Genomic DNA, 56123 nt, shown 5'->3' with positions numbered 1-56123 from the left:
GATGCCCATGGTGGGATCCTCCGTCTCGTCGTCGCATAAAGGTTTTGTTAGCTCATCGTGTGCACCGTTCACGCTCCGGCAAACGTCTCTTTCGCCGCCCAGTTCGCAACGCCTGCTCAGACCGGTGCCAGGTCGGCATGCACCAGGTGGTGGTCGGAGTGCGGAGTGGGCTTCACGCGGTGCGTGAGTGGGGCGATGCCTCGCAGGAAGATGTAGTCGAACTTGAGGTGCCAGTCGGTGGTCGTTCGGCAGGTGCCCACGGGCGCGGGGTGGCATTCCGGGTCCGTGTCCATGGCCAGTGCCCACATGCGGGAGAGTTCGGCGGCGTCCGGCACGGCGTTGAAGTCCCCGAGAACGATGGCGCGGTCGTAGCGGGCGATCTCCGCGGCGAGTACGCCGGTCTGGCCTGCCCGGACCGCTTCCTGGCGCCGCTCGGCGAGGTGTGTGTTGAAGACCCGCACGGGCTGGCCGTCCACCGTGGTGGTGACGGCCATGTACCCGCGGTCCTCGGATCCTCCGTCGGGGTACTCCACGACGACGTGGTCCGTCATCGGCGCCGCCGAGAGGACCGCCTGGCCGTAGGCCCCCGGACTCCATGGCGCACCCCCGCAGCGGCCCCAGTTCCTGAGGACCGACCCGTACTCGACGTGGTAGTCCAGCCCGTAGACGATCTCCAGATAATCCCGGATGCTCTTGACGTCACGCACACACGCTTCCTGCAGGCCGATGACCTGGGGCGCGTACGTGGCGATCTCCGCCGCCCGGTCGATGTTGCTGGTTTCGCACGGGTTGCAGAGGTTCCACGTCATGACCCGGTTCGGTACGACCTCCTTGACGGCGTCGCCGGGCAGTGGCCTGGCGAAGTGGGCACCGCTTGGTCCACCGGGCCCCACGAGCACGATGCAGGCCAGGACGGCGGCGGCCGCGAGCAACCGCGTGCCCCTTCCGAGCACGAGCGCCTCCTCGGTTTGGATGCCCAGGGCATCTGACGTCTTCAGGCACGAGGTTATGGGACGGGGCCGTCAGGGACACCGGTTCCATGGCCGCACCGTGACTACGGGCCCCGGCCGACCGTCCCGGGTGACGGAGGAGCATCACGGGCGTGCCACGGACCTGACGAGATCAACCGGAAAAGGCGGGCGTGTTCAAGAGCCGGAGGGGCAGTCGGTTGAACGCAACCACAAGACGTCCACTCACTGCTTCGTACGTCCGGGAGACCACGATGATGATCGCCGCTGTGATCGGCCTGTGCCTTGTTCTTGCCGTGCTGGCCTTCCTGCTTCCCCGCCTGTCCAGGCATCCGCAGAACGGCGCCCAGCGCACCCTGGGCCTGGGGTCCCGAGCCGGGTCCAAGGCGCCGGGCGTGCTGGGACGGCTGTTCAGCAAGCCCTTCAGCTCCGGTTCCCGTGCCGTCGGCCGCAGTGGTTCCGCCGGCCGCCGGGCGCGCGGCCGCCTGCCCTTCTAGGCAGCCCCCGCCCAGAGGGACCGCCACCGGGAGGATCACCATGTCCGATGAGCGCAACGCCGAAGCGGCCGACGTGCCGCAGGCCGGAGACGAGATCACCGAAGCAGGGCGGGGCGCCGACGTCACCGGCGACGACGACCTGCTCGCGGGCCTGCGTATCGACGAGCGACGCCCGGAGAAGCCGCTGCTTCTGGACGCCGACGGCAGCCCCATCGACACCTGGCGGGAGAACTATCCGTACGACCGGAAGATAAGCCGGCGGGAGTACGAGAGAACCAAACGGCTCCTGCAGATCGAGCTGCTCAAGCTGCAGCGCTGGGTGAAGGACACCGGCCAGCGGATCGTCGTGGTCTGCGAAGGGCGCGACGCGGCCGGCAAGGGCGGCACCATCCAGCGCTTCACCGAGCGGCTCAACCCCCGCGGTGCCCGCGTCGTGGCGCTGGAGAAGCCCACGGAGCGCGAGGCGGGCCAATGGTACTTCCAGCGGTACGTGGCGCACCTGCCCGCCCGCGGAGAGATCGTCTTCTTCGACCGCTCCTGGTACAACCGGGCAGGTGTGGAGCGGGTGATGGGCTTCTGCAGCGAGGAGGAGTACCGCACCTTCCTCGAGCAGACACCTCTCTTCGAGCGGCTGCTCACCGACGACGGCATCCTGCTGATGAAGTTCTGGTTCTCCGTGTCGCAGGCCGAGCAGCGGACCCGGTTCGCCATCCGCCAGGTCGACCCCGTACGCCGCTGGAAACTGTCCCCCACGGACCTCGCCTCCCTCGACCGGTGGGACGACTACACCAAGGCCAAGGTCGACATGTTCCGCGCGACCGACACCGCCCACGCGCCGTGGACGGTGGTGAAGAGCAACGACAAGCGGCGCGGCCGGCTGGAAGCCATGCGCAGTCTCCTCGACCGCTGCGACTACCCGGCCAAGGACGACTCGGTCGTCGGAAAGCCGGACCCCCTGATCGTGGGCGCGGCCGACACCCTCCTGGAGGCGGGCGAGGAACCCGCGGACCTCTCGCCGACCCCGCTCGCCGGCCCCGGCGACGGCCCGGGGAAGCACCCCGCAACGGAGTGAGGAGGCGCCCACGGTGATGGCGCATCTCCGTGGCGCCCGGCGCCGTCGTCACGGTGTCACTCGCGGGCCTGCACCTTGGCGCCGGGGCCGTCGACGGTGACGGTGGCGGTGACGCCGTCGAGCTGATCGATGAGTTCCTCGAGCCGCCGGACCCGGATGGCGACCCGGCTCGGCCCTTCGCCGCCGGGCCCGTCCGTCGCGGTCACCGCCACCCACCGCGAGCGAGGCCACGCCCACGCTGGGCAGTCCGGATCCAGACCTCACGCGCTCGAACGACGAAACGCGTCGAAACCCGCGCGTGAACGTGTCCAGCGCACGGTGTCCGTCAAGCCGTCTTGACCCGAAGCTCGGTTGAGGTCTTAGCGTCACGGCATGGTGATCGCCGCCTGACGCCAGGGAGAAGACCTGATGATCCTCGTGACCGGAGCCACCGGAAACATAGGAAGCGCCCTGCTGCAAGAACTCCGGGCGTTCGGCGTCGGCCCGTTGAGAGGGCTCACCCGTGACCCCGCACGGGCCGGGTTCCCGGAAGGCGTCGAAGCCATCGGGGGCGACCTGACCCGGACAGCCTCGCTGAAGCCCGCGCTGGACGGGGTGCGCTCGCTGTTTCTTGTGTCACGCATGGGTTCGGACGCCGAGATCATCGAGGCGGCCCGGACGGCGGGCGTGGAACACGTCGTGCTGGTGTCGTCCATCACCGTCCAGACACATCCGCACCTTGGCCCGGCCCGCGAGAACCTGAGTGTCGAGCGGCTGCTCAAGGGCAGCGGCATGACGTGGACGATCCTCCGGCCGACGCAGTTCGCCTCGAACGCCCTGTGGTGGGCGAAAGCCATCCGCGAGCGTCAAGCGGTCCGCGTGCCCTACGCGGACGTCGGCCTCCCCACGATCCATCCCGCGGACATCGCGTCGGTGGCTCGGGCGGCACTGACCGAGTCCGGCCACCGGGCACGGACATACGCGCTGACCGGTCCGGAGCGGATCACGGCCCGGCAGCAGGCCGGGACCATCGCGGCGGTACTGGGCCGAGAAGTGCCGTTCACCGAGATCGGCCGACGGGAAGCCCGTCGTCAGATGGCCGCATTCCTGGGAGACGAAGCCGCGGACGCGGTACTCGACCTGACGGGCGGCGACGTCAACGACGAGCTGCTCAAGGTGCGCGACACCGTCTCCCGGATCATCGGTGCTCCCGCCAGGACATTCCGGCGATGGGCCGCGGAGAACACCGCCGCCTTCCGCCGTGCCGGCGGCTGAAGTCCAGTCCCCGGTGGCCTGGCCGGCCAAGCACGCGCCGGCTGGTCCTGGTCAGGCACGTCAGGTGCGGTTCGGAGCGGGCGCCGGACCGGTCTGCCCAGCCGGGGTGCGGCGCGGCAGCAGCAGCGGCGTGGCCAGCAGGAACAGGCCGGCCAGTCCGATGGCCGTGCGGGGGCCGAGCAGGGTGCCCAGCACGCCCCACAGGGCCGTCAGAAGAGCGGTTGAGGCTTTGGCCGTCACCTGCCAGGCGGTGAGTGTGCGGGCGACCCGGACGGTCGCGGTGCGTTCGAGTCGGTAGGTGGCGTAGACGGGGTTGAATATCCCGCAGCAGAGGATCAGGCCGAGCTCAACACCGATCACCAGCGTCAGCCCGGCGGTGCCGGGTCCCGTGAAGGCGAGGCCGACGGGCCACAGCGCGCGCAGCGTCCCGGAGGCGACCAGGACGCGGTACTGCCCGAACCGGGTGGCGAGCGGGCGGGCCAGCCGTGAGCCGAGCAACCCGCCGATCGAGGGCGCGGCGAAGGCGAGGCCGTACTGCCACGGCGTGAACCCGAGCCGGCCGAGCATCAGGACGGCCAGCAGTGGCTGGGTGGCCATGACCAGGCCGTTGAACAAGGCGGTGTTGAAGAACAGAGGACGCAAGGAGGCGTCGGCGAGGATGTACCGCCAGCCGTCGAGGAGGTCCCCCGCCCGCAGGCGTGCGGCCTGCCGCTGCTCGGGCGGTGGTTCGTGCCCGCCCGCCGCGCGGATGCCGAGGGCCGAGAGCAGGTAGCTGACCGCGTCGGCCGCCACCGTCACCACCGGGCCGAGGAGCCCGATCACGGCGCCGCCCAGCGGCGGTCCGACGATCGTGGCCGTCCAGGCCGTGGACTCGAATCGGGCGTTGGCCGTCAGCAGGTCCTGTGCCGGCAGCAGCGTCTTCAGGTACGCGCCGGAGGCGGCGCGGAAGGTGATGTCGGCCGCCGCGACGACGACCGAGACCAGCAGGAGCTGAACGTAGGTGAGCGCGTCGAGCGCGAACGCGGTGGGGATCGTCAGCAGTGCCGCGAACCGCACCAGGTCCATCGTGATCAGCACCGGCCGCTTGCGGCGGAACTCCACCCACGGGCCGAGCGGCACCGCCACGGCCGCGCCCACCGCGGCCCCCAGTGAGGAGAGCGCGGCGACCTCGGCCGGTCCGGCGTGCAGCACCCGGACGGCGATCAACGGGAAGGCGCCGAAGGCGAGCCACGTGCCGAGTGCGCTCGTCCCATACGCCGCCCAGAGCCACCCGAATCGCCGCCCCAGCCGACGTCCCCGCCGCTGTCCGATCAAACGAACCAGCGAGTCCCCCCGCAGATGTCCCAGCCGGTGCCCGCTCTTCATGCCCGACGCCCCTCGCCACTCACCCGCACAACCGATCCGCGATCGGAAGCATCAAAGCGAGCACGACGTCCCCGGATCAAACAACCGCCGCGCCACGATCCACAACCAATGGTTGTCCTCGTAGGGTGTCGGCATGGACCTCGACTCCGTCCGGACCTTCGTCGCCGCCGCCGAATCGGGGACGTTCCAGGAGGCCGCCGCCGAGCTGGCGGTCACCCAGCAGGCCGTCTCCAAGCGCATCGCCGCGCTGGAGCGCAACCTCGGGGTGCGGCTGTTCACCCGCACCCCGCGCGGCGCCCAGCTCACCATCGACGGGCAGGCGTTCCTGCCCCACGCGCGTGAGCTGCTGCGCGTCGCCGAACGCGCGGTCGCGTCCGTGCGCACCGGCTGCCGCCCGCTGCGCGTGGACGTGATCGCCTCGCGCGGCGCGGCGTCGGGCCTGATGCGCGGCTTCCACCGCGCGCACCCGGGGATCGAGCTCGACGTGATGTGGCTGTTCGACATCGGAACGGCCGTCGACGCCCTCCGCTCCGGTGAGATCGACGCGTCCTTCCGCGCCGTCGCCGCGCCCGGCCGGCCCCTTCCCGAGGACATCGAGTCCGTACGGGTGCTCGATGAGGTGCTCCAACTGCTCGTAGGCGCCGGCCATGCGCTGGCCTCCGCCCGGTCGGTGACCGTCACCCAGCTCGCCGGACACCGGATCTGGATGCCCGGCATCGTCCCCGGTACCGAGTGGGCCGCCTACTACGACGCCCTGGTCACCGAGTTCGGCCTCACCATCGAGGCGACCGGCCCCAACTTCGGATCCGACGCGCTCCTCGACACCATCGCCGACACCCCGGCCCTGGCCACCTTCATGGGCGAGCAGACCCGGCTCGTCTGGCCCGCCGGTCACGGTCTGCGCCGCGTCCCGGTGACCGACCCGATCCCCGTCTACCCGCACTCGCTCCTCTGGCACCGCGACAACCCCCACCCGGCACTGGCCGCCCTCCGTGCCCACCTCGCCACCACCACGGCCGGTCACGACGCCGCCGGGACCTGGACGCCGGGCTGGGTGATGGCGCGCTGAATCCGCCCGGCTCGACTCGTCGCTGCACGCGCCGGAGACGTTCGCATAGGACCTCAACCGCGGTAGAGGTCACGGACGTTGGTCTCGTTCACTGGCCATCGTCCCTGTGAGTCGTGGCCTTTCGTGTCGCGGTGCGGCCTTCATCGCGTGATGGCGAGGGTGAGGGAGGCAACGGCCAGGGCCAGGTAGCCGCCAGGAGCAGCGATGTTGTTGTACACGCGGGCGCGGATGTGGACGGCGATGGCGCCGATGTAGAACAGGATGAGTCCTGTCGCGGCGGCCACGCCGATCAGCGGGGCAACCGTGAGTCCGAGGAGGAGACCGGCGGCTCCGGCCGCCTTGAGCGCGGCGAGCCACGGGAGCCAGGTCTGAGGGACACCCACGTGAGCCGAGTTGGCCAGGACGAACGCGGCCTTCGAGAAGTCCGCTATGGCGATTCCGGCGTTGGCCAGGATGGTGATGACGGTGATGATCGCGTAGGCGGTGAACATGTGCCTCGTCCTTCAGGCGAGAGCGAATGGTGAGTGCGGCGCGCCCGGCGCGTCCGCCTCGACAAGCCTCCCGGGACCCCTTGAGCGGCGTCCAATACCTGCGTCCATAACCTGTGGGCATGGATGTGGACACTCGGCTGCTGCGCTACTTCATGGCTGTGGTGGAGGAGGGGACCCTCACGCGCGCCGCGGAACGGCTGTTCGTGTCCCAGCCGGCGCTCACCAAGCAGATCAAGCAACTGGAGACCCGGCTGGGAGTGCGGCTCTTCACACGGTCCCGCACCGGCATGACCGTCACGGAACCGGGCCGGATGCTGGCAGAGCGGGCCCCCGCCTTGCTGGCCGACTGGGACCGGGTGCTGCGGGAGACCAAGAGCGCCGCCAGCCGGGCAGCCCGCCTGCTGCGGGTCGGCTTCATGGGCAGTGCCGCCAACGAGGCGACCCCGCGCATCATCGCGGAGTTCACCCGGCGCCGCCCGGGCTGGCGAGTGGAGATGCGGCAGGCCACCTGGTCGAATCCGAGCGCCGGGCTCGCCGACGGAGACGTCGATGTGGCCCTGCTGCGGCTGCCCTTCCCGGGACAGGACGCCTTGCGGACGGCCGTACTGTTCACGGAGCCCCGCTGGGTCGCCCTCCCCGAGGGGCACCCACTCACCGCCCGTGATGTGATCCCCTTCCGGGATCTGTGGGACGAGCCGTTCGTGGCTGCCCCGCCCGAGACGGGCTGGTGGCGAGACCGCTGGCTGGCCACCGACGAACGCGACGGCCACCCGGTGCGCGTCGGCGCCGTCGTCGACCAGCCGGACGACTGGCTCAGCGCCATCGCCAACGGCTACGGCGTCGCCCTCGCCCCCGCATCCGCCGCCCGCTTCTACGCCCGGCCGGGCATCACCTACCGCCCGGTCAGCGACGTCAGCCCGAGTCAGGTCGGTGTCGCCTGGGCCCGGTCCGACGACACCAATCCCGTGGTTCAGGACTTCGTCCGCCGCTGCCTCGAAATCCGTGACGCCATCGGAAACTGACGAGGGGCCTGGCCACGGGGGCTTGGCCCTGACCGTGCGTCAGGGGTGGAACCTCGCCGTATGACGAACAACAGCACTTCCCAGCTCGGCTCGCACCGCCGGCCGGAGGGTTCCAGGAGGTCGACGGCCACCGTCTTTTCGTGCATCGGTCCGGCAGCGGCGGACCGGCCGTTGCGTTCAGGGGACTGACGCGTGGATCCGCGTCGGCGTCGCCGAGCGGAGCGGACTGGTCGAACTCGCCACCGAGCTGAAGGCCGGGCCGGGCATTCCTGATACTCCTGTCGCGCCGGGTACCGATCCCGCCCAGCAGGCGCTGATACCCGCCGGCCCGACAGGGCGGGGGAGAGGCGGTGACAGCGGGCGCGGGCCGTCCTCAGACGTGCGCGGCGGGGCCCGGTGCGGTGCCGCTCCCGGGAGGGGCTGCCTCCAGCCGGCCGCGGAGGGTGGCGGCGAAGTCCTCGGCCCGCTCCAGTTGGACGCGCAGCTCCTCGACCTTGCGGGTGGCGGCCCGCTCGTAACCGCGCACCCGGCTCAGCAGAGCTTCCCGCTCGGCGGCTCCGGGCTGCTCGTCGGCGTCGAGGCGGTCGGTGGCCTCCAGCAGGTCGCGCATCTCCTCCAGAGTGAAGCCGAGCGGTTTCATACGGCGGATCACCATGAGGCGGGCCACGTCGGCCTCGGTGTAGAGGCGGAAACCGCCCTGGGAGCGGGCGGACGGGGCGACGAGGCCGGTGTCCTCGTAGTGCCGGATGGTTCGCAGGGACAGCTCGGTCCGCGCGGCGACCTCGCCGATCTGCATGTGCTTGCCGTCCACGTCCCTGATCTGGCCCTTCTCGTCTCCGGCGGTGCCGGGGCCCTGCCCGGCCGCCGATCCCTACTCTAACGTTAGGGTAGAGTTTCAGGGTGGTGAGGCCCGGCCTGCCGGGCGTCGTCCTCACCTCTGCGCGGCGCGGGCATGCAGGTCCGGCCGTGCTGCCGTGTCGGGGCCGATGCAGCCCCCGGCGAGGAATCCGAGTCTTGCAGGAGAGATGCGTGCGCGAGTCCGTGGTGCCCGGCGCCGCCGCCTGTCCGCCGTGACGCTTCGCCCCTGACCAGAGCCGGGGCGGGCGCCCCCCGCGCTGCTTCGCAGCCGCCGGCTCACATCGACTTCCGGCCCCGCTCAGCGGGCCCTTCGCGAGAGGCCGGCCCGCCTTCCGCGTCCTCCTTCGCACGCCCGACCCGCCCTCGGGCTGTGCCCGAGTACGACAGGTAGTTGCTTTCTTGTCTTCTTCCGTGATCCCGCCAGGCGCGCGGCTGCGCGCCCTGCGCCCGGACTGGCTGCGTGATCCGAAGGTCTGGCGCACCGAGGTGCTGGCCGGCCTGGTGGTCGGGCTCGCCCTCATCCCGGAGGCCATCTCCTTCTCCATCATCGCCGGGGTCGATCCGGCGATCGGCCTGTTCGCCTCCTTCACCATGGCCGTCACCATCGCCGTCGTCGGCGGACGCCGCGCGATGATCTCCGCCGCCACCGGCGCGGTCGCCCTCGTGATCGCACCGCTCAACCGCGAGCACGGCCTGGGCTACCTCGTCGCCGCGGTCATCCTCGCGGGAGTGTTCCAGGTGGTCCTGGGCGCGCTCGGTGTGGCGAAGCTGATGCGGTTCATCCCGCGCTCGGTGATGGTCGGCTTCGTCAACGCCCTCGCCATCCTGGTCTTCATGGCCCAGGTCCCCGAGATGACCGACGTGCCCTGGCCGGTGTACCCGCTGATCGTGGCCGGCCTGGCCCTGATGGTGTTCTTCCCGAAGATCACCACGGTGATCCCGGCGCCGTTGGCGTCCATCGTGATCCTCACCGTCATCACCGTCGCGGCCGGGATCGCGGTGCCCACCGTGGGGGACAAGGGTGACCTGCCGTCCTCGCTGCCGGTTCCGGGCCTGCCGGACGTGCCGCTGACCCTGGACACTCTGACCACCATCGCCCCGTACGCGTTCGCGATGGCCTTGGTCGGCCTGATGGAGTCGCTGATGACGGCGAAGCTGGTCGACGACATCACCGACACCCACTCCAGCAAGACCCGCGAGTCCATCGGGCAGGGCATCGCCAACATCGTCACCGGATTCTTCGGCGGCATGGGCGGCTGCGCGATGATCGGCCAGACAATGATCAATGTGAAGGTGTCCGGGGCCCGCACCCGCGTGTCGACCTTCCTTGCCGGTGCCTTCCTGATGGTGCTGTGCATCGTCTTCGGACCGGTGGTCTCCGACATTCCCATGGCCGCCCTGGTCGCCGTGATGGTCATGGTGTCGTTCGCGACGTTCGACTGGCACTCGATCGCCCCGGGAACCCTCAAGCGGATGCCCGCCGGGGAGATCACCGTCATGGTGATCACCGTCGTCGGCGTGGTCACCACCCACAACCTCGCCATCGGCGTCGTCGTCGGCTCGATCACCGCCATGGTGGTCTTCGCCAGGCGGGTCGCCCACTTGGCCGAGGTCACCGCGGTGACCGCTGCCGACGGGACGAGCGTGGTCTACCGGGTGACCGGTGAGCTGTTCTTCGCCTCGTCCAACGATCTCGTCGGCCGGTTCGACTACGCGGGAGACCCCGAGCAGGTCGTCATCGACCTGTCCGCCGCCCACGTCTGGGACGCCTCCTCCGTCGCCGCCCTGGACGCCATCGAGACCAAGTACGCCCAGCGCGGCAAGAGCGTGGAGATCACCGGCCTGAACGAACCGAGCGCCCACCTCCACGGCAAGCTCAGCGGCGAACTGGCCGCAGGACACTGACGGGCCCTGCCGCGGACCACCGCTGACCGCGGGGTCGGCGACCGGCTAGCCGTCCGAGCCGGTAGCCGACGGCGGCACCTCGACGACGAAGAACAGGAAGGTCGTCCTGGTCGAAAGGTCGCGCAAGCCGTCGGGAACAGTTCGCGGCCGGGTCGGGCCGCGGCTCGCTGACGACGGAAAGGCGGAATCCGGCGGTGGTGAAGGCATCGGTCATCGCGTGCAACGGCTTGCGCCAGAACCTCATCGGGACGGACTGCCCGCCGACGTCCAGTTGAAGGTACAGCTGGTGGTGGCGAAGCAGCCGGGCCGAGGATCCTGGATCGTGTAGGCCACGAAAGGGTGGTCCACCGACGCGATCAGCCGGCCGCCGGGCCTGAGCACTCGCCGCAGCTCGGCCAGCGTCGGCCCCCAGTCCTCCAGGTAGTGCAGGACCAGCGACGCGACCACGTCGTCGAACGCACCGTCGTCGAACGGGAGAGGGTCGCTCAGGCTTCCCAGGTGCAGAGCTATGTCGTCACCGAGCCGCCGCCTGGCCGGCGCCAGCATCCCGGCGCTGGCGTCGATGCCGGTGACGACGGCACCACGGTCGCGCAGCGCGGCGGACAGAGGGCCCGCGCCGCAGCCGGCGTCAAGGATCCGACGGCCGGTCACGTCGCCGGCGAGGGCCAGCATCGCGGGCCGCTCGTAGTACGCGTTGACGGGACTGTTCTCGTTCTCCGCCGCGTAGGCCTCGGCGAAACCGTCGTAGTCGTTCATCCGGTCCTGATCCACAGACCGGGCGAAGCCCTTGGGCCCGTCGGTTGCGTCACCGAGGCGGCGGTTGGAGGTCTGCTACTCCGACTTCCCCTTCGGGGCCTTGTCCTGGTGAGGATTTCCGGACTTACGGGACTTCTTGGGGCGTTTGCTGGACGTTTGTCCTTCCGATGTCGCGGGCTTTCGCGTATCGGACGTCTCCGTGTGCTGACCGTGCGGTGCGCCGGTCGCGGGGGAGTGTGATGGCGGGGTGGCGCCGTCGCCGACTGTTTCGGTGACTGGTTCCCGGCTCGGGACCGCGGAGGTGAGACCGGGGCGCCGGCCAGGAGCGGGGTCCTGGATCTGTCGGGTGGTGGCGTCGCCGGTGGACGTGTCGCGGGTGGAGGGCGTCTCGGTGGGGCGCCCTTCCTCGGTCCCGGCACGCGTCGAGTCTGGTGGCTCGGCTGTCACGGAGGGCTTGTCGGCAGCCCGTGTCGTGTGGTCACCGCTGCCTTGGTGCGGGGACCCGTCGCTGACGGCGAGAGTCGCGGCCATGGCAGCGGCCAGGGCGGCGGCTCCACCGGCGGCCAGGCGACGTCGGCGTGCGGGTGCGGTCTTCGGCGTGGCCGTTGTGCCTGCGGCGTACGGCGGACGCTGGTGCGTGCGGTCCGCGCGCGCCGATGCCTGCCTGGGCACCAGACTGGTGACGTCAGCCGGGCTGGGGACGGAGACGGGGCCGGTCGTGTCGGCCATGGCGGTCAGTGTCCGGGCGCAGTCGGCTGCCGGTGGGCGGGCCTCCGCTTCCAGCGCGGTCATGTCCCTCAGCAGGCCCGCAAGCTCGTCCGGCAGGGAGCCGGGCAGTTCGGGGCGCCGGTGGAGCCGCGCGATCGCTGCTTCCAAGGGGGCACCGTCATATTCGAGCCTGCTGGTGATGCATTCGAGGAGCACCAGGCCGAGGGCGTAGACATCGGCGGCTGGGCCCACGGGCTGGCCGAGCACCTGCTCGGGAGACAAGTAGGCGGCCGTGCCGATGAGTGTGCCGGTCGCGGTGTGGGTGGTGGCGTCCAGCAGCCGGGAGATGCCGAAATCGGTCAGGTGAGGGCGGCCGGAGGCGTCCAGGATGATGTTCGAGGGTTTCACGTCACGGTGGATGATCCCTGCCTCGTGCGCGTGCGCCAACGCCTGGGCGAGATCGGCACCGAGGGCGGCGGTCTCGCCCGGAGCCAGGGGGCCTGTGCCGATGCGGGTTTTCAGCGTGGGGCCTTCGATCAGCTCCATCACCAGATAGGAACGGCCGTTGTGCCGCCCGGCATCGTAGACGGTGACCAGGCCCGGATGCTGCAGCCGGGCAAGGATCACCGCCTCGTTGTGGAAGCGTTCTTCCGTGTCGAGATCCGTGCCGACGCGGAAGACCTTGACTGCCACCGGTCGTTTGAGACGAAGGTCGAAGCCGCGGTGGACATCGCCGGCGCCACCCGAGCCGATGACCTCGTCAAGGCGATACCGCCCGCCCAGCACTTCCGCGGAGAACCGGGACAGGGCCGGAACCGACTGGCGGAGCCTCATGTCATCTCCCACTGCTTCAAGAGGTACTGCCCACAGGTGTACGCACGCCCTGCAAACTGGCGCTGCACTCGCGTACCCCTGAGCGGCGGCAGTACCCCTGCGACAGCGACCCCTGCTCCCATCACACTCGGCATCGCCCGCCTGCCTGCGGCCGATCATCAGCCACCAGACCTCGAACTCCGACTCGGTGCCTGCCCAGGGATTCGTGGGCCGCAGGCTCGGCAGCCCGCTGGATATCCGTCACCCCGTGTCGCGCAGCTGAAGGAGGTACGCCGCGGTGAGCGCGACGGCACGGTCCGCGTCATGCGAGAGCTCCACGAGGGCACATGACGCCTTGGTCCCCGGGATGCCCGCCAGCGCCTGGGTCAGCCGTCCGCGTGCCGGTGCTTCGGTGGCGCCGTGGGCCAGACGCTCGACGAGCGCGGTCGCGATCTGATCCGCCATCGCGGTGTCGCTCGCCAGCACGCTCAGGGCATCGGCTGCGTCGGTGTCGTTGCGTCCGTCCGAGATCATGTCGATGAGGGTCGGGACCGCATCGGTCACACCTCGTGTGCCGAGCGCCAAAGCCGCGTATCCGCGGACCACGACGTCGGGGTGCCCGAGGGCATCGCGGAGCCGCGCGCCCGCGTCGTCGCCGGGTATCTCGGCGAGGGCCTGCACGGCGCGTTCCCGCACCGCGGCCTCCGGTGAGCCGAGGCCCTGCGCCAGCAGTGCCGGACCGCCGTCGCCCGATCGTGCCAGCGCCCATCGAAGGGTCCCGGCGACGTTCGGATCCGTCTCCCTCAGAACCGCCTCGACCAGGGCTTCCACGGGCACCGGAGCCTCATCGCCCGAGGAAAGGGCGGCGCGCTGGCGTGCGTCGGCGCTCTTCGACCCCAGAGCCTGCAGGAGCGCGACCACCCGGAGGACGGCCTCCCAGCCGACGGGGTCCGCGGCGTGGATGCGGCGCAGCCGTGTGAGCAGCTCGGTCTCCGCCGCGATGCGTTCGCGTGTCTGACGGATGAGGTCGTCGACGAGCGCCGAGGGCGTGAATCCGGGATCGTGCAGCGCGCGTCCGATCTCAGTCAGCGACAGTCCCAGTGACCGCAGGCTCTCGATGTGGAAGATCCGCTGGATGTCCTGCTGGGAGTACTCCCGGTAGCCGGAGCCGGTACGGCCCGAAGGACGCACCAGGCCGAGCGACTCGTAATGCCTGAGCATGCGGGCACTGACCCCGGACCGTCGCGCCACCTCACCGATCAACACGTCCCATCATCCCCCTGGCCGGACCCGCCGAGGGCCACGACGCGCTTGGCCTCCTCGATCGCGGACTCGAATCCGGTGTCGGGGTCGCGCAGCAGCCGTTGTGTGGCGAGCGCGTGCGCGCGTATGCGCGGGTCGGGGGCCGTGGCCGCGGCAAGCAGAGCCGGCGCACTCACTTCGCCCAGCGCGACCAGCGCCCGGCTGAGACTCAGCTGCGTCTCGCGGCCTCCGCGCCCGAGCTGTGTCACCAACACCGCGGCCAACGCGGACTCCTCGCCCTCCGGCACGAGCACGATCGCGGCCCGCCAGGCGCTGCGCGCCACCTCGTCGTCGGCGTCGGACAGGAGCGTCCGGGTGATCGCCGGCCACGCCTGCCGGTCCCCGATCTTGGACAGCGTGTGCAGCGCCTGGCTCCGTGCCTGTGCGCGCCCCGAGCCGACTTCGCGGAGCAGCCTGGGGAGCGTCATGGAGACCGGGTGGCGGGTGAGCGCCCAGGTCAGCATGTCGCGGACGAAGAACTCGGGCTCGATCGCGCTGCGCTCGATGAGCTTGTCGACGAAACGCGGGTCGGGCGTCGTGCCGACCGCCAGTGCGGCCCGCAGGCGCACGGACGAACGACCGTCCTCCAGCCCCTGGAGCGCTCGTTCCGCATCTGTGCCCTGTCTCGTGGGCGTCATCGAACCACCTCCTCGGCAGCAGTGAAGACCTTGTCACCGTGTCAAGGTCAAGCAGGGGAACTGACGCGCAGCCTCGCTCCCCCCACCGCCACAGCCCCAGGCGCGCCTCGGCGCGAACCTGGCACCCGCACAACCAAACGAGTGGGCTGCCCGGGCCGGCGACGGCTTCGGCGGGACCACCGCCTCCACGGACCTCGACGGCGACGGCTACGCCGTTTTCTCGTGAGCCGCCCTCACGGAATCGGCTTTCGCGCCGACGCTCCGCAGACTGCCGTTCGGGCAGCGGAGTGACCCACGAGGAGCTGAGGCATGGTCGGTCGTCCGAGCGCGCGTTGACGCCGTAGGCCGTCGTAGGCCTGTCATCGCGTGCCGTCCTTGATCCGTGGCACAGTGAGCCCCCCCTGCCTGAACCGTCGGTGCGCCTGTCGTGCGCCGGGAGGCGGGCCTCGTACTCGGTAACCCGAGGGGTGGGGCAGACCGCCTCCCAGCTGGGTGAGCACGCGAGCGTGGTGGTCCTGCCACTGATCGCCGATGGCCGTCCGGCAGGCCGTCACCCCGGACGGGATGCAAGGCCGCGTGGCGGCGACGATCACGTTCGCCGGCATGGGCCTGACCCCGCTCGGCTCTCTGCTCGGCGGCTTCCCCGTGGAATGGTGGGGGCTGCGCACCGGTCTTCTGGTGACGGCCGTCGGCATGCTGCTGTCCCCCGCGCTGATGGCGCTGTCCCCGCTCGCCCGACTGGCTCCGCGCCCGTTCCCTTCGGTGCGCGGTTCACCGCCGGCCCTGGCAGGCATCGCGCCTGTCAGCACACGCCTCCTGTGGCAGCACGATGAACGCCGTGCCCTTGGTCAGGTCGATGCTGGATCGGGGCGGCGTCGCACCGTCGCTCTCGTCGTCCCGCCGCAGCAGCTCCACTCTCCGCTGCTCCAGCTCTGCCGTCTTGTTTCCGTTCACGACCGCCGTGAATTCATCGAAGGCGATGCTCGACAACGACCGTCCCGTGCGCCTGCGCACCCAAGGGATCAAGCCCAGTCCCGTGAACCATCGCCATGCGCTCTCCATCAGGGCGAACAGGACCAGACAGGACGCGAACGCCGGGAACGACATGAGCAGAGCCGTCACGGACCGTCCCCCCTCGTCCTCCACACAGCTGACCGCACGGGAAACGGCGGGCAGCTCGGCGTCGTTCTCATCGGACCTGCGAACCGGGAGAACTCCGGACCCCAGCCATCGGTTCGCGCACGGGTCGTTCGCACAGACAGCCCGCGATCCGCCCGGCAGCTCTGTATGTCACCGGGCTGGCTCCCCATCTTGCGGGCGATGCGCTCCGCCCGGAGCGGCCCACGCCGCTCGGTCACCTCGACCGCCGTCGTGGAACTCAACTCGCTGATCGTCATGGGCTCACTGTTCTGGATCCGCAGCGCGCAGGGATCAGCCCAGCGCGTGATCCGCTTCCCCCACGCGGGGGAGGCGCCCGCGCATGAAGATCCACCTCAAGCACGACGGGCTGGAACTTGGAAGGCTGCCGTCGGCGTCGACCAGGTCGGCGAGGACGCGGCAGTGCGCTCAGCGCGGGCTCCACCAGGACGACGCGGGCCCGGCGCGGCGCGTGGCTCATCCTGTGCCGGAGGCCGCACTCGGTGCAGTGACCAGATCACCGTGCGGACCCCCGGGCCTTGCGGCGGAAGGCGGCCCGGTAGGCGCTCGGGCGCCGGCCGGTGTGGCGGGCGAAGAGGGCGGCGAAGGTGCCGGGGTCCTGGTAGCCGACGGCCGCGGCGACGGCGGCGACGGTGCGGTCGGTGGTCTCCAGCAGATGGCGGGCGCGGCGGACCCGGGAGGCCTGCAGATGGGCCAGCGGGCTGCGTCCGGTCTCCGCGGCGAAGCGGCGCAGCAGCGTGCGGGTGCTGACCCGGAAGGCGTCCGCGAGCGCGGCGAGGTCGTACGGCTCGGCGAGGTTCTGGTCGAGCCGACGCATGACCCGCTGGGAGAACTCCCGGCCGGGCTGCGGGAGAAGCCGCGGGTCGACGTACGGGGTCTGGGAGGTCCGCGCGTCGTCGACGAGCGCCACCCGTGCGGTGGCGCGGGCCACCCCGGCTCCGTTGTGCCGGCGGATCAGGTCCAGCGCGAAGTCGTACATCGCGCTGAAGGCCGCCGTGGTCGTCACCCCGGTATCGGTGACGACCAGGCGCTCGGGCCGCACGTCGGCGTCCGGGCAGCGCCTGGCCAGTTCACCGGCGTGCAGCCAGGAGGTGGTGGCCCGGCGCCGGTCGAGGAGCCCGGCCTCGGCGAGCAGGAACGCGCCCACGCACAGAGAGACGACGGCGGTGCCGGCGGCGGCCTGTGCGCGGATCGCCGTGATCTCTGGGGCGAGCCGGGCGAGTCGTGCGTCGAGGTCCGTGTCCGGGCGCAGTTCGAAGCCGGGTACCACGAGGACGTCGACCTCGCGCAGCGGGCGCACGTCCAGGCCGGCGCCACCCGAGGCGGTGACCCGGCGGCGGGGCGAGAGGACCCAGACCCGGTAGCCGGGCGCTTCCGGTCCGGCGACATGCCCGGCCATCGTCAACAGGTCGGGGACGCCGAACACCTCCGACGCGAAGCAGTCCGGGTACGCCAGGACCCCGACCCGCAGCGCACCCGGCCCGGCGGCCCCCGGTCCCGCGCCTTCCCCCGCCTGCCGCGTCGCCTCGGCCATTGCTCCCGCGCCCCCTGCTGTCCCGGCTCCCGGTCGCCGACCGCGTACCGCTCGCCCTCCTCGCGTGTGGCGAGATTACCCCTGTTCTCGGCGATCCCGCCTCTCACCCGGCGGCCCGTCCCGGCACCAGGCTGGCCCCATGAACGACGACGATCCGATCACCGACTTCACCCGCCGGACCGTGGCCGTGGAGGGGGTGGAGAAGACGGTGTACGTCGCCGGGTCCGGGCCCGCGGTCGTGGTGCTGCCCGAGATGCCGGGCGTCAGTCCCGACGTCCTGCGGCTCGCGCGCTGGGTGCGGGACGCGGGCTTCACCGTCCATGTGCCCTCCCTGTTCGGGACGGACGGCGCCTTCCCCACGGTCGAGGGCGGCCGGGAGGTCGTCCGCCGCGCCTGCGTCAGCGCCGAGTTCCGCGCCTTCGCCGGGGGCGGCACCAGCCCCGTGACGATCTGGCTGCGCGGCCTGGCTCGCCAGGCCCACACCGAGTGCGGTGGGCCGGGGGTGGGTGCCATCGGCCTGTGCTTCACCGGCAACTTCGCCCTCACCATGGCTCTGGAGCCGGCCGTGATCGCCCCGGTGGTCAACCACCCGTCGCTGCCCCTCGACGACCCCGGCGGACTCGAACTCGACGCGGCGGACGCGATCGCGGTGCGCGACCGGCTCGACCGCGACGGACTCACCGTCCTCGCCTACCGCTTCGAGGGCGACCGCTGGTGCACGGGGCAGCGCTTCGCCGCCTACCGCGCGCTGCTCGGCGACGCCTTCGACGGGCGCGTCCTCCCGGACAGCGCCGCCAACCCGGCCCCGCCGCCCTTCTTCGCCGCCCTGGTCGGCACCCCGCACAGCGTCGTCACCGCCCATCTCGTCGACGAGGCCGGCCATCCCACGGTCCGGGCCCGCGACGAGATCCTCGCCTTCCTCACCGACCGCCTGCACCCGCACGGGAACCGACCGCTGCCCGCCACCTGACCGGGCCCTGGTCCGCCGGACACCGCCACCTCGCCGGTATCTTCCTCGCCGTCACCCCTTCGTGACGGGGCTGCCCGTTGAGGCAGGTTCAGAGGGCGTCGAGGTCCACGGCGGACGCGATGGCGTGGAATCCGGCTTCGTTGGGGTGCAGGCCGTCCTGGAAGACGTAGCCGGGGCGCGGCAGCGCGGGGTCGGCGGGATCGGCGAGCGCACGGTCGACGTCCAGGACGCCGTCGTACGCGCCGCTGGTGCGTATCCAGTGGTTGACGGCGGTCCGGACCCTCTCGCCTCGCTCGCTGTAGAAGGGGAAGAGAGCCCCCTTCAGGGGCAGGATGGTCGCGCCGATGGCCTTGACACCGCGGGCGTGGGCCGCGCGGATCAGCTCCTTGTGCGCCTCGATGATCTGTCGTGCGGTCACCTGGGGTGCGGGGTCCATGCAGGGATCGCCCATCTGGGGAGCACCGATGTCGTTCCCGCCCAGATGGATGATCACGGTGCGTACGCCGGGACGGTCGAGCACGTCGCGCCGGAAGCGGTCGGTGGCCTTGTCCCCGTAACAGGGGGAGTCGTCGAGGATCCGGTTCCCGGCAATCCCGGCATTGACGACGTCGAGCGGGCGGCGAGCTGCGACGAGGCGTTCGGCGAGCTTGTCCGTGAAGCGGTGGTCGGCGCCGGACGTGGCCCCCGTCCCGTCGATGAGCGAGTCACCGAAAGCGACCACGGTGCCGCGCGGGGGAGCGGTGCCGGAGACCTCCACACCGCTCAGGAAGTACCAGGCGTCGGTGGTTTCCTTGAAGGCCTCGCCGCCGGAGTCGGCCAGGTGGCGCCCGGAGGCGCGGTACGAAGTGGCTGTGGTGAACCGGTGGAACGTGGCCGGGCCGGTGCGGTCGGCGAAGTACAGGGTGACGGTCAGTTTCTCCAGTGGGGACGTGCTCAGGGCTTCGACATCGCTCACGATGTCCCGCCCGGGAGCGATCGTGGTTCCCTGGCTACCGTCGAAGGTCAGGGTGCGTGCCGTGCCGGGCCAGACCCGTGCCTCGCCGGCGGACCGGCCGACGGTCGCGGCGGTGATCCGCAGCGGGGTGGTGCCGTACGAGTTGGACAGCCGGATCCTCAGCGATGAGCCGCCGGTCGTGATGCGGACGACCTGGCGTACGGACTCGTCGGCGAATCCCTGACGTGACCAGTTGTGCCCCCAGTCCTCGCTGCCCTCGACGGGCCGCTGCATGGCTGTGCCCCACGCCCCGGTCCACACCGGCCTGTCGGCGGCGTGCGGCTGCTGCCGGGCGTCCTCGTGGGTCACGGCTGCCGCCGAGACAGCGAGCACGGTGAGCGCCGCCGCGGCGGCGGCGAGCGCGCCCGGTCGTGCCGTGTTCTTCCACGGTCGTGGTGTTGCTGAACGCATCAGGCGTCTCCTCGGAAAAGGGTGATGAGGAGATTTCAGCGTTCTTCGCGCCGGAGATCATCGGGGCTGTCCCCCGGATCCGTTCTCGGGTTTGCCCTACCCAGGGCCGGAGGAAACGTTGCCTCGGGGAACCGTGGATGACCGGCTCGTTCCGGCCGTGAGCACGGCATCGCCGAGCAGTTCGTGCTTGCGCGGTGATCTCGCGGCCGGCAGGGAGAGCAGGACGTGTCGTGGGCCTGCGGAGCCTCATCTTCCATATCTGTCCGCGCAGTTGGCGGCTTGCCGTACCACCCCCGGGGTAGCCGAGAGTCCCAAGGACACACCCGCACATCCTCGGAGGAATCGTCCATGACGCAAGGGAAATCCCCGCAGAAGTCGGGACTCGGCACGCTCGAACCCGGCACCAGACAGCGCGCCCAGTTGCCCACCCGTATCGCCGACATCGCCTGGACCGCACTGTGGGTCCTGGTCGCTCTGTGGGCGGTCTGGGCCTCCGTCGGCGCCGTGCGCGGAACGACCGCCTGGGGCTACTGCGCCGTGGCATGGGTGCTGCTGGCCATCGCATTGACGATGCGGGTCCTCGTCGTCCGCCGCCGGACCCGGATATAGCGGGGAGGCCGCCCGTGGAACGCGTCAACGCCTATCTCGGCAAGCACCTGTGGCTCCAGGTCGCGCTGTCCGTCCTCATCGCCAGCGCCGTGGTTCTGCTGTTGTTCCCGGAGCGCTCGGCCGCCTCGGCCGTGACCCGCGTGGCAGTCGCCTCCCTCGGCGGTGTCATCGTCCTGACCGTCGTACGGAGGAAGGAGAAGCGTGCCGCCGGAGGGTCGGCGGACGACCTCGTGTCGCTGGACCGGAAGCTGCGCCGGGGTGAGGTACCCACCGACCCGCATGAGCGACAGGCCATGCGCGACTTGGCCGGGCAGCGCCTGCACCGCACCCGCCACCGCGTCGCGGCCCAGGTCTTCCTCGCCGTCATGTGGTCCGTCCTCGTGGCGCTCACGGCACTCACCGCGAGCCTGCGGCAGACGCTCGGCATGGCCGTGGTCGCCGGGGCCTTCCTGATCTGGCTCGTCCTGTACGGGAACCGCCAGCACCGGCGGCTGCGCGCCATGCACGAGGCGCTCACCACCGACGCGGCTCGGGAACACCGGCAGTGAGTGTCTTGAGTGGGGCCCATGCCTCACGACGGGCCCCCGGCGCGTCAGGGCGGTGGCTTCGCGGAAGCGGTCTCCACCGGCGAACGCATCCATGGTGGCCCATCGCTCCGATGCGGCAGCGGTGCGTCGGCGTGCCTCAGGCCATCGGCCGCAACGCGTCCAGTTCGCTGCCGATCGCGTCCCGCAGCACATCGTGCTGCGGGCCCAGCGCGAACTGCTCGTCGCCCCACCGGCTACGCGGATACAGCCACACGGGCTCGCCCGCCAGCTCAGCCGGCTCCCACTCGTACCGCGGCCAGACGTGGGCATGCAGGAACGGATCCGTGTTGCCGAGGATCTCCAGATTGACCCGGCGGAAAGCAGGGTCCAGGCGCCCGCAGGCCCGCTCGACCGCTTCTCCGAGTTGGTCCATGTCGGACAGAAACGCAAGCCGCTTGGTCCTCGGCAGGTCAGACAGCCGTTGAACACCCGGATCGTCCGCGAGGAGAACCGAGTAGCCAGGCAGGAACTGGACGTCGCCGATCACCGCGAAGCCGGATTCGAGTCGCCGCAGCACGGTCGGATTCTCGCCCCGCAGGGCGGTTCCGATGCGGTCCGTCCGCCGATTACCGGTCACGGCGTGAGCCTACCCGCAGGTGAACAAGCCGCTCTGAGCCACGGAGCCGCGACGTGTTCGACTTCGGCCGGACGGCGACGGCCACGTCCGGTCAAAACGCCGGCAGGCACCCGCACCTACCCCTGAACGTCTCCGAGCGTCGAGGCCGCGACCGGGTTGCCGTGGGCGAAGTCGCCGGGCGGGATGCCGGGGTGGTGCCCGGCCGGCGGCTCGGCGGGTGCCGCGTCCGTGGCGAGTTTCAGGCGGGAGACGATGCGGTAGCGGTCACCGCGATAGATCGAGTGGACGTACTCCACGGGCCGCCCGGTGGAGTCGCTGGTCAGGCGTTCGAAGAGGAGGGCCGGGAAGAGTTCGGGCACGTCCAGTACCTCCGCCTCGGCACGCGTCACCACCGTGGGTTCGATCGCCTGCGTCGCGTCGCTCACGTGCACGCCGTGTTGCGTGCGCAGGTGCTGGTAGAGGTCGCCGTGTTCCAGTTCGCGAGCGGTGAGGCCGGGAACCAGGGCGGCGGGGATGTGCAGGTGCTCGATGGCCATCGGGGAACCGTCGACCAGGCGCAGCCGGGCCACGTAGAAGATCTCGGCAGCGGGGGAGAGGCGCAGTTTGCGGCCGACCCGGGCGCCTGCCGGCATGGTGGTGAACTCCAGGAGCCGGCTGGTCCAGGTGCCCGATGCCTGCGGCACACTGAGCGAGTACCTGTCCTGCACGAGTTCCTGGGTGATCTTCTCGGGAGCGACGAAGACGCCCCGACCGTGCTCGCGGACGAGGATGCCGGCGGTGACCAGTTCGTCGACGGCCGCACGCAACGTGGGCCGTGAGACGCCGAGTTGGACGCACAGCGTCCGCTCGGAGGGAATGGCGTCCCCCGGATCGCGTTCCTCGACCATGTTCAGCACCGCGTCGCGGACCCGCTCACGTTTGAGGACGCCACCGGGGCGGATTCCGTCCGGCTCGACCGCCCGGGGTGTCGGGACCGCCTCAGGCGTCTCGGGTCCTCCCGGTATCGCGGCGCCGGTCGCTCCGGCCACTCCCGGATCCCTGTCGCCCATCCGCGCCGTCCCCTCTTCCACGCCGGTACCGCGTGGATGCGTCTGACCAGCTTCAGCCATCCGGCCGAACGAGACAACTGGTAAGGACCAGTCTGCGTCTGTCGATCCACTGTGGATCACGGTCGCCCACGCGATCGACCCGCCGAGCGTGGTCAACGCACCTTGAGTTGCAAGGGGTTGACGGCCTCATTGGTCCATGCCAGTTTCTTCCCTCACCACCATGTCACTTGTCCAGTTGGGCAAGTGGTCAGGTTCCCAGGGGTGTTGTTCCGTCTGCCCCGCGTACCTCTGCCGCCCAGCCCGTCCCACGCGCCCCCTCCCGGAAGGCCGCCCACCCGTGCCCGCACCCCGCCGAGACCAGGCCCCGCTGCCCCGGCCCACCCGGCTCTCGCTGCGCTCCGGGCACTTCACGTGGCGCGAATCCGCCCACGCCGCCCAAGCCCCGCGCCGCGGACACGACGTCGTCCTCACCCACCACCGCACCACTTGCCTCGGCTACGCCCAGGACGACAACCCCGGCGGTACGCCCGTCCAGCCGGGCCCCGTCGTCGACCTGCGCACCGTCCACCGCGGCGACCCCGAACCGACGACCTCGACGCCCGGCGGCGGACGGATCCTCGGCATCCAGGCGCAGATCCGGACCGAGTTCACCCCCACCGCCGCCGATCTCGACCGCCTCGCCCACCCCCGGCTGTGCGCACTCGCCGAGCGGGCCTGGACCGGCCTCACCACCTGGCCGGACTTCACCCGGCGGCTGACCGCGCACACCCGGCGGCTGGACGCCCTCGGCGTCCGCCGGCACCACCCTGCGACCGCGCCGCCGTCCAGCGCGGCGCCCGCCCGTACAGCGCCCTCCGCGTGACCCCACACCAACACACCACGGAGAGGACACCACCGTGACCAGTCACGACAACCGACCGGCGCAGCGACGCCGCACCAGGCTGCGTGCCGTCCTCGCGACGGCCGCCGTCACCGCCCTCGGCGCCACCGCCCTCGCCGCCCTGCCCGGCACCGCCACGGCCGCGGGCGGGCTGACGGTGCAGTACCGCACCAGCGCCTCGGGCGCCACGGCCGACCAGAGCGAGCCCTGGTTCAAGGTGCGGAACACCGCCACCACCACCCTGCCGCTGAGCGAGGTCAAACTCCGTTACTACTTCAAGGCCGACGCGCCGGGCGCCGTCTACCGCTTCGCCTGCTCCTGGGCGGCCAAGGGCTGCGCCAACATCACCGGCACCTTCGGCAATCTCGCCAACCCCACCGACACCGCCGACCGCTACCTGGAGATCGGCTTCACCTCCGGCGCCGGCTCCCTGGCCCCCGGCACCGACACGGGCGACATGCAGCTGCGCTTCCACCAGTCCACCTGGCAGCCGCTGCGGCAGAGCGACGACTACTCCTTCGGCGTGAACCAGACCGCCTACGGCGACTGGACCAAGGTCACCGCCACCCGCGCCGGAAGCCTCGTCTGGGGCGCCGCCCCGGCCGGCAACAACCCCACCGACCCGCCGACCACCCCGCCGCCCACGACGCCCCCGCCCGGCGGTTCGGGAACCCTCTGGGACGACTTCAGCTACACCTCCCACACCGACCCGAAGATCTCCGCCAACGGCTGGTCCGTCCGCGCCAACTCCGGCGGCCCCGGCGTCCCCGGCGCCACGTGGGACCCCTCCAACGTCACCTTCGCCAGCGGCAACGGCAACACCGTCATGACGATGGAGACCTCGACGGCGGGCACCGCCGCCACCACCGAACACACCGAAGTGCTCACCAAGGCGACCAAGTTCAAGAACGGCACCTACGCCGCCCGCGTCAAGTTCAGCGACGCCCCCCGGTCCGGACCCGATGGCGACCGACTCGTCCAGACCTTCTTCACCATCAACGACCTCAAGGCCCCGATGGCCGACGACTACGCCGAGTACGACTTCGAGTACCTCCCCAACGGCGGGTGGGGAGAGCCAGCCAACATCCTCTACACCACCTCCTGGGAGACCTACAACCCCGACCCGTGGCAGGCGGTCAACCAGCACACCGAAAGCCGCCAGAGCTACGCCGGGTGGCACGACCTCGTCGTCACCATCGACAACACCTCCGTCAAGTACTACGTCGACGGCCGGCTCTTCGGCACCCACGACGCCGCCTACCTGCCCGAACGCCCCATGTCCATCAACTTCAACCAGTGGCTGATCGACCTCGACGGCCAGACGTCCACGACGCCCCGGGCCTACGAGCAGCAGGTCGACTACGTGCTCCACGTCAAGGACCAGGTCCTGACCCCGGCCCAGGTCAACGCCAGGATCGAGGCGTACAGGTCGGCCGGTACCGCCTTCGAGGACACGGTGCCCACGACCTGAACGACCCCGAGCCGGCCGTACAGCCCGACGGCTGTACGGCCGGCTCGGAGCGGCGGCAGAGGGTTCCGCAGCCGGAAGGGCATCGCGCCGTTGTCAGTGGTCTCCTGCATGATGCGCGGAAACTGATCGAGATCGTCGGAGCTGGGTAGGCGCTTGTGGTCGTCCCAGCTCGAGGAGGCCACTCTATGCAGCCCGTCCCCGGTCCGGCCCTGTCACGCGGCACGGAACGTCCGCGGACAGCACCGGCGGAGATCCTGTCGCACCGGAGCCGGTCCTTCGCTCCCGTCAGCACCGTCGGCGCCGATCTGCTGCGGATCGTCTCCGACCCCTCAACGCCCGTGTTTCTCACGGTGCATGCGGGAGGCCGTCGCAGATACAGCTACTGGCAGCCACTCGACGACCGCAGCGGCAGGGGCAGTTGCTATGTGGCGCTGCCCACCGACGAGTGCGACGCCCTCCACCGGGCCGGCCGGATCACCCTGGGCGATCCGGTCGTGGATCCCGCCAGGACGATCTACCGCGTCCGGACGGTGGACACGAGCATGCGCGCGACACGCGCGACCCGGCGGGAGGCGCGAACGGCATGAGAGGGACCGGGACCCCATGGTGGGCCCGGGGTCGCCGAGCGTGGGGCGCGTCTGGCCCAAAGCCGACAACTCCTCGTCCGCGCCGAGCAGGTCATCATGGAGGGCCGAGGGACAGGCCTTCGCTGTCCTCGCATTCCACGACGAACGACCAGTCGCCGCTTTGGCCGATGCGGCCGACGCCGTAGATCCGCGTGAGGTCGGCCATGCGGGACGCCTCCTGGACGGTGAGGGCGGGACCGACCTCGACCGGCTCATGGCCGGCCGTGCGCTCGGCCGGCCGCTGAGGGGTGAGGCCGCGGGCGCAGGTGATGTGAGGCGGAGGACCTGCGGGTCAGTGTGTCCGGCTTCGGATTCCGCCCCACCACCGGCTCCCCCACCCGACCCGCATCCCGCCGGCGCCCGCGCGGGGCACGGCCGCTCCCGGTGGCCGGGTTCGCAGCAGGTTGTCTCACCGCTCACCTTCCGTTCAACGGCGCACCGAGGGTTTACTCCTGAGGTGACTGGCGCCGCCCCCTCTTTCTGACAGTTCGTCGTATCGAGAGGACCCCCATGACAGAGACGTCCGCGGGAAGACCGAACGGTTCCGGCTTCGAACGGCGCACCCTGCTGCGCGGAGCGGCGGTGGCCGCGGCCGCCTCCGTTCCCTTCCAGGCCCTCGCCGCGCGCACGGCGGCGGCCGCTCCGGTCAAGCTCGAATTCGACCCGGGCTACGGCCCGCTGAGGCCGGTGAAGGACCAGGCGACAGGGCTGGAACTGCTCCAGCTGCCGCGCGGGTTCGAGTACATCTCCTACGGCTGGACGAACGACCTGATGGACGACGGTGTGCGCACGCCGGGTGCGCATGACGGCATGGCGGCCTTCCGTCACGGCGACAAGGTCCATCTGGTGCGCAACCACGAGATCGCCGCCGGTGCCGCCTTCACCGCGCCCGCCTACGATCCCGGCGCCGGCGGCGGCACCACCACTCTGGTGTTCGACCCGGACGCCGGCCAGTGGCTGGAGTCGTACGGCAGCCTCGGCGGCACCATGCGCAACTGCGCCGGCGGGCCGACCCCGTGGAAGACGTGGCTGACCTGCGAGGAGTCCTTCTCCACGGTCTCCGGGAAGCGGCACGGCTACATCTTCGAGGTGGCCTCGGAGGGCAAGGGCAACCCCGAACCGTACCGGGCGATGGGCCGGTTCAACCACGAGGCGGTCGCCGTGGACCCGGCGACGGGTTACGTCTACGAGACCGAGGACCGCCCCAACGCCTCGCTGTACCGGTTCGTTCCCGCGGTGCCCGGCGACCTGGCCAAGGGCGGCCGGCTGGAGGCGCTGCGCATCGGCGACACCTCGTACGACACCCGTCTCGACGGCGAGCGGTGCTACGGCACCGTCTCCTGGGTGCCGGTGGACGACGTCGACCCGGCGACCGACACGGTCCGGGCCCAGGCGCAGGCGAACGGCGCGGCGGTGTTCAGCCGGCTGGAGGGCGCCTGGTACGGCAACGAGCGCATCTATGTGATCACCACCGACGGCGGTCCCGTCCGCCAGGGCCAGGTCTTCGAACTCGACCCCTGCACCGACGAGTTCCGGGTGCTGTTCGCCTCGCCCGGCGCCGAGGTCCTGAACAACCCCGACAACATGTGCGTCAGCCCGCGCGGGGGCCTCGTGCTGTGCGAGGACGGCACCGACACGGAGTACGTGCAGGGGCTGACCACAGAGGGCGAGATCTTCCGGTTCGCCGCGAACACGGTGGACCTGCGCGGTGGGACCGCGGGCAAGAACGTCCCGGCGGCCGACCACCGGGGCTCGGAGTGGGCCGGTTCGGTGTTCGAGCCGAAGAAGGGCAAGTGGCTGTTCGTGAACGTCCAGACCCCCGGCATCACCTTCGCCATCACCGGGCCCTGGGTGCGCGGCGCGCTGTGAGGGGCCGGCCCGCCGGCGATCCGTGAGTCACCGGCCGAGGTCGGTGAAGCCCGCCCAGCGCCGTAGGCCGCCTGGGTCCGTGGAGCGGACCTGGGCGGCCGGCAGGGAGGCACCGCCGTGGGCGGCCGTCCCGGTCGTCGGCCGTGCCCGTCCGGTGGTCGCACTCCGCCTGGTCCTTGTGCCGGTGGTCGGCTCGGCTGGTGATGGCGGTTGCCCGGCCCGCGTCTCGGCCGCGCCATCGGATCGTGGTGGCCCCGCATGTCCCCCGTGCTCGTGCACGCGGCGCGGACCTCCTCCTGACCTGCGTCCTGTGACCGTCACCGTGTCCGACGCACCCTGTGGATCCGTCGCGCTGTGGTGTCGCGGCGGTGAAGGGATGAGAGGGTGATCAGGCCTCTTCATGCCGCACAGGGTGAGTCTGGTTCTCGGCGTGGGGGGCATATGGACGTGCACGTGAGAGCGGTAGCGCAGCAGGTGTGCCGGTGCCCTGGCGGGAATGTGGAGCGGCAGGAGAGAAGAGGATCATGGCCGGAACGGAGCCTGCGGAGGTTCCCGGGAAGTCGGGGGCGCCGTCGGCCGCGCTCACGGGGCGTTTGGACGCGATCGGTGCCGGGGCGTACGTCGTGGACGTGCGGGGCCGGATCATCGCCGTCAACGCCTTGGCCGAACATCTTCTGGACCGGCCTGCCGCGGATCTCCTCGGCCGGGACGCGCATGATCTGCTGCACCGGGACGCCGGCGGCCGGCCCCTGCCGACGGCCCAGTGCCGTATGCGGCAGGCTTTCCACGCCGGGCGACCCGCCCAGGCGGAGGGGGACTGGTTCGCGCGCGCCGACGGTTCGCTGCTCCCCATCTCATGGTTGATCGCTCCCTACGAGGCCGGCGGTGACGAGGCGGCCACGCTTGTGCTCTTCCACGCTGTCGACCGCCCCCGGGAGGAAGCCCCCCAGTCTGATCGGACGGCCGAGCCGCTGACGGAACTCGAGCGGTTGTCGTTGCTGGCGGAAGCCACGGCGCGATTGACCTCCACACTTGACGCGGAGGAGACGGTTCGGCGGCTGGTGGCCCTGGTGGTGCCCCGGTTGGCGGAGTGGGTGGTCATCGATTTGATCACTGAGCGTGATGAGGTGTGGCGTTCGGTCGTCGCTCACGGCGAGGGAGGCACCCTGGTGCACCACGACGACCTCCAGGGGCCGATGCCTCCGCTTCCCGAGGACTCGCCGATGCCTCTGTCCAGGGCCCTGCGCGGGGTCGCTTCCGCGGTGGCCGCGCCGGAGACCTATCAGCGGGAGCCGGATTCCGGTATCGCCCTCGAGCAGCGTCGCCTGTTCGACGTCACCGGCATGCACTCCGCCGCCATCGCCCCCATCCGCAGCGCCCGTGAGGTCCTGGGTGCCCTGACTCTGGGCCGCGCCGGCGGGTCGCAGCCGTTCACTCCCGATGACCTGCCCCTGATCGAGGACATCGGCCGCCGCGCCGGGATCGCGCTGGACAACGCGCGTCTCTACCAGCGCCAGCGCAAGGTCGCCGAGACCATGCAGAACCATCTGCTGCCTCAGATGCCGCGCGTGCCGGGACTGGAGATGACTGTCCGCTACCTGCCCGCGCCCAACGCCTCGCAGGTGGGCGGTGACTGGTACGACGCCTTCCGGCTGTCCGACGACGCCACCGCACTGGCCATCGGAGACGTCGTCGGCCACGACCTGGAGGCCGCGGCCGGCATGGCCCAGCTGCGCAACATGCTGCGCGCTTACGCCTGGTCCCAGCAGGAGCCGCCCAGCCGGATCGTCGAACGGCTCGACGAGGCGGTCATGCACATCACCGACGTCAGCATGGCCACCGTGATCCTCTCCCGGGTCGAAGAGACGGCCGACGGCAACTGGAAGCTGTCCTGGACCAACGCCGGCCACCCGCCCCCGCTGCTGATCAGCCACGACGGCCTGGCCCGCTACCTCACCGACGGCCACGGCATCCTCCTGGGAACCGGAGTGAGCAAACCCCGCTCCGACGCAACGGCCCTCCTGCCGCCCGGATCCACCCTCGTCCTCTACACCGACGGCCTGATCGAAGAACCCGGCCACACCCTCGACGAAGGCCTGGACCGCCTGCGACGGCACGCCGCCGCCCTCGCCCACCGTCCGCTGGCCTCCTTCACCGACCAGCTGCTGCGCCGGGTACGCCCGGCCGACAACGATGACGACGTCGCTCTGCTGACCCTGCGCATCCCCACCCGGGCACGCGCGAACCCGGCGGCCCCCGAAAGCCGCCGGTAGGCGGCATCCCCACGCCGGGTGCCCGGACGTGAGTGTGGGCGGCGGTCACGCAGACCATGGTCATCACGCGGGACGCGGTGACCCGCACTCGCCCGCACAGAGGGCGTAATGCTAGAAATGGGACATGATCGGTCCTTCTCGCCGCCCTCGTCCGGGACCGGCGAGAGCGGCGCCGCTCGGCGAAGGGCGTTCGTTCGGCTCGTCCCGCCGCCCGGCGGTGTGGCATTCCCCGGGACGCCGTCTGTCGGCCCCCCTGAGCGTCCGTACGCTCGCCGCGCAGGTCTTCCTGCTGCAGGTCCTGATCATGCTGGTGCTCGTCACGGTGGCGGTCGCGGCCCTGGTGGTGCAGGGGCGGTACGAGGCCGAGCAGGGCGCCGAGAACCGTGCGCTGGCGGCGGCGGAGGCGTTCGCGCACGCGCCCGGCACAGCCGCCGCGCTGCGATCACCGGACCCGACAGCGCAGCTCCAGCAGGCGGCGGAGGGCGCCAGACGAGGTTCCGGCGTCGACTTCATCACCGTCCTGGACCCGCGGGGGGTACGGCTCACCGACCCCCGGCCGGAGCTGATCGGCACCCGGGCGCAGGGCGTGGGCCCGGCCGTGGAGGGAGAGGCCTTCACCGAGACATTCCACGGCGACCCCGCCGACGCCGTACGCGCGGTGGTCCCCGTACGGGACGACGGCGGACGCGTGGTCGGCATGGTCAGCGCCGGAATCCAGTTCGAGAACCTGGGGCAGGTGCTGAACCAGCAGCTCCCGGTGATGCTGGCAGCGGCGGCCGGCGCGCTCGCGCTGGCCACCGTCGGCACGGCACTGGTCAGCCGGCGGCTGAGCCGGCAGACGCACGGCCTGGGCCCGGCCGAGATGACACGGATGTTCGAGCACCACGACGCCGTGCTCCACGCGGTGCGCGAGGGCGTTCTGATCATCGGCGGTGACGGGCGCCTGATCCTCGCCAACGACGAGGCACGCCGGCTGCTGGACCTCCCCCCGGACGCCGACCGGCGGCCGGTCAGGGAACTGGGTCTCGGCCCGCGCCTGACCCGGCTGCTGGGATCGGCCGAACCGGTCTCCGACGAGGTGCTCCCGGCCGGTGAGCGGCTGCTGGCCGTCAACGCCCGGCTCATCGAGCAGGCTGGCGGCGCCCCCGGATTGGTGGCCACCTTCCGCGACACCACGGAGCTGCGGGCACTGACCGGCCAGGCCGAGGTGGCGCGCGGACGGCTGACCCTCCTGTACGAAGCGGGCGTACGCATCGGCACCACCCTGGACATCCGGCGCACGGCGGAGGAACTCGCCGAGGTGGCGGTCCCCCGCATGGCCGACTTCGTCACCGTCGAACTCCTCGACTCCGTTCTGCGCGGCGAGGAACCGACCGGCGCCGTACGACGGATGCGGCGCACCGCGCTGAGCGAGGCCCGGGGCGGGCATCCGCTGCAGCCGGTCGGGGACCTGATCCAGTTCGTGGTCGCCGACACCCCGATGGTGGCGGCCCTGCACCGGGGCAAGGCCGTACGGGTCGCGGACCTGCACAGCGCCCACGACTGGCGGGCCCAGGACCCGGAGGGGGCCCACCAGGCGCTGGAGTACGGCATCCACTCGCTGATCACCGTGCCCCTGCGGGCGCGGGGTGTGGTCCTCGGGATGGTGAACTTCTGGCGGGGGGCCGGCTCCCTTCCCTTCGAGGAGGAAGACGTCGCGGTCGCCGAGGAACTGGTGGCCCGGGCCGCCGTGGCCATCGACAACGCCCGCCGCTACGCCCGCGAGCACGCCCTGGCCGTGACCTTGCAGCGCAGCCTGCTGCCCCGGGACGTCCCGGACCAGGAGGCGCTGGAGATCGCCTGGCGGTACCTGCCCGCACAGGCCGGCGTCGGCGGGGACTGGTTCGACGTCATTCCACTGCCCGGCTTCCGGGTGGCACTGGTCGTCGGCGACATCGTGGGGCACGGGCTGCACGCCGCGGTGACCATGGGCCGGCTGCGGACCGCGGTGCTGAACTTCTCCTCGCTGGACCTCTCCCCGGACGAACTGCTCAGCCACCTCGACGAGATGGTGACCCTCCTGGACGCACAGACGTCGAACGGCCACAGCGACGGTGCCCCGGTCACCGGCGCCACCTGCCTGTACGCCGTCTACGACCCGGTCGGCGGGCACTGCACCCTCGCCCGGGCGGGGCACCTCGCACCGGCTGTGGTCGATCCGCGGGGCACAGTCACCTTCCCCGACATTCCCCTGTCACCGCCGCTGGGAGTGGGCGGGCATCCCTTCGAGACCGGCGAGCTGGATCTGCCCGAGGGCAGTCGGCTCGTGCTGTTCACCGACGGACTGATCGAGAACCGCGGACGCGACATCGACGAGGGCCTGCGCAGGCTCCGCTCGGCGGTCGCCGATCCGGACCGCACACCGGAGGAGACGTGCCGCGCGGTCATGGAGTCGATGCTGCCCGACCGGCCCGGCGACGACGTGGCACTGCTGGTCGCCCGGACCCGGCTGCTCGACCCGTCCCGGGTGGCGGCCTGGGACGTGCCGTTCGACGTGACGGCCGTCTCACGCGTCCGGGCGGAGGCGGGTCGCCGGCTCGCCGACTGGGGTCTGGAAGAGTCGTCCTTCACCAGCGAACTCGTCCTCAGCGAACTCCTCACCAACGCGATCCGCTACGGCGCTCCGCCCGTACGGGTCAGGATGCTGCTGGGCCGCACCCTGGTGCTGGAGGTCTCGGACGGCAGCAACACCTCACCCCGCATGCGCCGCGCGGCCACCACCGACGAAGGAGGCCGCGGCCTGTTCCTCGTCTCCCAGTTCGCGGACCGCTGGGGCACCCGCTACGCCGCGAGGGGAAAGGTGATCTGGGCCGAACAGGCACTGGGCCGTACCGCCGAGCCGGACGCCACCGCACTGATCGACCAACTGGCCTGGTGACGGGTCACATACCGGTCCGGCACGGTGCGGTGGCCGACCCCGGGCAGGGGTCTGTGACCTGGCGTTCCAGTGGGGGAGCCGAGCGCTGTGGCCGGCGAGCGTGCTCTCGGGGTGTCGTCGAGGCTCCCTGTCAGGACAGGGCGAGAACGCAGAAGTCCTGGCCCTCGGGGTCGGCCAGGCAAGTCCACGGGACGTCGCCCTGGCCGAGGTCGAGGTCGGTGGCGCCGAGGGCCCGGAGCCGTGCCACCTCCGCCGCCTTGTCGTCACCGGGGTACGGCAGCAGGTCGAGGTGGACGCGGCCCGGCACGGCCTTCACGTCGGGCGTGCGCAGGAATTCGAGATACGGGCCGACGCCCTTGGCGGAGCGCAACACCGCATGATCGTCGGTCACCTCGTGCAGGGCCCAGTCCATCGCCTCGCCCCAGAACCGGGCCATGGCCCGCGGATCCGCGCAGTCGACCACCACCGCGGCGACAGGCCCGGTGTCACGGTGGATCTCCCGAGGCTCCAGCACGCAGAACTCGTTGCCCTCGGGGTCGGCGAGGACCGTCCACGGCACTTCGCCCTGGCCCACATGGGCGGGCGTCGCACCGAGATCCCGCAGGCGCGCGACCAACTCCGCCTGATGGGCCGCGGAGGTGGTGGCGAGATCGAGGTGCACCCGGTTCTTCGCTGTCGTCTTGCGTTCCGGGACGGGAACGACGTTGATGCCCAGGAAGACGGGGTCCGGCCAGACGAAGCCACCGAGGGGTCCGACATAGGTGGTCACGCCCGGTCTGTAAGCGCTCCAGCCGAGCGCCTCCGCCCAGAATTGGCCGACCGCCGAGTCATCAAGAGCCTTTATGTTCACTTGAGCAGGTCGCAGGGGCATGCCGGTGATCCTATGCGCCGCACGCAACGACATCCGCTGCGCCGGAGCCACCTCTGCGACCCGCTGGGCGGCCGGATGTGGACGTCCTCCGGGCGGGGCAGGCGTGGGGTGTGCGGCTGTGGGGTGTCAGCCGGTGAGGTGGGTGATCACGGAGCGTATCGCGTGGCGCAGTGCAGGGCGGGTCTCCTCGGGTGGGCTGAGGGTCTCGAAGCCGTGGTGGCCGTTGGGGACGTCGATCAGTTCCAGTTGCGCCGCGGAGCCCCTGGCGGCGGTGACGAACGCTTCGACGGTGGCGGCGATCTCGGGGCTTTCGCGCCCCGCGCGGAGGAGGACGATGGGCAGGGAGCCCGCGTGGGAGATGGCCCGGGCCGGGTGGAACCGGCTACCGGTCAGCCCCCAGCCGGGCAGCGGCGCCAGGATCGGGTAGGAGGCGGCCAGGCAGCGCAGCCAGGCCGGGGGCCTGGTCAGCCAGTCGGTGGTGAGCAGACCCCCGCCGGAGAAGAACCACAGGGCGACTCGGTCGGCGTCCACCCGCGGGTCGGCCCGCACGAGTTCCACCGCGGCGTTGACGTCCGCGGCGGCGCGTTCGTAGTCGGCGATGTCGTGCAGGCGATGGTCGAGGGTCGCGCCGACGACGCCCTCGGCGGCGGCAAGACGGGCGTACCCCACCAGGGTCGGCCAGTCGCGCGGGGCCGGCCGGGCCCCGGCGGGAACCGGGCCGCCGTGCACGAAGACCACGGCCGGTCTCGGGCCCTCGGCGTCGGGGACATACAGATCGACACGTCCCTTGCGGTCGCGGGGCAGGTCGGGCACCTCCAGCGGGAACGGGCGCAGATGGGCGGGTGGTGCGTCGGTGCCGGCCGGTCGCAGGCGGTGCCCCTCGCCGGCCGCGGCCCGCAGCAGGACGTCCGCCAGTTCGGCGGGGCAGGACAGCATCGGCCAGTGCCCGGTGGGCAGTTCGAAGAAAGTGACCCGCGGTTCGGCCAGGACCGCCAGCGCGGGATCGCCGAAGTCGACGAGCCGCTGCACCAGCTCGATGCCGACGCCGTTTCGGGTGCACAGCACTCCCGTGGTGGGCAGCGCGGCCACCGATCCGGTCAGCCGCAGCGGCTGGAGCAGGGTGCCCAGCGGCTGCGGCACGGCGAGAGCGGTGAGCCGGTCCAGCTCGGCGTCGGGCAGGCCGGCGGTACTGCCCCAGCGCTGCCACTCGTCACGGGCCGGCGGCGCCAACTCGCCTTCACCGGCCCCGAGTTCCGCCCGCTCCGCCAGTTGGGCGCGAAGGGCTTGGTCCGGTACGGAGGCCAGCGCCGGAACGCCGTTCCGCGGCAGCCCGCAGTCCAGACACACGACACGAGCGATGCGCTCCGCGCGCCGGTCGGCGGCGCCGAGCACCGGATGGATCCCGTAGTCGTGACCTACGAGCACGATCTCCCGGCCGGATGCCGCGTCCACCGCGTCGATCGCCGCGAGCACATCCGCGATGTGGGTCTCCAGGCCGACGCGGGCCGACGCGGCGGGGCGGCTCGCGTCGACTCCGGTGAGCGGGACCGCATGCACCTCGCTGCCCGCCGCGGCCAGCCGCGCGGCCGTCTCCCGCCAGACATGGGCGCCGGTGAACACGCCCGCCACCATGATGAACACGCTCATGGACCTCTCCTCGCATACGCCGTACGACGTCACGCCGGTCGCGTACGCCGTGGTCAGCGGGCCGGGGCGGTTGCCCGGGCCCGCGCGCCGGTACCGTAGGAACTCCCCCGGAGGGAGGTTCAACTGTCCACGTCACGCGAGCTGTTCTGGAGCATCGGCGAGCTGGCCGAACGCGCCGGTGCCACCGTGAAGACCGTCCGCTTCTACTCCGACCAGGGCCTGCTGCCCGAGGCCTCCCGCAGCGGTGGCGGGCACCGCCGTTACGGCCCCGAGGCGCTTGAGCGGCTGCGGTTGATCCGCTCCCTGCGCGGACTCGACCTGCCGCTGCCCGAGGTGCGGCGGATCCTCGAGGACGAGGACACGTCGGGGCGCGCGCTGGAGGACGCCGTCGCGGGCCGCCTGCGCGAGCTGGGCAGTGAACTGCGGACCCTGCGCTGGCGGGAGGCGGCGCTCAAGCTGGTGCGGGAGTGCCCGCCCGCGGAACGGGCCGAGCGGCTGCGCCTGCTCGGCGCGGTGAGCACCCCGCCGAGCACGGCAGGGCCGGCCCGGTTCTGGCGTGGCTGGCTGCCGCCGCGCATGCCCGCCCGGGCGACGGCGGCTTTCTTGGAGGTGGCCGTTCCGCAGCCGCCCGACGCGCCGGAGCCGGAGCAGGTGCTCGCCTTCGCCCGGCTGCACGCGATGACGACAGCCCCCTGCCCGGGCGGCCGGCAGCCCCAGCCGGAGGTGCACCGGGTGGCTGGGGGCCGTGGTGCGGCCGTGCTGTACGCCGGGCTCGCCGAGGCGTACGAGCTCGCGGGCCCGCACCTGCGCGAGGCACGCGCTCCGTACCCGGGTGAGGCGCTGGACGCCTACGTCGCGGCGTACGCGAGCGCGTACGGCAGCCGGGACACCCGGGAGTTCCGCCGGCTGCTGGCCACACGGCTCGCGGCCGGGCCGCGGCTGGACCGGTACTGGGAGCTGACGGCCCTGGTGCTGACGCCGCCGGGCGGCCGGCCGGAGCCGACCCCCGGCTCTTCGGACGACTGGCTGCGCGCGGCACTGGAGCGGGACAACGTCGCAACGGCGTAGACGCGATGCCCGGGGCCGGTGGGTGCCCATGCCCCCTCCGGATCCGATCCAATCGTCGCTCGGCGGGGCAACAGTCGCGGTAGTGTGTGGGAAGCGTCGCGTGCTGGTGGCAGACCGTGTCAGGCATGGAGGCGCCGGATCGAAGGAGGCTGACGATGTATTCGTCGCACCCTTCGCTCTCGCGTGACTGAGCGCGAGACGACCAGGCTCGTGGCCTGGAGCCAAGAACTCCGTCGGGTACACCACCGACTACGCGAAGCGCTGTCGGTGACCCGCGCCTCTCTTGCTGACGGCGCCCCCGGCGAGGCGGCTACCCGTGACCTGCTGTTGTACTGCCACGGCTTCTGCACCGCTCTCGACAGCCACCACCAAGGCGAAGACCGCACCCTGTTCCCGGCCATCGCAGCCGCGCACCCGGAGCTGGGCCCGGTGCTGCGCTCGCTGGAGCAGGATCACTCGATGATCGCCCACTTGCTCGGCGGTCTGCGGGCCGCGGTCGACCGGGCCGCGCCGCCCGAGGAGCTTGATCACCACCTCGAAGGCATCGAGGCGATCATGGAGAACCATTTCCGCTACGAAGAGAGGCAATTGCTCACCGTGCTGGAAACGCTGGAACTGGCAGCCGTACCCCGCGAGGTGCTGGGCCCGCTATGAGCGAGCCGGACCGTGTGGGGCGCTGAGGTGAGCGAGACTGCACCGCATGAGTGAACGGTCCTGTGCGAGTGAGACGGCCTTCCGGACGGCGAGCGGCCCTGTGCGGGGCAAGGAGGCGGGCGACGGGGTCGTCGCCGTGCTCGGAGTGCCGTACGCGGCCCCGCCCTTCGGCGTCCGGCGGTTCCGGGAGCCGCAGCCCGTGCCGGCCTGGGACGGGGTCCGGGACTGTACGGCCTTCGGCCCGGTCGCCCCGCAGTCGGCGGAGCTCCCCGGCGCGCCCGTGTGGCGGCCCGGGGACGAGGACGTACTCACGGTCAACGTGTGGACGCCCCAGCCCGAGGCCGGTGCCGGACTTCCGGTCTTCTTCTGGATCCACGGCGGCGCCAACACCTTCGGGTCCTCCGCGCAGCCCGACTTCGACGGGGCCGCCCTGGCCCGCACCGGGCTCGTCGTGGTCAGCTGCAATTTCCGTGTGGGCTTCGAGGGCTACGGCCATGCGCCCGGCTTTCCCCACAACCGTGGGCTGCTCGACCAAGCCGCCGCGCTGCGCTGGACCCGGGAGAACATCGCGGCCTTCGGCGGAGATCCCGCAAACGTGACCGCTGCCGGGCACTCCTCCGGCGGCAGCGCGGTGGTCTGCCTGATGGCCATGGAACAGACGCGGGGGCTGTTCCGGCGGGCTGTCGCCCACAGCGTGCCCCATGTCCTGTATGCGGTGCCGGTCGCGGCGGCGGTCACCGCGCGGATCGCGGCCGAGGCCGGCGTCGCCCCCACGGCGGAAGGACTGCTGAGCGTGCCGCCGGAGAAACTGGTGGCCGTCTCCGACAAGGTCGCCGCACGCTGCGCGACCGATCCGGTGACCCCGATCCACGCCTACGCGCCGGTGATCTTCCAGCCCGTGGTCGACGGCGAGGTACTGCCCACGGACCCGCTGAGCGCGCTCGCCTCCGGGACGGCGCGGGACATCGACCTGCTGGTGTGCCACACGGTGGAGGAACAGTGGTTCCCTCACGCGGTGGGAGCCGTACGGGAGGTCACCACCGAGGCCGGGCTCGCGGAGTTCGCCGAGGCCTTGGGGCTCCCCGCCCCCTTGGTCGACGGCTACGCCGACCTGATGCCTGAGGCTCCGGTCCTCGATCGCTACCTCGCGCTCTTCGGTGACGCGCAGTTCGGCGAGTACACCACCAGGCTCGCCGAGCACCACGCGCACGGCGGCGGCCGGGCCCACCTGGCCCGTTTCGCCCGCAGACGCGAGGGCGCCCGGCCCTGGCACACCGCGGACATCCCCTTCGCCTTCGGCAACCTGCACGTCAAGGGCGCGGACTTCCTCATCGGCGGCGCTCCCGACGACCACGACCGCGCCCTGTCCCGCCGCATGCTCGGCGCCTGGGCCGACTTCGCGGCCACGGGTGACCCGGGCTGGCCGGCGGTGACCGCGGACGAAACCCCGGTCAAGTCCTGGGCCCGCCCCGGTGACCAGCTGGTCCACGACGACAAGTCCGGTCGCCGAGCCCTGTGGCAGGACGTCCACTACGGCGTGCTGCACCCCCGGCAGGCGCCGGCCGGGCATGCGCCGCACGGGCTGTCCGGTGCCTGACCCACGCCCGGTGAGGAAGACGCGGCTGCCGTCGGCGGCGTGGCGGTCGAGGGATGTGAGCGCGTGACGGCGGCGAGCTGCCGCACGCTGTCCGCGTGCGGCCGATGGCGTGTAAAGCGGGGAGCGGTTCCGGGGGTCGGCTGCGGCGTCGGCAGACGTGCGGGGCGAGGCGTGGCGGCAACCGCTCCCAGACCGAGCCGGGCGCGGTGGCTGGCCGGGATTGGATCCCCGGGCCCACGGGTCGGCTATGCCGCCGGGGAAGCGTCGTCCCGTGGGGCCGTCCGGTCTGGCCACCTGGTTCCATGGTGGCGACCCCCCTTGCTATGGTGCGCCGATGTCATCGATCAAGCGGTTCCAGGTCACCTTCGACTGCGCGGAACCTGAGCGCGTCGCTCGTTTCTGGTGCGAGGTGCTGGGGTACGTCGTACCACCGCCACCGGAGGGTTTTGCCACGTGGGACGATTTCGATCGCTCGCTGCCGCCTGAGCGGCAAGGTGCGGCGTTCGTCTGCATGGATCCCTCAGGTGTGGGCCCGCGAATGTACTTCCAGCGCGTTCCCGAGGGCAAGGTCGTCAAGAACCGGATGCATCTGGACGTGCGGGTCGGCACGGGGCTCGTGGGTGAAGAGCGCCTCGCCGTACTCGAGGCCGAGTGCGCACGACTGGTCGCGCTCGGTGCGGTGCGCGTGCGACTGCTGCGTGCCGATGGCGTCAACGAGTCGTGCATCGCGATGCAGGACATCGAGGGCAACGAGTTCTGTCTCGACTGAGCATCCTCCGAGACGGCGAGGGGGAGAGCCATCTCCCTTGGCCTCTCCTTCCATGCAGGTAGTGCGACGAGTCGGGTGCCGGCGTCGATGACGACCTGGTGGTCGGTCGCATACCGGTGGTCCTTCGACTCGAAGGGTTCCAGGAGGCGCACGTCGATGTGGGGGAGGCGTCGGTCTTCGTTCGCTTCGGCGGGGAGGGCCCGCCGGTGGTTCTGCTCCATGGTCATCCCCGCACGTCGGCCACGTGGCATCGGGTCGCTCCGCGGCTCGTGGAAGCCGGCCGCACGGTGGTCTGCCCGGACCTGCGCGGGTACGGACGTTCCAGCACATCACCTGCCCTACGCTGATCCTCTGGTCACTCCAGGACGATCTGGAAGACCTCTACGGTGATCCCGTCGCCCTCTGGCGCCGGTGGGCCGCCGATGTCCGCGGGCACGGCATCGACTGCGGGCACCATGTCGCCGAGCAGGCACCTGCGGCCCTGGCCTCCGCACTCACCGGCTTCCTCCAGCCGGACACGACCCACTCCGGGCACACCTGGACCCGGCGGACTCTCCTGCGCGCCTGGATCGCGCGGGGCCTCAGACGCCTTACCGCGCACTTGTCCGCACCCGCCTTTGAGGCCCGCACCCGGGTCTGCGTCCAGACGGGCGGGCGGACAACCCGGGAACTGATCACCGCCGAACGGGCATATCCGGCGTCCGCTTACGGTGCGCGCCCTGACCTGCTCTCAGGGGGGTCTTCGTAGCGGGTGGCCATCGCGGCGGCGCGGTCGCGCAGGGAGGTGCGCAGCGACGCGGGGGTCAATGCTTCCGCGTCCGTGCCGAGCTGCCACAGCGCCCACTCGGCGTGCCGCAGATCCTGGAACGTCGCCTCCAGCCGCAGCCAGCCGTCCGCGTCCGGGTCGGCTTCCGCGCCGCGGACGGCTACCGCGATGCTCAGCAGGTCCTCCCGCCGCTCCGGGTTCACCCGTATCTGCACGGCGATGTGGTCGCTGGAGAGGAACTCCGCGCAGCGTTCCCGCCAGGCCCGCTCCAGATCGACCTGGTTCGGCCGCTGGGCCGGTTCGGGGAGTTCCTCGGCGGCCAGCACCCGCGACAGCCGGTAGGTGCGGTCCGCGCCGGATCTCGTGGCCAGCAGGTAGCTCCGGTCGCGTACGGTGACCAGGCCGATCGGGTCCACCGTGCGCCACTGCGGTTCCTGGTTCGCGGCCGCGTAGTGGATGCGCAGTCTGTGCCCGGCGAGCACCGCGCGCCGGATCTCGATCATCGACGTGCCGGGCACCTTCTCGGTGACCAGCCGACGGGAGAGCAGGTCGGTCTCCGGCTCGACGAGAAAACGCCGGGCCGCGTCGCTCGCGGTGGCCCGATGGCTTTCGGGCAGCGCGTCAACCACTTTGCGCATGGCCGAAGCGAGCGCCGAGCCGAGGCCGAACACCTGCTCACCGCGCGCCGATCCGGCGGCCAGCAACGCGAGGGCCTCGTCGTGATTCAGTCCGGTGAGTTCGGTCCGGAAACCGGGCAACAACGCGAACCCGCCATGTCGGCCGCGCTCGGCGTAGACCGGTACGCCCGCTGCGGACAGTGCGTCGATGTCGCGCAGCACGGTACGGGTGGATACCTCCAGCTCCCGGGCCAGCGTGTCCGCGGTCAGCCGACCGCGCTGACGCAGCAGCAGCACCAGCGAGACCAGCCGATCGGCGCGCATGCGAGAACCGTATCGAATACATGACCAAGGATGTCATGCTTTGTTGGCAGGCTCTGATCACCGACGTCGACGAGAGCGGCTCCCGCGCCGCTGGACGTACGTACGCGAGTGAATCGAATGGAGCTGATGTGGCAGTGGAGCGAACGGCAGTCAACCCGGTGACATGGTCGCTGGAGATGGGATTCAACCAGGGGGAGATCGTCGCCGGGCACACCCGCACCCTGTACTGCTCCGGACAGACCGCGATGAGCGCCGACGGCAAGCCCCAGCACGAAGGCGACATGGCCGCGCAGTTGGCGCTGAGCCTCGACAACCTGGAGGCCGTGCTCGGCGAGGCCGGCATGTCCCTCGCGAACCTCGTCCGGCTCAACGTCTACACCACCGACGTCGATCTGCTGTTCCCGCACTACGGCGTGCTGGCCTCGCGGTTGGGCGCCGCCGGGGTGACACCGACCACCACGATGCTCGGGGTGGTACGGCTGGCGATCCCCGGCCAGCTGGTCGAGCTGGAGGGTACCGCCGTCGCGTGATGCGACCTCGCCGCCTCGGCTGCTGGTGCCGGTTCAACCGGCACCAGCAGCCAAGGCGGCGTCTGCGGCCTCGACGGGGCGAGCCTTTCCCGCAACGACTGCGGCCGGCATCCGCCGTCTGCCCGTCACATACGGGTGCGTCCCACGATGTGGGGCGGGCCACCGAGGTGTGTCTCACGCGGTGACGAGATCCGCGGTGACGGCCGGTCCGTCGACATGCCCGGGGGTGACGATGGTGAGTTCGTAGTCATGACGGGTTCCTGGCTGCCATTGCCCGCCGGCGAGGGCGACGGTGGCGACGTTGGGTACCGGGCCCGTGGTCCAGTCCAGCACTCCGGCCATGGTCCGCAGCCGCGTCCTGCGCAGGGCGGCGGCGACCGCGCCCCGGTCGGTGGGGTCGTCCGCGGTCTTCAGCGCGTGGGCGGCGACTTCGAACAGGGCGTAGGCGAGTCCGAGCGGCTGCAGCCACTGGCGTCCGGTGGTCTGCTCGTAGGTTTCGGCCAGTTCGGCCGCGGTCGTTCCGGTGAGCGATGACCGGTAGGCGTGGGCCGGTGTCCAGTAGGCCAGTGTGCCGACGCCTGCCTGGGCCGGTTGTCCGCCGCCTCGGGTGACTGACGGGGGGTAGGCCAGCCACCGTGAGCAGGTGATCAAGCGGGGCCGCCAGCCGCTCTCGGCGGCCTGGGTGCGGAAGAGGGCGAGGTCCTGGCCTGTGGCGGCGCTGGTGACGAGGTCGATTCCCGCGTCGCGGAACATCTTGACGTGTGTGTCGAGCCGGGTGGCCGGTTCCCGGTAGGGGGCCGGCTCCGCGAGCTGGTGTCCCCGGGCGCGGGCCGCCGGGGCGAATCCGTGCTCGGGGTGGCGTGACCAGGTGCCCTGGGGCCCGTCGTTCCACAGGCAGCCGACCGTCTGCCGCGCTCCGTCCACGCGCTCCCACAGATCGGCGAAGACCTCGGCGATGTCGTCCAGTCCCCAGCAGAAGTGGTACGTCCAGTCGAAGGGGTGTTCGTCGTCGGCGCCACGCCCGTAGTAGTAGACCTGCCAGGGAAAGGTGCTCGACAGGCACGGTACGGCGGCGGCCTCGCAGGCGTCCGCCACCGCCGGCAGGACCTGCGTCCCGGCCAAGGTGACGATGATGGCCGCGTTCTCGTCCCGGACGAGTTCGTCCACCGCCTGGCGGGCGCCTTCGGCGCAGGAACGACTGTCCCGGCCCGCCAGCCTGATCCGCCGTCCGGCAGGCCTCAGTCTGGCCAGCTCGGGTTCCAGCGTGGTCATGGCGAAGTCCAGGGGCTCGCCCAGGTCCGCCAGTCGGCCCGAACGGGCGACGACGACGCCCACCGTGAGGGTGCCCTGTTGCCCCGGGGGTGTCTGGCTCATCATGCTCCCTACAGAGTTTCTGGCCGGTGTGCGTCCATCGGCGCACAGCTAGGCTCCCCGTCGGCAGTAGCGGGCAAGAGGTCCGGTCGGGTGATGTCGAAGGCTGTCCGGCGGCAACACGGACCTCGGTCGCCGTGGTTGGTCACCGTCGGGGCAGCAGCTGCCTCACCCCTCTGCCCGCGGCTTCCGGATCTGAGGTCCGCGCCGCCTGGGAGGCCGACCGCGTACCGGGGCGACCGGCCGATATGGCTCACGGGTCGCCCCGCTCACGGCTCCCCCGCGGGCCGCCCCCGCCACCCTCCTGCCCGCCACCCCTTCTGGTTCATGGCCGGCCGCAGGGCCAAGCCCGTAGCCGTGCTGGGAACGGCGGTGAAGCCCGGTCGGCGCGCGTTCGCCGGTAGCAGGTCCGCGGAATCCTCCGCCTTGTCCTCCTCCTCGTTCCACGGCGGGGCGCAGAAGGCGTCGACGTACACGCGACGCAGGGCGTCGGTCCGGGCGGGCAATGCCTCGTCCTTGAGGACACGGATGCCGGTCACCATCAGGCGGCCACCGCCTCGGTGCCCGCCGGGTGCTGTGCGGCGTACTCCCGCGGAGCCGACGGGGCGGTGGACACGTGCAGCGGTGCCGGTTCGACGCCGGGCCCCACCCCGCCCGTCATCGCAGTGAGTGACCCCGTACAGATCTGTTCGCGCGAACGCCGGTGTACGTCGCCCCCGGCATGCTCGTGCTCGGGCAACTTTCCTACGGGGAACGGAGCTTGCCCCGTGTCCCTCGCGCTGGTCTCCCCGCCCGTGTACGCCCTCACTCTACTTGCCTCGGTCCTAGCCGCGGCCCTTCTCTCACTTCTGATCGCGGTGACCGCGGGGTTGCTCGCGCGCTGGGACGGCACCTCCCTGTCCGGCGCCCTGCTCCGCGCGGGCACGGCCTTCGGAGCCGCCATGAGCCTGCTCTGCGGCCTGATCGCGCTGGACGTGGCCGCGACGACCTGACCCTGCTTCTTCAGCACCCGGTTCCGTCACGTGCTCAGGGGACAAGGCTTGGCGGGCGCAGAGGGCGACGGGGCCTGGGACAGGATGATCCGGCATGCCTGCTCCGAGGCCGCAGGCCGCCGGTCGTGGGGCGGCCGGTCGAAACCGCACCGGGCCAGGTCGTAGACGACTCGGACGTCCGCACCACCAGCTCGCCGGCAGGCCCGGCTGCCGCCGGCAACCGCGCGGAACTCGCTAGCCGTCAAGATCGTTCAAACGGCATGTCACAGCACCAGGACGCCCCTGTCGTCCGTCCCCTCACCGAGGCCGACATCCCCGTCGCGGTCGACACCCTCGCCCGGGCCTTTGCCGACTACCCCTTCACTCGGCACGTGATCGCCGCGGACGCCCACGAGGACCGGATCCGGCGCTTCCAGGAACTCTGCCTGACCCGCATCGGGATGGTGTACGGCCGCGTGTGGGTCGCCGACGAGGGCCGCGCCGTCGCTGTCTGGACCACTCCCGACCAGGACCCCTCGCCCGCCTTCGCCGAGATCGGGCCACTGCTCGGCCATCTCACCGGTGACCGGGCGGCCGCCTACGAGTCCGCGGAGCAGGCCGTCGCCCCGTATCGACCGCAGGAGTCGGCGTGGTTCCTCAATACAGTGGGAGTCATGCCCGAAGTCCAGGGGCGGGGCCTTGGCACCGCGGTGCTGATCCCCGGCGTCGAAGAGGCCGCACGCGCCGGGTGCCCGGCATTCCTGGAGACTTCCAGCGAGAGGAACGTGGCGCTCTACGAGCGGCTCGGCTTCAAGGTCACAGCCGAGGTCCTGCTCCCCGGCGGTGGCCCCCGTACCTGGTGCATGCGCAGAGATCCACGCTAGGGCTCCAGGGCAAAGGCCCTCAGAGCAGATCCGGCCCGGCCCTGTGTGTCGGTACCGGCCAGGCTCGGCTCCGGGACGACTTCCGGCCTGCGGCTCAGCGCCGGACGGGGTCAGCAGGAGCGCCGACAGGGTGACGCCGACGGCGCAGAGGCCCGATGTCAGGCCTGCCGAGGCCTCCCCGCCCTCGCGGACCCCGTCCGCCCGCAGATCGTCGCGGCCGGCACGACAAGCACGTCCCGTACGGCGGGGGGCGCCACCGGCTGGAGCGCCGTGCGGTGCGGGCAGCTCGTGCCGGCCCTGCGCCAGGTGCTGTCCCGTCGCGCCGGGGGATTCACGCACAAGGGGCCCGGCTGGTGCCGAGCCCCTGCTTCTCCTGCGTGCGCAGGATGTGAACCTGCGACCTGTGGATCATGAGCCCAGCGAGTCACCGGGCTGCTCCGCCCCGCGCCGGTGGCATTCCGCTCGGTGGCCCCGGCGCGTGGCGGTGCGCTCTACGACGTCAGCCGCGGACGATGTTCTCGGCCTGCGGTCCCTTCTGCCCTTGGGTCACGTCGAAGGTGACCGACTCGCCCTCTACGAGTTCCCGGTAGCCGTTGCCGGCGATGTTGGAGTAGTGGGCGAAGACGTCCGGTCCGCCGCCGTCCTGGGCGATGAATCCGAAGCCCTTCTCGGCGTTGAACCACTTCACGGTGCCGCTGGCCATACTGCTTTCCTTCGATCTATCGCCGGGAATCCCCGGCTGGTGTGTGGGTGGGGCCGACCGTGACGGGAAGGCACCCAGCGTCCGTTCTACCCCGTCACCGCGCGGTTATCCGACTTTTACGCCGGTCGAAGCATGCCGCGGATCCCGGCGCGCCGGGACTGCGCAGCTGCCGTAAAGCGGCCGGCCGCCGGCACGGCGGCGTCCCGCGGGGCGGGGGACCCGGTCACGGCGTGTCTGACGGGTGGTGGAGCGGGCGCCCGGCGAGGGTGTTCCGCCAGGTCTGGTCCGCGGCGGCCACGCGGGCGGCTCCGGCGCGGCCCGCAAGGCCACCATCGCCGGAGCCGATGATGACGACCTCGTCTCTCTCGCTCACGCCGTGGCCGCCGGCTCCTCCGGTGCGATCTCGGCGATCAGTCCCTCGACCAGCACCTTGATCTCGTCGCGGATCGGGCGGACGGCCTCGACGCCCTGACCGGCGGGGTCCTCCAGCTTCCAGTCCAGGTAGCGCTTGCCGGGGAAGACGGGGCAGGTGTCACCGCAGCCCATGGTGACGCACACGTCGGATTCCTTCACCGCGTCGACGGTGAGGATCTTCGGGGTCTCGGCGGAGATGTCGATGCCGACCTCGGCCATGGCTTCGACGGCGGCCGGGTTGACCTCGGTGCCCGGGGCGGAACCGGCGGAGCGGACCTCGACGCGGTCCCCGGCGAGATGGGTGAGCCAGGCGGCGGCCATCTGGGAGCGGCCGGCGTTGTGGACGCAGACGAACAGGACGGACGGCTTCTTGCCGGGGTTCTCGGGCATGAGGGTTCTCTCCTCGCGGTGGCGCAACCGCCGTGATATCAGCACCCGCTGGTATCAGCGGAAGGTGATGTGACAATATCAGCGCATGCTGACTTCAGTCGAACCTGATGTGATCCGGGCGCTGGGCGATCCGCTCAGGCTGCAGATCGTGACCCTGCTGGCGCGCGAGACGCTGTGCACCACGCACCTGGTGGAGGAGACCGGAGCGAAGCAGACCAATCTGTCCAACCACCTGAAGGTGCTGCGCGAGGCCGGGCTCGTGGAGACCGAGCCGTGCGGCCGCTTCACCTATTACAAGCTCAGACCGGAGGTCCTGGCCGGTCTCTCGGACCAGTTCGCCGAGCTCGCCGCCTCCGCCCGCGCCGCCGCCGAGAACAAGAGGGCCTGCCCGTGACCTCCGCCGAGTCCGTCACGTCCACCCCGGCCGCCGAGGACGCCTCGGTCGTCGCCAAGCTCTCCACACTGGACCGCTTCCTGGCGGTGTGGATCCTTCTCGCCATGGCCCTGGGCCTCGGGCTGGGCCGGCTCATCCCCGGTCTGAACGACGCCCTGGCGAAGGTGGAGATCGGCGGAATCTCCCTGCCGATCGCGCTGGGCCTGCTGATCATGATGTACCCGGTGCTGGCCAAGGTCCGCTATGACAAGCTCGACGCGGTCACCGGCGACAAGAAACTCATGGTGTCGTCCCTGGTCGTCAACTGGGCCCTGGGGCCTGCGGTGATGTTCGCCCTGGCGTGGATCTTCCTGCCGGACCTGCCCGAGTACCGCACCGGCCTGATCATCATCGGCCTGGCCCGCTGCATCGCCATGGTCGTCATCTGGAACGACCTCGCGTGCGGCGACCGCGAGGCCGCCGCCGTCCTCGTCGCACTGAACAGCGTCTTCCAGGTCCTCGCCTTCGGCGTGCTCGGCTGGTTCTACCTCGACCTGCTCCCCGGCCGGCTCGGCCTGGGCGACGGCGAGCACCTGGACATCTCCCCGTGGAAGATCGCGCTGAACGTGGTCGTCTTCCTCGGCATCCCGCTCGTCGCCGGCTTCCTCACCCGCCGGACCGGCGAGAAGCGGCTCGGCCGCGCCGGCTACGAGGCCAGGTTCCTGCCGAAGATCGGACCGTGGGCGCTCTACGGCCTGCTGTTCACGATCGTCGTCCTCTTCGCCCTGCAGGGCAGGACGATCACCTCGCGGCCGCTGGACGTCGCGCGGATCGCCCTGCCGCTGCTGGTGTACTTCGCGGTGATGTGGTTCGGGACCTTCGCCCTGGGCAAGGCGATCGGCCTGGCCTACGACCGCACCGCGACGCTCGCGTTCACGGCGGCGGGCAACAACTTCGAGCTGGCCATCGCGGTCGCCATCGCCACCTTCGGTGTCACGTCCGGCCAGGCCCTCTCCGGTGTCGTCGGCCCGCTCATCGAGGTACCGGTCCTGGTCGCGCTGGTGTACGTCTCCCTGGCCTGGCGCCGGAGATTCACCACCGCCCCGGTGGGGTCATGACCCGCAGCCTGGACGTGCTGGTGGTCGGCGGCGGCCAGGCAGGGCTCGCCGCCGGCTACCATCTGCGCCGCCAGGGCCTGGACTTCACCGTCCTGGACGCCGGTGCGGAGCCGGGCGGGGCCTGGCGGAACATGTGGGACTCACTCCACCTGTTCTCGCCTGCCGAGCACTCCTCCCTGCCCGGGCGCCTGATGCCCACCCGGCCGGGCGAGACCTACCCGGACGCGCGCCACGTGGTGGACTACCTCGCCGACTACGAGAAGCGCTACGACCTGCCCGTCCGGCACGGCACGTCGGTACACGCCGTACGCCACGACGGCGAGCGGCTCCTGGTCGAGGCCGACGAAGGCTCCTGGCGGGCTCGGACCGTCGTCAGCGCGACCGGCACCTGGTCCCGCCCCTTCCTCCCCGCCGTCCCCGGCCGCGCCGTCTTCCGGGGCCGACAGCTGCACACGGTGAACTACCGTCGCCCGGACGACTTCACCGGGCAGCGCGTCCTCGTCGTCGGCGGCGGCAACTCCGGCGCGCAGATCGCCGCCGACCTTGCCCTGCACGGCGGCGCCGAGGTGATCTGGGTGACGCGGCGTCCGCCGCGCTTCCTGGCCGACGACATCGACGGCCGTGCCCTGTTCGATGTCGCCACCGCCCGCCGCCGCGCCCTCGACGAAGGCCGCACCGGCACCGCGGGCGTCGCCGCGCTCGGCGACATCGTCGCCGTGCCGGCGGTCCGCGCGGCCCGGGACGCCGCCCTGCTGACGTCCCGGCCGATGTTCACCCGGCTGACGCCGCAAGGCGTCGAATGGGCCGACGGCGACGGCACCGAAGCGGACGCGGTCATCTGGTGCACTGGCTTCCGTCCCGCTCTTTCCCACCTCACCCCGCTCGCGCTACGGGGCGAGGGCGGCCGTATCGCCACCGAGGGCACCCGCGCGGCCGGTGAACCACGGCTGCACCTGCTCGGCTACGGCGACTGGACCGGACCGGCCTCCGCCACCCTCATCGGCGTCGGCCGTCAGGCGCGCGAGGCGGCCCGCGAGATCTCCGCGTTCCTCCGGAAGTGATCGCTACGGGTGGAAGGCCCGGCTCGGGCGTACCCGTGATCGAACACGTCGTGGCGAGTGGCGCCCGGCAATCCGGTGGCGGTCAGCGGACCCCGACGGGCCAGCGAGCGGTGCCGGGCGGGCGGGGGAGAGGAGGGTGAGGCCGTCGTAGCCCCGCGGCCAGGACCCGGCCGCCCGGTCGGACGCCTCCAGCGCGACCGGGCCGAGGAGCGTGGCGCGGCAGGGGTGTGCGGCGGCGGGGCCGGACTGGCCACCGCCGATCAGGGTGACGTCGACGCGCACCATGAATTCACCCTTGATTAGATATGTGTCTATGTTGACGCCTGTCGATGCAAGTGCCATGCTGAGCTGTGAAGCCATCGACAGATGTCGAAACACGTAAGGAGTCGCCGTGAACGCGCCCGTCACCGAGCTGCCCGTCATCGTGATCGGAGCCGGACCCGCCGGTCTGGCCGCCGCCGCCCACCTCACCGGCCGCGGTATCGACCTCCTGGTCCTGGAAGCCGGACCGGCCGCCGGCGCGGCGGTGCGCGAGTGGTCGCACGTGAAGCTGTTCTCCGCCTGGGGTGAGGTGGTCGACCCGGCCGCCGAAAAGCTCCTCGCCCCGACCGGCTGGACGCGGCCCGACCCGGCGGCCTGTCCCTCCGGCGGCGACTGGGCCGAGCAGTACCTCCAGCCCCTGGCCGACGTCCTCGGTGACAAGGTACGCACCGGCGCCCGCGTCACCGGAGTCTCCCGCGCGGGACGGGACCGGATCGTCGACGCGGACCGTGACACACAGCCGTTCGTCGTGCACGTCGCCTACGCCGACGGCCGCGAGGAACGCCTGTTCGCCCGTGCTGTGATCGACGCCTCCGGCACCTGGACGACTCCTGGCCCGGCCGGCGGCAGCGGCCTGCCCGCCCTCGGTGAGCGCGCGGCGGCCGACCGGATCACCTACCGTGTCCCGGACCTGACGGACCCGGCCGTCCGGCCCCGGTACGCGGGCAAGCGCACCGCCGTCATCGGCTCCGGCGCCTCCGCCTTCACCGCGCTCGCCTACCTCGCCGACCTGGCCAAGGCCGACGACGGGTCCGGGACGAAGGCGGTGTGGATCCTGCGGCGCGGCATCTCCGGCGGCACCTTCGGCGGCGGCAGTGCCGACCAGCTCCCCGCCCGCGGCGCCCTCGGCCTCGCCGCGAAGGCCGCCGTCGACGACGGCTACGCGGACGCGGTCACCGGCTTCCGGACCGAGGCGATCGAGCGGGACGGCGACGGGCGCCTGGTCCTGGTGGGCGAGGACGGCCGCCGCCTCGAGCCGGTGGACGAGGTCGTCGTGCTGACCGGCTTCCGCCCCGACCTGTCCTTCCTCTCCGAGATCCGCCTCGGCCTGGACGAGCGCCTTGAGGCCCCGGTCGAGCTCGCCCCGCTGATCGACCCCAACCAGCACTCCTGCGGCACCGTCTACCCGCACGGTCACCGCGAGCTCTCCCACCCCGAACCCGGCATCTACCTGGTCGGCATGAAGTCCTACGGCCGCGCCCCGACGTTCCTGGCGATGACCGGCTACGAGCAGGTCCGCTCCGTCGTAGCCGCCATCGCCGGCGACCTCGACTCCGCCGACCGCGTCGAACTCACTCTCCCCGAAACGGGCGTGTGCGGCGGCGCCGGCCTCTTCGACGCCCCCGAAGCGGAACAGACCGGGGGTGGCTGCTGCGCACCGGCACCCCAGCTCGTCCAGCTCGGCGCACCGGCCGCGGCATCGCCGGCCGCCGAGGCGCCGACGGGCGGCTGCTGCGGCTGACCACTCGCAGCACCCACACCCGCGGGGCCGCGACCGGAACAGGGGACCGGTCGCGGCCCCGCCGCCACCCTGCCCGCGCTGTGCCTGACGCAGATCACCGACCGGGGCATCGGCCAGTACACGTTCCCCCTGCTGAACCCGGCATCACCCAGGCGACGGGAGGGTCCGCAGCCGGAATGGGTGGCCCCTCTCCGGCCTCCTGGCAGCACCCGCAACCACCGCGGCGCGCTCGCGCCCTTCCCGGCCGACCGCAGGGTCACATGGCGGGGAGGAAGAGCGTCCGTGGCCCGGACCAGCGCTCGCCTCACCTTCACCGTCCACCGTCTGCTGAGCTGCGATCACCAGGGCCGGTCCGCCTGTTTGCCCGCCGGACGACAACAGCCGACCCGTACGCGCCCTGGTGTCTCGCCCGACGGGGCCCTCCCTGACTGTCGAGGCCGCCCCCCCGCGCGTCACCGGGGACCGGCCCGGCCCTCCGAAACGGTCCGCCCGGAACAGACGTGACGCCGTGCCGTACGGGGTGACCCCCCGCCTTTCGGGAAGCGGGAAGACCCGGAGGCATCAGTTTTCCTGCGGGCGCTGAGATGTGTTCGGCGCGGCGGAGAAAAAGGCCGCCGCCGCGTCGTGAGGAAGCGTGCGCCCCGCCCCGTGCGACGTCCAGGAAGCGGGTGTTTTCCCGGCACGGCCGTCAAGGGGCCGGGCGGTCATCGGACCATCTCGACCGGAACTCTGCGTCCCCTCCGTCACAACTCTGGTCCCGTCCGCCCCGTTGGCCCTGCCGATGCCCTGGCGCGACGACCCCACGACTCGGCCCCCACCAGTAAGGACGGCCGGCATCCCGCGGCTCGCCGCCCGCAGGCCGTGTGATCGACATGGGAGATTCCGCAGCAACCAGGGCGTGTTATTCAGTCAAAGACCGTATGTGTGTCTACGGCACCTGGAGTTGGGAAACGCGTAACCCGTACGGCACAGCACAAGGGCATATCGCTTCCCCACAAGTCTCCGTCATCGCTCAATTCCCTGTTTTCTTCCCCCTCTTCGCGGGGCGTCATCCGTGCTGCCAAAAACAAGGAGTAACGTCATGTCCTTAGGGGACGGCCGGACCGAGGAAGTGCCGGCCATCGAACTGCTCGACTGCACGCTGCGCGACGGCTCGTACGCCGTCGACTTCCAGCTCGACGAGGAGTTCGTGACGCAGCTGCTCACCCGGCTGGACAACATCCCGGTCGCCAAGGTGGAGGTGGGCCACGGAATCGGCCTGGAGGCCGAACGCAACGGCATCAAACCGTGCAACATCGGCCACCACCGCTGGGCCGAGATCGCCCGTTCCGCCCTCACCCGCAAGCCGTGGGGCATGTTCGCTCAACCGGAGTTCACCCGCCTCGACACCATCGCGGAGATGAGCGGCCTCGGGATGTCCTTCGTCCGGGTCGGCATGGAGCCCGACCGGGTCCCCGAGAACCTCGACTACCTGCGGCGCGCCACCGAGCTGTGCGGTCAGGTCTACCTGAACCTCATGAAGTCCAGCGCGACGCCGGTACACGAGCTGGTCCGCCTCCTCGACGGGGTGGCCCCCGGCATCGCGGGCGTCTACGTGGTCGACTCCTACGGCGCGATGCTCCCCGCCGACGTGCAGACCTACGTGAGCGCGGTGCGCGAGCACTTCCCGGTCGTCGGCTTCCACGGGCACGACAACCTCGGCATGGCCAACATCAACAGCATCACCGCCCTGCAGGCGGGCGCCACCATCGTCGACGCCACCCTCGACGGCATCGGCCGCGGATCCGGCAACGCCGCCATCGAGTCGCTGGCCGGTGTCATCAAGATCCTCGAAACCGACCTCTTCGACTACCAGGAACTGGCCAAGCTCGCCGAGTACTGCCGGGAGAACATGCGGCCCATCCCCGAGGACCGCACCATGCAGGTCCTCGGCGCGGTGATCGGCATCCACTCGGGCTACTTCCCGCTGGTGGAGAAGCTGGCCGAGGAGTACCACACCGACCCGGCGCGGCTCATGGAGACCGCCGTGAAGATCGCCGACCACAGCCCCCGCAAGGACGACTTCCGCGCCGCCGCCAGCAGGATCGGGGCCTGAAACCCGAGCACGGTCTGCCCCCGGGCACAGTCTGAACCCGATCAGCGCCTGGACCCGCCGTCCGGACCCCGCCGAAGTCGCGGGGACCCAGGAACACCATCCGCGGTGCCGTCACCGGCGCCGGCTCCCCGCGCTCGGCCCGCCCTGGGCGGAGGCATGCCCCCACGCCCACGCCCGGGCGCCCTGAGCCAGCCCGGCCCGGCCAGGAAAAGGCCCCAACCGATCGGCGGACCGCACTCCGACCCGCCCGCCCGCAGAGAGCATCAGGTCCGCCCGCCTACGGAGACCACCATGAGAATCACCAGGACCGGCACGTCCACCACCGGACACGGCATCGCCGTGCACCACCGCGACCAGTGGTTCGACCTGTCGGACGTGCCGGGGTACGCCGACGTGACCCGGATCAGCGACCTCCTCGGCGAGGCGCAGTCGAGAAAGCTGACCGATGCCCTGGAACGGCACGCGGCTGCCCTCACCCCCGTCCGGCCCGACCAGGGCCTCGCCCCCACGGTCGTCGACCCGGGAGCCGACATCTGGGGCGCCGGGCTCAACTACCGGCGCCACTCGCAGGATCTGGAGTCCGAGCAGCCCCGCTCCGGCCCCGGCTCCTACCTGCGCCCGGCCAACTGCCTGATCGGCAACGGCGACCACATCGAGCTGCCCCCACAGTCCCGGCGGGTCACCGCGGAAGCGGAACTGGGCCTGGTCATCGGGACCACCTGCAAGAACGTCGAGCGCGCCGACTGGCGCTCCGTCGTGGGGGGCGTCACCGCCGTCGTCGACATGACGGCCGAGGACGTCATCCGGGAGAACCCCCGCCACATCCCGTGGGCCAAGGGGTTCGACACCTTCTGCAGCGTCGGCCCGGTCCTGGTCACCCTGGACGAGTTCGGCGACGACGACCTCACCGCCCTGCGCATCGCCACCGTCCGCAACGGGGAGACGATCGCCGCCGCCACCCCGGCCGACATGAAATTCGGCCTCGACCGCCTCGTGGAGTACTTCAGTGCCGGACGCACCCTCGAAGCCGGCACCGTCATCTGCACCGGCACTCCCGGAGCGGCGGTCATCCACGCCGGTGACACGGTGCAGGCCGTCGTGCAGGACGTCGGCACGCTGACCCATCCCGTCCGCCAGCGAGGGGCGGGCCGCCACGAGGAACGGCCCTCCGCATTCCACAGCGAAGGAGGCTGACATGCGAGCAGGAGAGGAGTCCGTGCTCGACGGCATAGCCCGCGCCGTCCGGGAAGTCCCGGACAACGAAGCGCTGCGCACCGCGCGGTCCGCCATGACCTACCGGGAATTCGGCGCCCGCACCGACGAGTTCGCGCACCGGTTGCGGCAACTGACCCGTCCCGACGAGTGCGTCGCCCTGCTCGGCACCCGCAGCGCGGCGGCGATCGTCGCCATGATCGGCGCCCTGAAGGCACAGCGGCCGTTCGTCTTCGCCGACGAGCGGGACAGCGACGCGTCCAACGCCGCCAAGACCGGCCTGCTGGGCGTCAAGCTGCTGGCCCGCGGCGCGGGCGACGACGGCCACGTGGAGTTCACCGAGCTTCCGGCCCGCTGGCGCACCACCGACGGCCCGCCCGCACCCCGCCGGCTTCCCTTCGCCGACGGCGAGATCGGCTACGCGATCCACACCTCGGGGTCCACCGGCACCCCCAAGTGCGTTCTCGTCCGGGCCGCCCCGCTCGCCCCCGTCGTCCGCGACCATGTCACCCGCCTGTCCGTCGGACCCGGCAGCCGGACCCTGCAGTTCGCCCGGCTCACCTTCGACGGGTGCCTCACCGAGATCCTGTGGACGCTCACCGCCGGCGCCTGCCTCGTCGTCGTGGACGAGGAGCGTCTCGCGCCGGGCCCCGTCCTCCAGGACACCCTCGAACGGTTCGGGATCACCCACCTCAAGACGACACCGTTCGCCCTGACGGTCACCGAACCCACCGACGGTATGCGCCTGGAACACGTCGTCAACGGAGGCGGCCCGTGCCGCCCGGCCGTGGTCCGCACCTGGTCGAAGGCGGCGAGCTTCCACAACGCCTACGGCCTCACCGAGACCACGGTGTGCAATCTGCTCAGCGACGTCCTCGACCCGGACGAGTGCCGGGACGCGGTGCCGCTGGGCGAACCGGTGGGCGACTGCGCGTACGTGCTGCGCGATGTCGAGACCGGCGCCGTCGGAGCCGGGGTCCGACGCGGCGAACTCGTCGTCACCGGAGCCTCCGTCGCGGCCGGATACCTCACCGAGCACGGGGTCGACCCGTTCCAGGGCCCCGACGGGACCAGCGGCTACGCCACCGGCGACGTCGTGGAAGTGCGCGAAGGACGGCTCTACTACGTGGAACGGCTGGACCGCCAGGTGAAGGTCCGCGGCTACCGGCTCGACCCCGGTGAGATCGAGACCGCGGTGTGCCGTCACCCCGACGTGCGGGAAGCGGTCGTCGTGGCCGAGCCCCACGCCGACGGCGACCCCGCCAACCCGGACACCCTGGTCTGCTACTACCAGGGCACGGCCGACCCGCGCGCCCTGCGGCGCCACCTGGACGGCCTCCTCGACCCGTACAAGATCCCGTCGGTGCTGGAACGCGTCGACGTCTTCCCCAGCACCCCGAACGGGAAGATCGACCGGGACGCCCTGCGCACGCGGCGCCGTGCCCGCACCCCCGCGAACGCCCCCGACAGCCCGGACGAGCAGGTGCTGCACCTGGTGCGGACGCTCACCGGAGTCCGGGACGCACGGCTCGACGACAACTTCTTCGAGCTGGGCGGCGACTCCGCCTCGGCGGTCGCCCTGGTCACCGACTTGAAGAAGCTCGGCTGGACCGACGCCGGCGTCCGCGACGTGCTGCGCGCGGAGAACCTGCGGGTCCTCGCCGACCGGCTGCGGGAACGGAGCGTGTGACACGATGTGCGGCCTGTGCGGGACCTATGCCCCGGACAAAACCTTGGACCGGGCCGTCGCCGCCGCGATGCACGCCCGGCTGGTCCACCGCGGACCGGACGAAACCTACTCCCTGAACACGCCCACCCTCACCGCGAAGCTCGGCCGACTCGGGATGACCGCGCTGAAGGACGGCTGGCAGCCGGCCGAGGACCCGAGCGGCCGGTACACGGCCCTGACCAACGGCGAGATCTACAACGCCGCCGAGCTGCGCGCCCTGCTGGGCGGCGGCCCGCCCGACAACCGGGTCGACGTCGCCGTACTGCCCGAGCTGTTCGCCCGCCACGGGCCCGCGGGCCTGGCGCGCGTCGACGGGCAGTTCGCCACCGTCATCCACGACCGGGCCGACGACAGCCTCTACCTGGGCCGGGACCGCTTCGGCGTCTGCCCCCTGTTCTACGCCGTGCTCGGCACCCACGTGCACTTCTGCTCCGAGCTGAAACCGCTCGTGCGCAGCGTGCCGCACACCTGGCGGCTCGACCTCGGCGCCGTCGACCAGTACCTGGCGCTCGGCAACATCGTCGCGCCGAGGA

At 71.5% G+C, this 56123-nt stretch carries 54 protein-coding genes and 2 pseudogenes (2 of these 56 cut by a window edge); 32 read left to right on the top strand and 24 right to left on the bottom strand.

Annotation, left to right across the window (positions count from 1 at the left end):
• Together VE614_RS05240 and VE614_RS05235 are read right to left on the bottom strand one after the other, a co-directional pair.
• Positions 1 to 9, bottom strand: partial view of a GlsB/YeaQ/YmgE family stress response membrane protein gene (locus tag VE614_RS05240; RefSeq protein ID WP_324932725.1) — the 5' end (the start) only. 273 nt of this gene lie to the left of the window's left edge; 9 of the gene's 282 nt are visible here — the first part of the coding sequence; its start codon is at positions 7 to 9; its stop codon lies beyond the left edge, outside the window.
• Positions 10 to 116: 107 nt separating this feature from the next.
• The gene (locus tag VE614_RS05235; protein WP_324932722.1) at positions 117 to 953 is read right to left on the bottom strand and encodes an endonuclease/exonuclease/phosphatase family protein; all 837 of its coding nucleotides are present in this window, start codon (positions 951 to 953) and stop codon (positions 117 to 119) included.
• 269 nt (positions 954 to 1222) lie between these two features.
• Between VE614_RS05235 and VE614_RS05230 the strand changes: the two genes are divergently transcribed.
• Together VE614_RS05230 and ppk2 are read left to right on the top strand one after the other, a co-directional pair.
• Entirely contained in the window at positions 1223 to 1465 is a 243-nt protein-coding gene (locus tag VE614_RS05230) for a DUF6411 family protein (protein WP_324932719.1), read from the top strand.
• 40 nt (positions 1466 to 1505) lie between these two features.
• Positions 1506 to 2537, top strand: coding sequence for a polyphosphate kinase 2 (gene ppk2 / locus VE614_RS05225; RefSeq protein WP_324932716.1), 1032 nt, complete (start codon positions 1506 to 1508; stop codon positions 2535 to 2537).
• A gap of 56 nt (positions 2538 to 2593) precedes the next feature.
• Here the strand turns inward: ppk2 and VE614_RS05220 are convergent, their stop codons facing one another.
• Positions 2594 to 2743, bottom strand: coding sequence for a hypothetical protein (locus VE614_RS05220; RefSeq protein ID WP_324932711.1), 150 nt, complete (start codon positions 2741 to 2743; stop codon positions 2594 to 2596).
• 202 nt (positions 2744 to 2945) lie between these two features.
• Between VE614_RS05220 and VE614_RS05215 the strand changes: the two genes are divergently transcribed.
• Positions 2946 to 3791: an NAD(P)H-binding protein gene (locus VE614_RS05215; protein ID WP_324932709.1), complete on the top strand. Its 846-nt coding sequence runs from the start codon at positions 2946 to 2948 to the stop codon at positions 3789 to 3791.
• Positions 3792 to 3851: 60 nt separating this feature from the next.
• Here VE614_RS05215 and VE614_RS05210 read toward each other — a convergent pair whose 3' ends face one another.
• Positions 3852 to 5156 (bottom strand): MFS transporter, encoded by a 1305-nt coding sequence (locus VE614_RS05210; protein WP_324932705.1) that lies wholly within the window; start codon positions 5154 to 5156, stop codon positions 3852 to 3854.
• A 133-nt stretch (positions 5157 to 5289) separates the two neighbouring features.
• On the opposite strand from VE614_RS05210, the gene VE614_RS05205 reads away from it, so the two are divergent.
• Positions 5290 to 6225: a LysR family transcriptional regulator gene (locus tag VE614_RS05205; protein WP_324932701.1), complete on the top strand. Its 936-nt coding sequence runs from the start codon at positions 5290 to 5292 to the stop codon at positions 6223 to 6225.
• Positions 6226 to 6365: 140 nt separating this feature from the next.
• Here VE614_RS05205 and VE614_RS05200 read toward each other — a convergent pair whose 3' ends face one another.
• Positions 6366 to 6716, bottom strand: a complete 351-nt coding sequence (locus VE614_RS05200; protein WP_324932698.1) for a DoxX family protein — start codon at positions 6714 to 6716, stop codon at positions 6366 to 6368.
• Positions 6717 to 6835: 119 nt separating this feature from the next.
• Here VE614_RS05200 and VE614_RS05195 point away from each other — a divergent pair, with 119 nt between their 5' ends.
• The gene (locus VE614_RS05195; RefSeq protein ID WP_324932695.1) at positions 6836 to 7738 is read left to right on the top strand and encodes a LysR family transcriptional regulator; all 903 of its coding nucleotides are present in this window, start codon (positions 6836 to 6838) and stop codon (positions 7736 to 7738) included.
• 373 nt (positions 7739 to 8111) lie between these two features.
• Here VE614_RS05195 and VE614_RS05190 read toward each other — a convergent pair whose 3' ends face one another.
• Positions 8112 to 8549: a MerR family transcriptional regulator gene (locus tag VE614_RS05190; RefSeq protein ID WP_324932692.1), complete on the bottom strand. Its 438-nt coding sequence runs from the start codon at positions 8547 to 8549 to the stop codon at positions 8112 to 8114.
• Positions 8550 to 9010: 461 nt separating this feature from the next.
• Here VE614_RS05190 and VE614_RS05185 point away from each other — a divergent pair, with 461 nt between their 5' ends.
• A complete protein-coding gene (locus VE614_RS05185) occupies positions 9011 to 10501 on the top strand; it encodes a SulP family inorganic anion transporter (RefSeq protein WP_324932919.1) in 1491 nt (496 codons plus the stop codon).
• 45 nt (positions 10502 to 10546) lie between these two features.
• Here VE614_RS05185 and VE614_RS05180 read toward each other — a convergent pair.
• The 4 genes and pseudogenes from VE614_RS05180 to VE614_RS05165 form a co-directional block, all read right to left on the bottom strand.
• Positions 10547 to 11257: pseudogene (locus VE614_RS05180) on the bottom strand (class I SAM-dependent methyltransferase).
• 75 nt (positions 11258 to 11332) lie between these two features.
• Complete coding sequence (locus tag VE614_RS05175; protein ID WP_324932687.1) at positions 11333 to 12799, bottom strand: serine/threonine-protein kinase; 1467 nt, start codon at positions 12797 to 12799, stop codon at positions 11333 to 11335.
• Between the two features lie 240 nt (positions 12800 to 13039).
• A complete protein-coding gene (locus VE614_RS05170) occupies positions 13040 to 14044 on the bottom strand; it encodes a MerR family transcriptional regulator (RefSeq protein ID WP_324932684.1) in 1005 nt (334 codons plus the stop codon).
• Positions 14038 to 14718, bottom strand: coding sequence for a HEAT repeat domain-containing protein (locus tag VE614_RS05165; RefSeq protein ID WP_324932681.1), 681 nt, complete (start codon positions 14716 to 14718; stop codon positions 14038 to 14040). The genes VE614_RS05170 and VE614_RS05165 overlap by 7 nt, the downstream gene beginning before the upstream one ends.
• Before the next feature lie 531 nt (positions 14719 to 15249).
• On the opposite strand from VE614_RS05165, the pseudogene VE614_RS05160 reads away from it, so the two are divergent.
• Positions 15250 to 15495 (top strand): annotated as a pseudogene (locus VE614_RS05160) (MFS transporter); the annotation flags it as partial.
• Here the strand turns inward: VE614_RS05160 and VE614_RS05155 are convergent.
• On the bottom strand, positions 15490 to 15780 hold the full coding sequence (locus VE614_RS05155) for a DUF6191 domain-containing protein (RefSeq protein WP_414719524.1): 291 nt from the start codon (positions 15778 to 15780) through the stop codon (positions 15490 to 15492). The pseudogene VE614_RS05160 and the gene VE614_RS05155 overlap by 6 nt on opposite strands.
• Positions 15781 to 16372: 592 nt before the next feature.
• The gene (locus VE614_RS05150; protein WP_324932675.1) at positions 16373 to 17410 is read right to left on the bottom strand and encodes a GlxA family transcriptional regulator; all 1038 of its coding nucleotides are present in this window, start codon (positions 17408 to 17410) and stop codon (positions 16373 to 16375) included.
• Between the two features lie 139 nt (positions 17411 to 17549).
• Between VE614_RS05150 and VE614_RS05145 the strand changes: the two genes are divergently transcribed.
• Positions 17550 to 18380, top strand: coding sequence for a dienelactone hydrolase family protein (locus tag VE614_RS05145; protein ID WP_324932672.1), 831 nt, complete (start codon positions 17550 to 17552; stop codon positions 18378 to 18380).
• Positions 18381 to 18468: 88 nt separating this feature from the next.
• Here the strand turns inward: VE614_RS05145 and VE614_RS05140 are convergent, their stop codons facing one another.
• A complete protein-coding gene (locus VE614_RS05140; protein WP_324932669.1) occupies positions 18469 to 19785 on the bottom strand; it encodes an SGNH/GDSL hydrolase family protein in 1317 nt (438 codons plus the stop codon).
• A 348-nt stretch (positions 19786 to 20133) separates the two neighbouring features.
• Here VE614_RS05140 and VE614_RS05135 point away from each other — a divergent pair, with 348 nt between their 5' ends.
• Positions 20134 to 20394: a hypothetical protein gene (locus tag VE614_RS05135; RefSeq protein WP_324932666.1), complete on the top strand. Its 261-nt coding sequence runs from the start codon at positions 20134 to 20136 to the stop codon at positions 20392 to 20394.
• 14 nt (positions 20395 to 20408) lie between these two features.
• Entirely contained in the window at positions 20409 to 20942 is a 534-nt protein-coding gene (locus tag VE614_RS05130) for a hypothetical protein (protein WP_324932663.1), read from the top strand.
• Between the two features lie 136 nt (positions 20943 to 21078).
• On the opposite strand, the gene VE614_RS05125 is transcribed toward VE614_RS05130, so the two are convergent.
• Together VE614_RS05125 and VE614_RS05120 are read right to left on the bottom strand one after the other, a co-directional pair.
• A complete protein-coding gene (locus tag VE614_RS05125; RefSeq protein ID WP_324932660.1) occupies positions 21079 to 21558 on the bottom strand; it encodes a diadenosine tetraphosphate hydrolase in 480 nt (159 codons plus the stop codon).
• 116 nt (positions 21559 to 21674) lie between these two features.
• Positions 21675 to 22607, bottom strand: coding sequence for a GntR family transcriptional regulator (locus VE614_RS05120; RefSeq protein ID WP_414719518.1), 933 nt, complete (start codon positions 22605 to 22607; stop codon positions 21675 to 21677).
• A 337-nt stretch (positions 22608 to 22944) separates the two neighbouring features.
• Here VE614_RS05120 and VE614_RS05115 point away from each other — a divergent pair, with 337 nt between their 5' ends.
• The 6 genes from VE614_RS05115 (at position 22945) to VE614_RS05090 (ending at position 32643) form a co-directional block, all read left to right on the top strand.
• Positions 22945 to 23469, top strand: coding sequence for a family 20 glycosylhydrolase (locus tag VE614_RS05115; RefSeq protein ID WP_324932657.1), 525 nt, complete (start codon positions 22945 to 22947; stop codon positions 23467 to 23469).
• Positions 23470 to 23503: 34 nt separating this feature from the next.
• Entirely contained in the window at positions 23504 to 24958 is a 1455-nt protein-coding gene (locus tag VE614_RS05110; protein ID WP_324932655.1) for a cellulose binding domain-containing protein, read from the top strand.
• Between the two features lie 185 nt (positions 24959 to 25143).
• Entirely contained in the window at positions 25144 to 25545 is a 402-nt protein-coding gene (locus VE614_RS05105) for a hypothetical protein (RefSeq protein ID WP_324932652.1), read from the top strand.
• 549 nt (positions 25546 to 26094) lie between these two features.
• Positions 26095 to 27453, top strand: a complete 1359-nt coding sequence (locus tag VE614_RS05100; RefSeq protein WP_324932649.1) for an alkaline phosphatase PhoX — start codon at positions 26095 to 26097, stop codon at positions 27451 to 27453.
• Positions 27454 to 27977: 524 nt separating this feature from the next.
• Positions 27978 to 29726, top strand: a complete 1749-nt coding sequence (locus tag VE614_RS05095) for a SpoIIE family protein phosphatase (protein WP_324932646.1) — start codon at positions 27978 to 27980, stop codon at positions 29724 to 29726.
• Positions 29727 to 29850: 124 nt separating this feature from the next.
• Positions 29851 to 32643 (top strand): SpoIIE family protein phosphatase, encoded by a 2793-nt coding sequence (locus VE614_RS05090; RefSeq protein ID WP_414719517.1) that lies wholly within the window; start codon positions 29851 to 29853, stop codon positions 32641 to 32643.
• Between the two features lie 130 nt (positions 32644 to 32773).
• Here VE614_RS05090 and VE614_RS05085 read toward each other — a convergent pair whose 3' ends face one another.
• Positions 32774 to 33514: a VOC family protein gene (locus VE614_RS05085; RefSeq protein WP_324932643.1), complete on the bottom strand. Its 741-nt coding sequence runs from the start codon at positions 33512 to 33514 to the stop codon at positions 32774 to 32776.
• 126 nt (positions 33515 to 33640) lie between these two features.
• A complete protein-coding gene (locus VE614_RS05080) occupies positions 33641 to 35161 on the bottom strand; it encodes an alpha/beta fold hydrolase (RefSeq protein ID WP_324932640.1) in 1521 nt (506 codons plus the stop codon).
• 123 nt (positions 35162 to 35284) lie between these two features.
• Between VE614_RS05080 and VE614_RS05075 the strand changes: the two genes are divergently transcribed.
• From VE614_RS05075 to VE614_RS33665, 5 genes are all read left to right on the top strand, one after another.
• On the top strand, positions 35285 to 36229 hold the full coding sequence (locus VE614_RS05075; protein WP_324932909.1) for a MerR family transcriptional regulator: 945 nt from the start codon (positions 35285 to 35287) through the stop codon (positions 36227 to 36229).
• 183 nt (positions 36230 to 36412) lie between these two features.
• The gene (locus VE614_RS05070) at positions 36413 to 36883 is read left to right on the top strand and encodes a hemerythrin domain-containing protein (protein ID WP_324932637.1); all 471 of its coding nucleotides are present in this window, start codon (positions 36413 to 36415) and stop codon (positions 36881 to 36883) included.
• Between the two features lie 46 nt (positions 36884 to 36929).
• A complete protein-coding gene (locus VE614_RS05065; RefSeq protein ID WP_324932634.1) occupies positions 36930 to 38480 on the top strand; it encodes a carboxylesterase/lipase family protein in 1551 nt (516 codons plus the stop codon).
• A 334-nt stretch (positions 38481 to 38814) separates the two neighbouring features.
• Positions 38815 to 39249: a VOC family protein gene (locus VE614_RS05060; RefSeq protein WP_324932631.1), complete on the top strand. Its 435-nt coding sequence runs from the start codon at positions 38815 to 38817 to the stop codon at positions 39247 to 39249.
• 98 nt (positions 39250 to 39347) lie between these two features.
• Positions 39348 to 39596 carry an alpha/beta fold hydrolase gene (locus VE614_RS33665; RefSeq protein ID WP_414719516.1) on the top strand — a complete coding sequence of 83 codons (249 nt, stop codon included), beginning with the start codon at positions 39348 to 39350 and terminating at the stop codon, positions 39594 to 39596.
• 8 nt (positions 39597 to 39604) lie between these two features.
• On the opposite strand, the gene VE614_RS33660 is transcribed toward VE614_RS33665, so the two are convergent.
• On the bottom strand, positions 39605 to 39775 hold the full coding sequence (locus VE614_RS33660) for a hypothetical protein (RefSeq protein ID WP_414719515.1): 171 nt from the start codon (positions 39773 to 39775) through the stop codon (positions 39605 to 39607).
• A 179-nt stretch (positions 39776 to 39954) separates the two neighbouring features.
• Positions 39955 to 40956 carry a helix-turn-helix transcriptional regulator gene (locus tag VE614_RS05050; protein ID WP_324932628.1) on the bottom strand — a complete coding sequence of 334 codons (1002 nt, stop codon included), beginning with the start codon at positions 40954 to 40956 and terminating at the stop codon, positions 39955 to 39957.
• Between the two features lie 134 nt (positions 40957 to 41090).
• Between VE614_RS05050 and VE614_RS05045 the strand changes: the two genes are divergently transcribed.
• Entirely contained in the window at positions 41091 to 41486 is a 396-nt protein-coding gene (locus tag VE614_RS05045; RefSeq protein WP_324932625.1) for a RidA family protein, read from the top strand.
• A gap of 174 nt (positions 41487 to 41660) precedes the next feature.
• On the opposite strand, the gene VE614_RS05040 is transcribed toward VE614_RS05045, so the two are convergent.
• Together VE614_RS05040 and VE614_RS05035 are read right to left on the bottom strand one after the other, a co-directional pair.
• Entirely contained in the window at positions 41661 to 42860 is a 1200-nt protein-coding gene (locus VE614_RS05040; RefSeq protein WP_324932622.1) for an ABC transporter substrate-binding protein, read from the bottom strand.
• 266 nt (positions 42861 to 43126) lie between these two features.
• Positions 43127 to 43399, bottom strand: a complete 273-nt coding sequence (locus tag VE614_RS05035; protein ID WP_324932618.1) for a hypothetical protein — start codon at positions 43397 to 43399, stop codon at positions 43127 to 43129.
• Between the two features lie 225 nt (positions 43400 to 43624).
• Here VE614_RS05035 and VE614_RS05030 point away from each other — a divergent pair, with 225 nt between their 5' ends.
• Entirely contained in the window at positions 43625 to 43849 is a 225-nt protein-coding gene (locus VE614_RS05030; RefSeq protein ID WP_324932615.1) for a hypothetical protein, read from the top strand.
• A 260-nt stretch (positions 43850 to 44109) separates the two neighbouring features.
• Complete coding sequence (locus tag VE614_RS05025) at positions 44110 to 44712, top strand: GNAT family N-acetyltransferase (RefSeq protein ID WP_324932612.1); 603 nt, start codon at positions 44110 to 44112, stop codon at positions 44710 to 44712.
• Between the two features lie 499 nt (positions 44713 to 45211).
• Here VE614_RS05025 and VE614_RS05020 read toward each other — a convergent pair whose 3' ends face one another.
• From VE614_RS05020 to VE614_RS05010, 3 genes are all read right to left on the bottom strand, one after another.
• Positions 45212 to 45415 carry a cold-shock protein gene (locus VE614_RS05020; protein ID WP_043497556.1) on the bottom strand — a complete coding sequence of 68 codons (204 nt, stop codon included), beginning with the start codon at positions 45413 to 45415 and terminating at the stop codon, positions 45212 to 45214.
• Positions 45416 to 45638: 223 nt separating this feature from the next.
• A complete protein-coding gene (locus VE614_RS05015) occupies positions 45639 to 45788 on the bottom strand; it encodes a hypothetical protein (RefSeq protein ID WP_324932608.1) in 150 nt (49 codons plus the stop codon).
• The gene (locus tag VE614_RS05010; RefSeq protein WP_324932605.1) at positions 45785 to 46219 is read right to left on the bottom strand and encodes an arsenate reductase ArsC; all 435 of its coding nucleotides are present in this window, start codon (positions 46217 to 46219) and stop codon (positions 45785 to 45787) included. Before VE614_RS05010 ends, VE614_RS05015 begins: the two co-directional genes overlap by 4 nt.
• An 85-nt stretch (positions 46220 to 46304) precedes the next feature.
• Here VE614_RS05010 and VE614_RS05005 point away from each other — a divergent pair, with 85 nt between their 5' ends.
• The 8 genes from VE614_RS05005 to asnB all read left to right on the top strand — a co-directional run.
• Positions 46305 to 46613, top strand: coding sequence for a metalloregulator ArsR/SmtB family transcription factor (locus VE614_RS05005; protein ID WP_324932600.1), 309 nt, complete (start codon positions 46305 to 46307; stop codon positions 46611 to 46613).
• The gene (arsB, locus tag VE614_RS05000) at positions 46604 to 47710 is read left to right on the top strand and encodes an ACR3 family arsenite efflux transporter (RefSeq protein WP_414719523.1); all 1107 of its coding nucleotides are present in this window, start codon (positions 46604 to 46606) and stop codon (positions 47708 to 47710) included. The genes VE614_RS05005 and arsB overlap by 10 nt, the downstream gene beginning before the upstream one ends.
• A complete protein-coding gene (locus tag VE614_RS04995) occupies positions 47707 to 48771 on the top strand; it encodes an ArsO family NAD(P)H-dependent flavin-containing monooxygenase (RefSeq protein ID WP_324932595.1) in 1065 nt (354 codons plus the stop codon). The genes arsB and VE614_RS04995 overlap by 4 nt, the downstream gene beginning before the upstream one ends.
• 391 nt (positions 48772 to 49162) lie before the next feature.
• The gene (locus VE614_RS04990) at positions 49163 to 50554 is read left to right on the top strand and encodes an NAD(P)-binding domain-containing protein (protein WP_324932592.1); all 1392 of its coding nucleotides are present in this window, start codon (positions 49163 to 49165) and stop codon (positions 50552 to 50554) included.
• Between the two features lie 1081 nt (positions 50555 to 51635).
• Positions 51636 to 52649 carry a hypothetical protein gene (locus tag VE614_RS04985; RefSeq protein ID WP_324932588.1) on the top strand — a complete coding sequence of 338 codons (1014 nt, stop codon included), beginning with the start codon at positions 51636 to 51638 and terminating at the stop codon, positions 52647 to 52649.
• 291 nt (positions 52650 to 52940) lie between these two features.
• A complete protein-coding gene (locus tag VE614_RS04980; RefSeq protein ID WP_324932585.1) occupies positions 52941 to 53843 on the top strand; it encodes a fumarylacetoacetate hydrolase family protein in 903 nt (300 codons plus the stop codon).
• A 1-nt stretch (position 53844) separates the two neighbouring features.
• The gene (locus tag VE614_RS04975) at positions 53845 to 55551 is read left to right on the top strand and encodes a non-ribosomal peptide synthetase (protein ID WP_324932582.1); all 1707 of its coding nucleotides are present in this window, start codon (positions 53845 to 53847) and stop codon (positions 55549 to 55551) included.
• 4 nt (positions 55552 to 55555) lie between these two features.
• A protein-coding gene (asnB, locus tag VE614_RS04970) for an asparagine synthase (glutamine-hydrolyzing) (RefSeq protein WP_324932578.1) crosses the window boundary here: on the top strand, positions 55556 to 56123 show its start. Its footprint extends 1208 nt past the window's final position; 568 of the gene's 1776 nt are visible here — the first part of the coding sequence; the start codon lies at positions 55556 to 55558; its stop codon lies beyond the right edge, outside the window.

Source organism: Streptomyces sp. (assembly GCF_035645055.1).
GTDB lineage: Bacteria > Actinomycetota > Actinomycetes > Streptomycetales > Streptomycetaceae > Streptomyces.
This window is presented reverse-complemented; position numbering and strand designations above follow the sequence as displayed.

What these genes read in the sequence shown, in the direction of transcription:
- VE614_RS04985 (WP_324932588.1), top strand. Translation starts at nt 51,636, where the DNA reads ATGTCCTTAGGGGACGGCCGGACCGAGGAAGTGCCGGCCATCGAACTG.
- VE614_RS05175 (WP_324932687.1), bottom strand. Translation starts at nt 12,799, where the DNA reads ATGAGGCTCCGCCAGTCGGTTCCGGCCCTGTCCCGGTTCTCCGCGGAA.
- VE614_RS05215 (WP_324932709.1), top strand. Translation starts at nt 2,946, where the DNA reads ATGATCCTCGTGACCGGAGCCACCGGAAACATAGGAAGCGCCCTGCTG.
- VE614_RS05060 (WP_324932631.1), top strand. Translation starts at nt 38,815, where the DNA reads ATGTCATCGATCAAGCGGTTCCAGGTCACCTTCGACTGCGCGGAACCT.
- VE614_RS05135 (WP_324932666.1), top strand. Translation starts at nt 20,134, where the DNA reads ATGACGCAAGGGAAATCCCCGCAGAAGTCGGGACTCGGCACGCTCGAA.
- VE614_RS05155 (WP_414719524.1), bottom strand. Translation starts at nt 15,780, where the DNA reads ATGGAGAGCGCATGGCGATGGTTCACGGGACTGGGCTTGATCCCTTGG.
- VE614_RS05025 (WP_324932612.1), top strand. Translation starts at nt 44,110, where the DNA reads ATGTCACAGCACCAGGACGCCCCTGTCGTCCGTCCCCTCACCGAGGCC.
- VE614_RS04975 (WP_324932582.1), top strand. Translation starts at nt 53,845, where the DNA reads ATGCGAGCAGGAGAGGAGTCCGTGCTCGACGGCATAGCCCGCGCCGTC.
- VE614_RS05040 (WP_324932622.1), bottom strand. Translation starts at nt 42,860, where the DNA reads ATGAGCCAGACACCCCCGGGGCAACAGGGCACCCTCACGGTGGGCGTC.
- VE614_RS05200 (WP_324932698.1), bottom strand. Translation starts at nt 6,716, where the DNA reads ATGTTCACCGCCTACGCGATCATCACCGTCATCACCATCCTGGCCAAC.
- VE614_RS04995 (WP_324932595.1), top strand. Translation starts at nt 47,707, where the DNA reads ATGACCCGCAGCCTGGACGTGCTGGTGGTCGGCGGCGGCCAGGCAGGG.
- VE614_RS05165 (WP_324932681.1), bottom strand. Translation starts at nt 14,718, where the DNA reads ATGACGCCCACGAGACAGGGCACAGATGCGGAACGAGCGCTCCAGGGG.
- VE614_RS05140 (WP_324932669.1), bottom strand. Translation starts at nt 19,785, where the DNA reads ATGCGTTCAGCAACACCACGACCGTGGAAGAACACGGCACGACCGGGC.
- VE614_RS05080 (WP_324932640.1), bottom strand. Translation starts at nt 35,161, where the DNA reads ATGAGCGTGTTCATCATGGTGGCGGGCGTGTTCACCGGCGCCCATGTC.
- VE614_RS05010 (WP_324932605.1), bottom strand. Translation starts at nt 46,219, where the DNA reads ATGCCCGAGAACCCCGGCAAGAAGCCGTCCGTCCTGTTCGTCTGCGTC.
- VE614_RS05090 (WP_414719517.1), top strand. Translation starts at nt 29,851, where the DNA reads ATGATCGGTCCTTCTCGCCGCCCTCGTCCGGGACCGGCGAGAGCGGCG.
- VE614_RS05085 (WP_324932643.1), bottom strand. Translation starts at nt 33,514, where the DNA reads ATGCCCCTGCGACCTGCTCAAGTGAACATAAAGGCTCTTGATGACTCG.
- VE614_RS05145 (WP_324932672.1), top strand. Translation starts at nt 17,550, where the DNA reads ATGAACGACGACGATCCGATCACCGACTTCACCCGCCGGACCGTGGCC.
- VE614_RS05050 (WP_324932628.1), bottom strand. Translation starts at nt 40,956, where the DNA reads ATGCGCGCCGATCGGCTGGTCTCGCTGGTGCTGCTGCTGCGTCAGCGC.
- VE614_RS05095 (WP_324932646.1), top strand. Translation starts at nt 27,978, where the DNA reads ATGGCCGGAACGGAGCCTGCGGAGGTTCCCGGGAAGTCGGGGGCGCCG.
- VE614_RS05100 (WP_324932649.1), top strand. Translation starts at nt 26,095, where the DNA reads ATGACAGAGACGTCCGCGGGAAGACCGAACGGTTCCGGCTTCGAACGG.
- VE614_RS05150 (WP_324932675.1), bottom strand. Translation starts at nt 17,410, where the DNA reads ATGGCCGAGGCGACGCGGCAGGCGGGGGAAGGCGCGGGACCGGGGGCC.
- VE614_RS05120 (WP_414719518.1), bottom strand. Translation starts at nt 22,607, where the DNA reads ATGGGCGACAGGGATCCGGGAGTGGCCGGAGCGACCGGCGCCGCGATA.
- ppk2 (WP_324932716.1), top strand. Translation starts at nt 1,506, where the DNA reads ATGTCCGATGAGCGCAACGCCGAAGCGGCCGACGTGCCGCAGGCCGGA.
- VE614_RS04980 (WP_324932585.1), top strand. Translation starts at nt 52,941, where the DNA reads ATGAGAATCACCAGGACCGGCACGTCCACCACCGGACACGGCATCGCC.
- VE614_RS05205 (WP_324932701.1), top strand. Translation starts at nt 5,290, where the DNA reads ATGGACCTCGACTCCGTCCGGACCTTCGTCGCCGCCGCCGAATCGGGG.
- VE614_RS05210 (WP_324932705.1), bottom strand. Translation starts at nt 5,156, where the DNA reads ATGAAGAGCGGGCACCGGCTGGGACATCTGCGGGGGGACTCGCTGGTT.
- VE614_RS05035 (WP_324932618.1), bottom strand. Translation starts at nt 43,399, where the DNA reads ATGGTGACCGGCATCCGTGTCCTCAAGGACGAGGCATTGCCCGCCCGG.
- VE614_RS05105 (WP_324932652.1), top strand. Translation starts at nt 25,144, where the DNA reads ATGCAGCCCGTCCCCGGTCCGGCCCTGTCACGCGGCACGGAACGTCCG.
- VE614_RS05195 (WP_324932695.1), top strand. Translation starts at nt 6,836, where the DNA reads ATGGATGTGGACACTCGGCTGCTGCGCTACTTCATGGCTGTGGTGGAG.
- VE614_RS05065 (WP_324932634.1), top strand. Translation starts at nt 36,930, where the DNA reads ATGAGTGAACGGTCCTGTGCGAGTGAGACGGCCTTCCGGACGGCGAGC.
- VE614_RS05005 (WP_324932600.1), top strand. Translation starts at nt 46,305, where the DNA reads ATGCTGACTTCAGTCGAACCTGATGTGATCCGGGCGCTGGGCGATCCG.
- VE614_RS05230 (WP_324932719.1), top strand. Translation starts at nt 1,223, where the DNA reads ATGATGATCGCCGCTGTGATCGGCCTGTGCCTTGTTCTTGCCGTGCTG.
- VE614_RS05020 (WP_043497556.1), bottom strand. Translation starts at nt 45,415, where the DNA reads ATGGCCAGCGGCACCGTGAAGTGGTTCAACGCCGAGAAGGGCTTCGGA.